Below are 57,671 nucleotides of genomic sequence, written 5' to 3'. Positions count from 1 at the left end.
TTACTGCCTGGATAAATTTCTTTCCGGTCGAAATATTTATCGATATCAAACAAGTGAAGTAAGTCTTGTGCCCATGTCGGTTCGAAAGTCCGTGAAGCTGCAGCTATTTTCCGGTTATTCCTTTTGAGTTCCTCTAATACTGGAATTACATCGGGATACAATTCAATTTCGCTGTTTGATTGATCAAGCAAGGCTCCATTGCTCCAGTAATATGGCGGGTTTGTGGCATCACACCAGGTTCCACCGGCATCCCACAGGGTAAAATCCAAATCAAAAACGAATAACTTCATGGGAGCGAAAATAGAGAAAGTATGGAGATTTGTGTTTTATATCAACTCCTAAGAGCCAATATAAAACACAAATTTTAAATCGCTAAAATCCCAGGCTTTGAGGTAGCCACATCGAGATTTCAGGAATATAAGTTACCAGCAACAAACAAACGATCATTGCTATAAACATCGGGATAAGCGGTTTTATCACCGTTTCGATTTTTACCTGGCTTACACTGCAGCCAATGAATAACAACGATCCTACCGGAGGCGTTCCCAAACCTACACTCAGGTTCAGTACCATGATAATTCCAAAGTGAACAGGTTCCAGTCCTAAATTGGAAACGATGGGTAAAAATATCGGGGTAAAGATCAAAACTGCCGGAGTCATGTCCATAAACACACCCACAAACAGCAAAATCAGGTTAATGATCAGCAGTATCACAAATTTGTTATCGCTAAGCGCCAATAACGCTTCACTTACGTTTTGCGGAATATTTTCGTAAGCCATAATCCACGACAAACCGATACAGGTGGCCACAAGCAAAAGCACAAATGCGGTTGTTTTTACCGAGTGCAGAATTACGGCAGGAAGGTCTTTCCAGCTCAATTCACGATAAATAAAGGCCAAAACCAAAGCATATAAAACAGCTACTGCCGAAGCTTCGGTTGCGGTAAAAAAACCGGCCACAATACCACCGATAACGATCACCAGCATCATCAAACTCGGGAAAGCACGCCAAAGTGTTTTTAGAGCATTTAATGCACCCTTTTTATGCCGGCTGCCGTAATAACCAATTCCGCCTAAAAACAAAACACCAATTCCGCCATAAATGGCTGTGGCAACTCCTGCAGAAAAGGCACTGTTTACTTTAAACAATCCTACAATTACCAGAGCAAGCGATGCAATAACCGCGAAGAATTTACCGAGGTTGCGCACCATTCCTTTAAATCCAAAATGTTTGTACGAAAACATCCCCATAGCCACCGCCATAATCGCCAAGCCGGTTAAAATACCCGGAGCGTAACCCGCCAGGAAAAGCGCAGTAATGGAAACACCACCACTGGCCAGCGAATATACAATGAGGATATTACTTGGCGGAATAGACAAACCTGTTGTTGCTGAAGTAATATTTACCGCGGCACTAAAGTTTTTGTCGTAGCCTTCTTTGTTCATTTCGGGCATCATAATACTACCGATTGCCGAAGCCGATGCGGCTGCTGAACCGGAAATGGCACCAAAAAGCATGTTAGCAAAAACATTAACAAACGCCAGTCCGGCAGGCCAGCGGCCAACCAAAACTCGCGCAAAATCAATAAGCCGGATGGCTATTCCTCCCTTGTTCATTATATTCCCCGCCAGTATAAAAAACGGAATGGCCAGCAGTGCAAAACTATCCAGCCCCGTTGCCATTCGCTGCGCAAACGTTGTTGCAGCAGGTAGTGGCATAATGGTTACCAGCATGGTTAAAATCCCTGAAATTCCGATACTGATAGCAATAGGAACTCCAATTACAAGTAAAATTATAAAGCTTACTACAAGTACAATTACTCCTAAAAATTCCATTACTCTTCAATATTTTGGTTCAGTGAATTATCAATAGCATAATAAATAATCAGCAATCCGCTTAGCGGAACAATCAGATATACATAGCCCAGTGGTAATGCCAGTGCTGCAGATTTTACCTGGAGGTAAAAACGGGTATAAACCAGCCACGAGCCACCAAATACCATTACGAATAAGGCAAACAAGCCAACCAGGGCATTAATAAAAGTTTGCAAGCGACGTTTTTTAACGCCTTTCATTTTTTGCAACATCAGGTCGATGGCGAGGTGTTCGTTTTTACCGGCCACATAAGCGGCCCCCAACATACCTACCCAAATTAGAAGAAATCCAGCCAGCTCGTCGGTAAACGAACTTGGTGCGGACAAAACGTAGCGGCTAAAAACCTGCCAGAGCACATCGAGTACCAATATGCTCATAATCGAAATCAACAAGATCTCGATTACTTTATCTATTTTTTCTCTGATAGTCATAATCTTTTTCTTATCGGTTTCTATTTAACGGCTTCGATGCGACGTAATATGTCTCCCAAAACTTCGTCCTGACGGTATTTATCCAGTAAATCGGAAACTTTCTCTGCAAATAATTCTTTGTTAGGATAATTGACCTGAACACCATTCTCCTGAACAATTCGCAATGATTCTTCCACCGATTCGGCCCAGTACTTCCGTTCTACAGGAACCGATTCATCGGCAGCTTCCTGCAGCCACTTTTGCTCCTGCTCGCTTAGTGTATTCCACACTTTTGTACTAATGATCAGCACATCAGGCACACAGGTATGTTCATCTAATGAGTACTGTTTACAAACCTCGTAATGGTGCGAAGTATATAAACTTGGCTCGTTGTTTTCGGCGCCATCCACTACTCCACTTTGCAGTGCGGTGTACAACTCGCCCCACGAAATTGGAGTTGGAGAACCACCTAAAGCGCGTACCATTTCCATGGCCGTCTGGCTTTTCATCACCCTGATTTTCAAACCTTTTAAATCGTCAGGTGTATTTATGGGTTTGTCGATGGTATAAAAACTACGGAAACCGGCATCGTAAAAACATAAACCTCGAATCCAGTATTCCTCCGTTCCCAACAACAACTCTTTGCCGATTTCCCCGTCAAACACTTTAAATGAATGTTCTTTCGAGCGAAAAACATAAGGCAAACCCAGCGCTTTGAATTTTGGTGTAAAACTTTCCATTACCGCAGCCGAAACTTTGGTAATTGCCAGGCTTCCGATCTGCAACAATTCAACACACTGCTGCTCGGAGCCCAACTGTCCGCTGGGGTAAATATCGATGGTGAGTTTACCGCCCGATTTTTCTGCTAAACGCTCGGCCATAAACTCCATTCCTTTATGTACGGGGTGAGTTGGGTCGAGACCGTGAGCCAGTTTTAAGACTTTATGTTGTTTGGTTTCGGTGCATCCCAGAAGAAATACCACCACAAAAACCAAAGAAAAAGTTTTAACGATTTTAGTTCTCATTAGATATAATTGATTTAGTGTTTCGCCATTTTGGCGCAAATTTTATGTTGTCAGATCACTGATAATTTTCAATGCCCCGGCACATTTTTCGGTAATATAAGCATAATTTTTTTCGGCCAAAACTTCTTTTGGGAACAACTGCGATCCCATTCCCACACAAGTTACACCGGCTTCGAACCATTGTTTCAGGTTCTCTTCGTCAGGCGATACACCACCAGTTGGCATTATGCTGGCATAAGGCATTGGTCCTTTTACGGCTTTTACAAAGCTAGGTCCTCCCACCTGCGACCCGGGGAATATTTTAACCACCTCGGCACCAAGCTCGTGCGCGCGACCAATTTCTGTAACCGAACCACAACCCGGGCTCCAGGCTATTTTGCGTTTGTTACAAACTTTTGCCGTTCCTTCATCAATAAGCGGAGCAACAACGAAGTTGGTTCCCATAGCAATATACATGGCAGCTGTTGCCTCATCAACAATAGAGCCAACGCCCATAATCATTTCAGGACATTCTTTTATTGTCCATTTATTCAGTTCAGCAAATACGTCAATAGCAAAATCGCCACGGTTGGTGAATTCGAATAAACGTACACCACCATCGTAGCAGGCTTTTACCACTGCTTTACAAACCTCTACATCCTGATGATAGAACACCGGCACCATTCCGGTTTCTTTCATTTTTAATGCTACTTCTATTCTTGAAAATCTTGCCATCTTTTATAAGTTTTTAGTTCGCAGTCGCAGTTATCAGTTCCATCATGAACTAACTATTCTTACTGACTGAAAACTGAGACTGTTTACTGTTTTTTATCGGTCAACACGAGCACTTCCGCCGCCGATTATTTTTTCTACTTCTGATAAGGTTGCCATAGTTGTATCACCCGGAGTGGTCATTGCCAATGCACCGTGTGCTGCGCCATATTCAACAGCTTTTGCACCATCGTTAAACTCAAGGAAACCATAAATTAAACCGGATGCAAAACTATCGCCACCACCTACACGATCCATAATTTCAAGATCTTCGCGGTGCTCTGCTTCATGAATTACACCATCAGCATAACAGATAGCGCCCCATGAATTTATGGTAGCTGTTTTTACAGTACGCAATGTTGTGGCTATAACCTTGAAGTTAGGAAACTCGGATACGGCAGATTTTATCATGTTTTTATATCCGGTTAAATCCAGCTCTTTCAGATTCTCTTCGTTACCTTCCACTTCAAGTCCCAAACAAGCTGTGAAATCTTCTTCGTTACCGATCATCACATCTACGTACTTGGCGATTTCACGGTTTACTTCCTGCGCTTTTGCTTCACCACCAATGGCTTTCCAAAGCGACGGACGGTAATTCAAATCATACGAAACAATGGTACCATACTTTTTGGCAATTTTCACTGCCTCGATAACCGTTTCTGCTGCCGTTTCCGAAAGTGCAGCGAAAATACCACCGGTGTGCATCCAGCGAACGCCCAGTGTTCCGAAGATATATTCCCAGTCGATATCGCCGGGTTTTAATTGCGATGCAGCTGTATTTCCACGGTCGGAAACACCTTTTGCACCACGAATGCCAAAGCCTCTTTCTGTGAAGTTTAATCCATTACGAACGGTGCGACCACAACCATCGTAATCTACCCATTTTACGAATTGAGTATCCAAACCGCCCTGAAGCATAAAATCTTCAATTAAGGCACCAACTTCGTTGTCGGCCAATGCAGTTATAATTGCTGTCTTCTTTCCGAAACACCTTCTCAGACCGCGTGAAACGTTATATTCGCCACCGCCTTCCCAGGCACGAAACTGACGCGTTGTTCTTATTCTGCCTTCTCCCGGATCGAGTCTTAACATTACTTCACCAAGAGAAATACAGTCGTATGTACATTCGGATTTTGATTTAATTTCCAATTTTGCCATGATTTAGTCTATTCTTTAATGCAATCGATTGCAAAGATACATTTCTATTAAAATATTTTGCATGATCGCCTTAAAATCAAAGTGTTTTTACTAAAAATTAAAATAAGCTTTTGCATTATTGAAACAGATATTTTCAACCATGCTTCCCAACAGTTCCATATCGTATGGAATCTCACCATTTTCAACATCGTTACCCAGTAAATTACACAAGGTACGACGGAAATATTCGTGACGGGTATACGACAGGTAACTGCGTGAATCGGTTAGCATTCCCACAAAACGGCTCAACAAACCAAGGTTCGATAAGGCCTGCATTTGTTTTTCCATGCCGTCTTTCTGATCGAGGAACCACCAGCCCGAACCAAATTGCATTTTTCCGGGAACCGAACCATCCTGGAAGTTTCCGATCATTGTTGCAATCAACTCATTGTCGCGAGGATTCAGGTTATATAATATCGTTTTCGATAATTTATTCTCCATATCCAGTCGATCCAGTAATCTTGATAGTGGTCGTGCAATATCAAAATCGCCAATCGAATCAAATCCCACGTCCGCTCCAAGTTTCTTGAACAAACGCGTATTGTTGTTGCGTAATGCGCCAATATGAAATTGTTGCGTCCATCCGCGCGAATGGTCCATAATTCCAAATTCGTACAACATGCACGACTTGAATTTCACCACTTCTTCTTTTGTAAGCGCACCACCTTTACGAACTTTAATGAAGATCTTTTCAATTTCGGCTTCGGTGTAATCTTCAGCCAGGATTGTTTCAACACCATGATCGCTTAAACGACAACCATTTAAATGGAAAAACTCGTGACGATCGTCCAGCGCTTCCATTAAACCGCTAAAGCTGTTAATATTAATATTGGCAGCCTCTTCCAGCTCACTCAAATAAGCATTGTAAGTAGTTGCATTCTCCACAGCCATCGCCTTATCAGGACGCCAGGCCGGTAGTACAGCGGTTTCAAAACCATCGGCTTTAATGGCTCTGTGATACTCCAACGAATCCACCGGATCGTCAGTAGTGCAAATGGTATGCACATTGGCCATTTTTATAATACCGCGGCATGAATATTCAGGCGTTTGTAATTTGGCATTACATTCTTCCCAAATCTCTTTTGCAGTTGCCGGACTCAAAACTTTATCGATTTCAAAGAATTTTTTTAGTTCCAGATGTGTCCAGTGAAAAAGCGGATTGCGCAAAGTGTGCGGCACCGTTTCGGCCCACTTTTCAAACTTCTCCCAATCGCTGGCATTTCCGGTGCAGTATTTTTCGGCAACACCGTTGGTACGCATTCCGCGCCATTTGTAATGGTCGCCATACAACCAAAGCTGCGTTATGTTCTCATACTCTTTATCCTCAGCAATTTCCTGCGGATTAATATGACAGTGGTAATCAAAAATCGGCATTTTGGCCGCATGATTGTGATATAATTCCTTTGCAACATCGGTTTGCAAAAGGAAATCTTTGTCCATAAAAGCTTTCATAATGAATAAAAAAGTCGGAAGTCGGAAAACCGAAGTCCGGAGTTATTTTATAAGTCGAATAATCTTTTTAAATGTCGGTCGTAGATATTTTCCTCTACACAAGCACCAACAACATCAGCATATTTTTCTAACAATCCCGTGTAGCGCTCTCCCATTTCGGCAGCAACTTTATATCCTACATGAATTAACTGACGGAAGTTTGCATTATAATCCGCATGTCCGGGAATATGACGCAAGGTGTTTCCGAATTTTTCGCCCGTCCAGCCGGCAACCTCTTCCGCTGATGGAAGTTTTGAGTCATCAATATCAATAACATCTGCGTACGGAGCACAAAGTTCGTCTTTCCGATCCAGCGCTTTTGTATAAATTTCTTTCGCTGCAGCCAAACCTTCGTCGCCCGAGATAGCTAATCCGATCACTTCTTCCAGCCAGGTTGTTCCGGCAGTTTTTACGTGAATTCCCTTATCGTACTTTTTAATGATATCGGCCATTATCGGGTAAATCGTAAATTTATCAGATCCCGAGTGCACGCTAAGTTTCAGATCAGCCGGTAATCCAAATTCTTTTACCGCGAAATCAATTACCAGCACATCCTGCTCAAACTCTTTGGCAAACTGTTCGGCATCACCCACATAGTCAACACCTTTATTAAAACGGCCGGTAAATTTCGGGGCAATGGTTTGTGCCGGAATATTTTCGTTGGCAATCATTTTTAATATGAAAAACATGTCAACCGGAGTCTGCGGAGCCTCTACTTCGTCCATCGATACTTCGGTAACAAAGTTGCCTTTGCCTTTCACCGCCTCAATGTGTCGGTAAATTTTTCCTGCTTCTTTAACAGCAGCCAGGTATTTCGAGGCTACCTTTTCCAGCAATCCTCTGGTAATTTCAATCGGTTCCTCTATCCCCGGTATAGTTACCTCATCTCCAAGCAACTTGCAGGTTTCTTTAAAAGCAGCCACATCTTCAACCGATGCCTCGGTACCAATATACATAGCTACGTCGAGGGTAAAAAAGTTGCTTGGCTCGATAAAACGATCTACGTTTCCAAGATTGATATGATCGGCATCAACAAAATAGGGATTTTCCCAGGCCAGTGCTTTTACGGCCTCATCGGCTTCAATTCGTGTGCCCGATGGCTCGGAATGCACAATATCGTGTTCGCGATTTGATTTATTCCAAACAGGAGTTACTTCAATACCTTTTTTATTCGCTTTAATTAAGGCACGGAGTTGTGCCTGTCCTTCGTGGTTGAAGCGGTCGCCCACTCCAAAACTATATTTTCCAAATTGCATGATACAAGTCTAGTATTTATTTTTTCAAAAATCGTTTTCCGTGTACGTGCACGAAAGTAGAATTATATTTTAAATCTAACAAATATTTACTGTTCTTTAAAATCATTCCACGCTAAGCAACGTCACACCTACAACACTGTTTTTTAACCACTTAATCCTTATTAACTTTTATCATCAATGTTCAGATATTTCTAAAACAACACACACATTCTTAACAGTTGTATATTTTCTGAAAACCGAACCCGATATATACGCTTAAAAAAGTGTATCTTTGTAATTTATTAACTTAAATCAATAATACTTTTAAATATTTTTCAAATCTATGAAACATTTCACTGTCCTTCTTACCCTCATTTTCTTTTCGATATTACTATCTGCACAAGATCAACCAGCAGATTGGGAAAATCCGGCCGTTTTCAACATCAACAAAGAAAAACCGCATGCCAGCCTTATGCCATTTGGCTCGGTTGATGATGCCTTAACACAAAAACCACATCAATCGGAATACTATAAGACATTGAGCGGCACCTGGAAATTTAACTGGGTGAGAAAACCTTCCGACCGACCGGTAAATTTTTACAAACCGGAATATGATGTTTCTGATTGGAACGATATTCCCGTTCCGGCAAACTGGGAACTGGAAGGCTATGGCGTACCGATATACGTAAATCATCAATATGAGTTTTCAGACTACAAAAAGCCGGTGTCGCCGGAAATGAAATTTGTGGATGACATTTATCCGGCCGAACCGGGCAAAGTTCCACACGATTACAACCCGGTAGGCTCTTACCGCAGAACTTTTACCATACCTGAAAACTGGAATGGCCGCCAGGTTTTTATACAGTTTGGAGCAGTAAAATCAGCTTTTTATTTATGGATTAACGGCGAAAAAGTGGGCTACTCACAAGGAAGTAAAACGCCGGCCGAGTGGGACATTACTCCTTATCTAAAAGAAGGCGAAAATATTGTGGCAGCCGAAGTTTACCGCTGGTCTGACGGCTCGTACCTTGAAGCTCAGGATTTTTGGCGTATAAGCGGTATCGAACGCGATGTGTATCTCTATTCTACTCCGAAAGTTCGCATCCGCGACTTTTTTGCAAAACCTGATCTGGATGTCGAATACACAAACGGAGTATTTAGTCTGGATGTTGATTTGAGCAATCACACTTCGAAACTAAGATCGGGCGACTACACCGTTAAATACAGTATTTATGACGAAAGCGGCTCAGCGCTATTGAGCCGTGAACAGGAAGTTAAAATTAACCGAAATGAAAATGCTACTGTTCATTTTTCGGAAGAACAAATAAAAGATGTAAGAAAATGGACTGCCGAAACGCCAAATTTATATCAGCTAATAATTAGTTTGATTGACGACAACGGCAATACTATTGAAGCGGTAAGTTCAAATATTGGTTTCCGCAAGATTGAGATTATTGATGCAGTATTTCATGTAAATGGTGTTCCGGTTACTATTAAAGGGGTTAACCGACATGAGCACGAACAATACAATGGGCATGTGGTAAGCGAAGAGGCGATGATAAAGGAAATTGCTTTGATGAAACAGTTCAACATTAATGCGGTGCGTACCAGCCACTACCCCAACGACGAACGTTTTTACGATCTGTGCGACAAATACGGTTTATATGTGACCAACGAAGCCAATATCGAATCGCACGGAATGTACTACGGAGAACATTCGCTGGCCAAAAAACCGGAATGGACACCGGCACATGTCGACCGGAATATGCGAATGGTTGAGCGTGATAAAAACCATCCATCAGTAATTGTTTGGTCGATGGGAAATGAAGCCGGCGATGGTGAAGTTTTCTCTGCCGTTTACAAATCCATAAAAGAACGCGATCCATCGCGTCCGGTGCATTACGAGCGTGCTATTATGGGTGATAATACCGATATTTTTTGCCCGCAATACCCGAGCGTACGAGCACTGGAGAATTACGGATCGAAACACCAGACCAAACCTTTTATTTCAAGTGAATATTCGCATGCCATGGGAAACAGCAACGGCAACCTGGTTGATTTATGGGCAGTATTTAACCGCGACAGAAACGACCAGTTGCAGGGCGGTTATATTTGGGACTGGATCGATCAGGCGCTGGTAAAAAAAGCGGACGATGGCACTGAGTTCTGGGCTTACGGTGGCGATTATGGCGAAAACATGCCAACCGACTATAATTTTGTTTGCAACGGAATTATATCGGCCGATTACACGCCGCATCCTGCCATGTGGGAAGTAAAATACGCCTACCAGAACGTAAAATTCGAACAACTTGACAAAGGGTACCGAATTACCAATATGTTTGATTTTGTTGATCTGAGCGATTACGAAATCAGCTGGACATGCACCCGCGATGGAGAATATTACAGCTCGGGTATTTTGGAAAACGTTAACCTTAAACCGGGCGAATCAACAGACGTAAAGATAAATCCGGAAATAAAGATTGACTTTACCGATCCGGAACCTCATGAATTCTTCATCGATTTTTCGGTAAAACTTAAGGAAGATAAACCATTCCGCAAAGCCGGATTTGAAGTGGCGCACGCACAGTTTCCTGTTAATATAGAAATGGTAAGTGCAACTAAAGAACAAACAACTTCAGCGGAATTAAAACTGGAAGAGACTAATAAGAATTTTACAGTTCATGGACCACAATTCGTTATTAACTTTGACAAAGAAACAGGTACAATTTCATCGTATAAAATGAATGGAACTGAATTGATTCAAAAAGGTCCGGAGGTGAATTTCTGGCGACCAGCCAACGACAACGACAAAGGCAGCAACATGCTAGGTCGATTGGGCGTTTGGCGCGAAGTTTCAAGAAATTTAAAACCCGAAAGTGTTACAGCCGTTCAAACTGATAACAACAAAATTTACCTAACAACAAAATACAATTTTGATAAGATTGATGCGACACAATCGGTAGTTCAGGTAATTGATGGAAAAGGGAAAATTGAGGTTACCAGTAGTTTTGAAACGTCGAATACCGAGCTCCCCAATATTCCGAGAATTGGTATGCGTTGGGAAATGCCGGTGAATTTCGACAACCTGAAATATTTTGGTCGCGGGCCACACGAGAATTATATCGACCGTAACCACAGTGCTTTTGTGGGTATTTACGAAAGCAAGGTGGCTGACCAGTATTTTCAATACGTACGTCCACAGGAGAATGGCTACAAAACCGATGCTCGCTGGTTCGAGTTGAGAAACGAAAACGGCTTGGGCTTAAAAATATCGGGCGATCCGGTAATTGGATTCTCTACCCTGCATAATCCGATTGAAGATTTTGACATGGAAGACAGGAACGACTACCGCCACTCCAACGACATTGTGAAAAAAGACGGTGTATTTATTTGCACCGACCTGATACAAATGGGTGTTGCCGGTGATAATTCGTGGGGAGCACAGCCCATGCAGCAGTATCAGATTCCGGCAAAAGATTACCAGTACAGTTTTACAATCGAGCCGATATTTTAATTAGCAACATCAGTAATTTAACGAACAATGCAGAAGGCTATCATTTTATTCGTCGTCATGACAATCAGTTTGGGGATTTTTGCCCAATCTGCCGACATCGTACCAAAGCCGGTTTCGGTGGTAAAAAAAGAGGGCGTCTTTAAAATTACCGACAACACAAAAGTTCTTTTTAATGCCTCTGACGAAACGGAAAAAGAATTCTCCGATCTGGCAAAAGATCTTCTAAAAAGCGCGACAGGTAACACTCCTGAGTTTGTTGCACCAACAGCTCCGAAAGAAGGCAATATTCTTATCCAGCTCAACAATCCACTCGATACAAAAATCGGCAACGAAGGTTACACACTTTCTATACAAAACGACCGGGTATTTTTAAATGCCAACACAACAGCAGGTCTATTTTATGGCATGCATAGCATTTGGCAACTGTTAACGGTAAACGATGGCACTACCCTGCCCTGCATGGATATTACCGATTATCCTCGTTTTGGCTGGCGTGGTTTGCATCTTGATGTGTCGCGGCACTTTATGCCCGTTGAGTTTATTTACAAATACATCGACTACATCGCGCTGAACAAAATGAATGTTTTCCACTGGCATTTGGTGGATGATCAGGGTTGGCGTATTGAAATAAAAAAATATCCAAAACTTACAGACGTTGGTGCCTGGCGTGCCGACCGTGAAGACCTGGATTGGAACTCACGAAAAGAACCGGTAAAAGAAAACGAACCAAAATATGGCGGCTTTTACTCGCAGGAAGATGTGAAAGCCATTGTTGAATACGCGCGAAAAAAACATGTTACGGTAATTCCTGAAATTGAAATGCCCGCACACGTTATGTCGGCGTTAGCAGCTTATCCTGAGTTTTCGTGCACCGGAGAATACAAACCGGTTCCTCCGGGCGGAGTTTGGCCGATCACGCATATTTTCTGTGCAGGAAAAGAAGAAACATTTAACTTTTTGGAAGATGTACTGACAGAAGTTATGGAACTTTTCCTGTCAACATACATCCATATTGGTGGCGACGAAGCCACAAAAACCGAATGGGAAAAATGTGAGCTCTGCCAGAAACGAATGACCGACGAAGGTTTAAAAGACGAGCATGAATTACAAGCTTATTTTATCAAACGAATTGAGAAGTTTCTGAATAAAAACGGCCGTCAGTTGATTGGCTGGGACGAAATTCTGGAAGGCGGACTTGATCCGACGGCAACCATTATGTCGTGGCGTGGTTCCGATCCCGGAATACGGGCTGCCAAAGCCGGTCACGATGTGGTAATGTCGCCAACCTCGCACTGTTACTTCGATTATTACCAGGGCGATCCTTCGCTGGAACCAAAAGCTTTTGGCGGAAATATCACTTTGAAAAAAGTATATAATTACGAACCTGTTCCTGCAGAGTTGAGCATCGACGAAGCCAAACATATTATCGGAGCGCAGGCCAATATCTGGACAGAATACATGCCCAACGGCCGCCATGTTGAATACATGATTATGCCACGAATGAGTGCACTCTCAGAAGTGTTATGGTCGCCGAAAGATGCGAAAGACTGGGGTGATTTCTCGAAAAGAATGGAAAGCCAGTACAAACGATTCGACAAACTGGGAATCAACTATGCAACCAGTGCATTTCAGGTTTCTGCAAAACCGGAACTGGATCCGGCAAACAAATCGATAAAAATTGAATTAAGCACCGAAGCTTATGATCCAACTATTTATTACACAACCGACGGATCAAAACCGACGGCCAATTCAAAAAAATACACCCAACCGTTTTCAATTAGTAAATCAGGAACGGTTAAAGCCGTAGTGATTCAGGATGGTGAATTAAAAACTGAGCCGCTAGCCACCGACTTTTTTATCCACAAAGCTATTGCCTGTAAAGTAGATCAGAAGTTTCCGAACAGCAAAAGCTATGAATCAACCGGAGAATATGCGTTGGTGAACGGTATAAAAGGGACCAGGAACCACGCTGATGGAAATTGGAAAGGATTTGTTGGCAATGACTTTGTTGGAACTGTTGATTTGGGAAAAGAAACAGAATTTAGTGCCGTTAAAGTTGGAGTTCTGCAGAATATTGGCGCATGGATTTTTTATCCATCGCAAATGATTGTTGAAGGTTCTAACGATGGAAAGACCTTTAAAAAGATCGGCTCTGTAAAAAACAAAGTGAGCATTTCTGATGGTGAGCGTCAGATTCAAGAACTTGTGGTAAACAAAAAGGCTTTAGCCCGCTATTTGCGCGTAACGGTTAAAAACCTCGGTGAATGTCCGAAGGGTCATGCAGGTGCCGGCGAACCGGCCTGGCTATTTGTTGATGAAATTATTGTAGAGTAAAATATTTAACGGGCACGATTTCAGTTCGTGCCCGTTTCTTTTTCTATTTCTTTTTGCGGGCAACCGTAAAAGTTACATGCTCTCCGCTAAACAGATCACCACCCGGCAAAACATCTTCGTAAAATTCAACGTTCTCCCATTCGTTTTCAGCCAACAGTTTTGTCAGGTCTGAATGTGCAAAAAAGTGTGTCCAGAACCGGTAAACATCAACTTTTTCATTCTCATTTACTACCTGATGCTGATATAATATTACCTTCTCCTCCTCATATAAAAACGACTCAGAAAGCGCAAGATAAGGCTCCGGTTTCCAAAAACCCGCATCTGCTACTTCCCAGTTTTTTGGTGCTACTTTTTTAGGCAGGTCCTTATCGTTTAATACATCGAAAATAAAGGTGCCTCCCGGTTTTAAAACTCCATGAATAAAACCAAGCAACTTCGTTCTGTCTTCGGGCAGCAAAACACCCAAATCGGTATAAATCAACAGAACCAGATCGAAGTTTTGACCAGGGAGTTCCAACTCCAAATAGTTTGCCCGTGTGTAATTAATATTCAATCCATCTTCTTCCGCCTTATTCTTTGCGTAATCGATTGAATTTTCCGAGAAATCAACGCCGGTAACAGAATGGCATTTTTCAGCCAGCATTGTTGAATATAAACCGGGGCCACAACCCAAATCAAGAAAATTCAGTTTTTCTCCACCTGACTTTTCCAAAATCCATTCCACTGTATTTTTAATGGTTTCCGGTTTGCGACTTGCCAAATCAACATTTTTGTTCAGATGTACTTGCAAAAGTTGTTTCGAGATGTGTTCATCGGTCCACATAACTGCGGTTCCCGGTTCGTAGAGGTTTGGTTTTTGGGTGTTAGTTATCAATTTATTGAGTTTCATTTTCTTACAATTTAAAATGTTTGAATGATTTGAATAATAAGAAATGCCACAAGCAGAAGTTTTGCCTGTGCACTATTTAGCTCCGAATGAAGCGCTTTCGATATGTTCTCTCAATAAATGAAGTACGGCAAAGTTAAAAAACTTATTCCACTTAAATCGTAATGAAACTGTTAATTAAGATCACGAAGATTTAAGCCGGCTAGTTTCACTTCGCAAGGCTTTTCTGGAAGCTTTGTCGACGATTGTAAAGACGCGCTCAATTTCATTTTTTAAACGCGATGGCCGGTGCCCCTGAACTTTAACCATCTCGCAGTTTAAAGCATCAACCACTTTGTAAAACTGTTTATACAAGTCGGCATTTTTCAGCGGTTTCCCGCTTTTTGAACAAAAATCTTTATCTTCCAATCGGCGGCGACGTTCCACAAGCTGCGTAATATTCTGCGAATCGGTATAAATAGATATTTGCTGACCATCCTGTGGCAATTCTGATAAAACCCAAAGTAAAGTTTGTAATTCGAGTTTGGCAGATGAGGTATTCTCAAAACGTTTGGTTCGAACAAGCTGTTCTAAGCGCTCAGCCGCCAGGTCCTTTTCAGTAAGAAGCAGGCAGGCACCATATCCAATTTTTGATTGAACATGTACACTTCCATCCGTAAATAAATACAGCTTATCCATTCTCTAAGCTACAAAAAATAAGGATCCGATCCGGTTTAGTTAATAACTATTTGGATCGGATCCACTACATATTTTATAAGACTTTTTGAAAAGGACTACTTTTCCTAAGTCGTATTATTCAATTATAAAATCACTCCGATTTCAGCAATTGAGCTGTAAAAACTACGTTGGATTTCGCGCAAGGTTGTAATTCGTATATAGCGCACTTTGTAGGTTTTGTCGAACATTTTCTCCTGACGATCGTCGGAATAACCAAAACGACCATTTTCAACGGCTGTTTCCCAGGTTTTTCCATCAACACTCACTTCAAAATTATACACAGCAATTCGTCCGTTCCACTGATCTTGTCGCGGCAAATAACTAAATCCTTTTAACTCCAGCGTTTCTCCCATATCCACTTGCAAAAAGTGTGGCTGCACCAGTTTTTCATCGCTCCAATCCGAGTGCCAGATTGTTTCCGGATTGTTATCGATGGCCATTTGTGGTTCGTTTCCTTTGTAACTGCAATCGGCTGTGGCAGTCCACTTCTTTTTACTCATTTCAAAATACTGGATCACATGGTTGCTGTTCATCTTCCCTTTAACTTTCGCATAAACAGCTACTTTGCCTCCTTTTTTCAGTTCGAATGGTTTTTTGTAGGCTTTAAATTTCCCATCATTCACCGAATAAAAAAGATCAGCATTTTCAGCACTGCTCAGTGAAATTACACCGTTATCGTTTTGTTCCAAAACCGGAGCCTGAGCCAATAAAAGTTCGGCAACCGGGTATTTTTCGCTGGCATATTCAAAGATGTTTTTTTGCTGAAGTTGCACCGGAGAATAAGTAACATCGAAACGGTAAATGCCATTTGTTGCCACATACTGAGGTAAAATTCCGGGGCCGCAAGTGGCCGTTCCCAAACCGGTAACCAATGCGTCGAAATTAACCGTCACAAAATCGGCTTCATCCAACTCGTTAAGGTGTCGTGCTTTTGTCATTTCTGCATCGTCATACGGATAAGCGCTGAAATTCATTTCGGTTGAACCACTCAACAAAAATCCGTTTCCTTCCCTATTCGAAACCGAAGCCCAGCGTACATCCGATTGATTGCAATTATCCTGCGGAATAACAATGTTATGATCGTAAAGCTGCTCGGCAGTAGTTGAATAAAAATCGAATCTGCCGCCGCTCTTACGGTCGGGATATGTAGAAACACCTCCCAAACCATACCAGCTAACTTCGTTGTACGAACGTTTCATTTTCATTTGCAAACCCACTTTTGCAACGGCAGCGATCGACTCCGGCAAATTAACTTCGCTTGAAACATTAAAAGTTCCGTCGCCAAAAATATGATACTGCATTACCGCAGAAAATTCGGAAGAAGTGCTTTTTAAAGTAACAGGGAAAATCAGTAGCAGACTTCCATCGGCCTGATTTTTAAGTTCAGGTTTTTGAGCGGTTTGCTCTAGTTGGTCCAACCCGGCTTTTTCCCAAACCCGGTAACCGTTGCGGTCGCGAATATCGTTTTCTGTTGGCGGACGGAAAAAGTTTAATCGTGGCCCCTGTTTCATCATTTCTTTTCCGTTGAAAATGTACGATGAAATGATACCTGATTCAGCATCGATTTTTAACTGGTAGTTTTCACCCAAAACAACATATTCTGTATCGTTTTGCTGAACTGAGATTTCACCTTTGTTTTCAACGGCAACATAAGTAGCGGATTGTGTTGGCAATACAAACTCTTCCCATGCTTGTTCGTGCCCGGCTTTTACCAAACCTTTTCTATTTTTGGTAAGCAGCGAAAATTTCAGCACATAACTTTGTCCGGCTTTGGGTTGTGGCAATTCGGGTAACGAAACGCTAAAAGCTTTTTCAGCCAGTGGTTCTACATTTAATTCAGATACCATACCGTGGGCAACAATACCTTCTGCATTTTTTACCGTCCATACCAGGTTAAACTCGTTCAGGTTGGTAAAAAAGTACTTGTTTCGGATTGTAAATTTACCGGCTGTTAAATCGTCGGCTGTTATCGAAATATTCTGGTATACCTTTTTGGTTTCCCACAATTGCGGATTTGGCAAACGATCAGGATTTACCAAGCCGTTCATACAAAAACTGTTGTCGCTGGGTTTGTTGGTTCCGTAATCGCCGCCATATGTGTAATACATTCTTCCTTTCTCATCCACTTCGCGCAATCCCTGGTCAACCCAATCCCAGATGCAACCGCCCTGCAACGCCGGGTACATTTCAATGGCATCCCAGTAATCCTGCAAACCACCGCAACTGTTACCCATCGCATGTGCGTATTCGCATTCGATTAAGGGGCGATCAGGATTTCCTTTTGCATAATTGATAATGCCTTCAATGCTCATGTACATGGGACAGAAAATATCGGTATGAGCTTCCAGCCCGGCACGTTCATATTGCACCGGACGACTTTTATCGCGTTCCTTAATCCAATTATAAGTGGCAACAAAGTTGATTCCGTCGCCGGCTTCGTTTCCTAACGACCAGGTAACAATACAAGCGTGGTTTTTATCGCGTTCCACCATCCGTCGTGTACGATCCAAATGCATTGGCCCCCACTCGGCGTGTTTGGCCAAACTTTCTTCGCCATAACCCATTCCGTGCGATTCAATGTTCGCTTCATCAATTACATACAATCCGTACAAATCACAAAGCGCATAAAACTCCGGATCATCAGGATAGTGACAGGTACGCACTGTATTGATGTTAAATTCCTTCATCAGCTGAATATCTTTTAACATCATTTCGCGGCTGATTACATGTCCCTCATCCGGATCGTGCTCGTGACGGTTAACTCCTTTAACATACACCGCTTTTCCGTTCACCATAAACTGGCCGTTTTTAATTTCAGCAGTGCGAAAACCAATGTTTTGCGAAAGTGCTTCAACGGTATTTCCCTCAGCATCCTTTAAAACAATCATCAGTTTATACAAGTTGGGTTGCTCTGCCGACCATTTTTTTGGATTGTCAACATTGGCGCTAAACTGAAACATTGTCGGCTCTTCTCCTACGGATGAAGTTTCGGAGAGGTCAATTATTTTTTGATTTTTATCCAGGGTTAAAACACTTGCTTCAACCGTATAATCTCCGGCATTGGCTGCGGTATAGTTTTCCACTTCTACATCCAGTGAAAAAGATCCGTTTTTATAATTCTCGTCCAGGCCGGCAAGTACAAAAAAGTCGCGCACATGTACTTTTGGTGTGGCCTGTAAATAAACGTCGCGCTCAATACCGCTAATTCTCCAAAAATCCTGGCATTCGAGGTAACTCCCGGTACTCCAGCGATACACTTCAAGGGCCAGCGTATTTTCTCCAGGTTTTATGAATTCTGTTAAATCGAATTCGGCCGGAGTTTTTGATCCTTCGCTATACCCAACTTTTTCGCCATTTACCCAAATGTAAAACGCCGATTTTACAGCTCCAAAGTGTATGGAGATCTGTCGATCCTCCCAATTTTCAGGAATAGTAAAATTACGTCGGTAACTTCCAACCGGATTGTAAGCAGATGGAATATGTGGCGGATTTGGGCGTTCGTTTGCAATCATCCAAAACGGATACCTTGTATTTACGTAAATGGCAGTATCAAAGCCCTGGCGTTCCCAGTTTGCCGGTACTTTTATATCGGCCCAGTTACTTACATCATAATCGGTTTTGTAAAAATCAACAGGCCGGCCTTCAGGATTGGTGGCAATATTAAATTTCCAAATGCCATTTAACGACAGAAAATATGCCGACTCATTCTTATTATTGTCCCACGCCAATCTTTCACTTTCAAAAGGGAAAAAGCTGGCATGCGGATCGGTACGATTAATATTAAAAACCGCGGGATCTTCCCATTCTTTTACGTCCTGAGAAAAAACGGACGAACACACTAATACAAATAAAAGTAGTAAACTGAGATTTTTCAACATGATATGTGGTTTAATTAATTTCTCTATTTAGCAAGACACATAAATTGTCGGTTTAACCTATGTGAATGCAATGTTTTTCGTTCTTATTTTCGCAATATAATGCAAACCTCATCAACCTTTAAAATTAGAAACAAAAAACATTGGAGAAATAAGAATAATTTGAGTTACAATAATTGTGTATGTTACTCTTATGGCGTGTTTAGAATAGAATCTGACAAGAATACCGCGACATCCTTTTTCAGGAAATGAAGTGAATCAAGATTAAGTTTCAATTCTTAATCATAAGTCAATTCATATAAAAATATGCAAAAATAAATTCACACATTGGTTTCATTTTCAAATAGATACTTTTTAGTCCTGTTATACAAAAATCCCTAATTCCATGCACCTTTTAGTGCATTCTAAATTAGCACCTTAGCTAAACATTTCTGACTTATATTCGTTTTATTTGCGACTGATTAACAAGAATCGTTTATGTATTTAGAAAAGGAAAAACCGGCAACAAAGAACCAAATATCTGCAAAAGAAGCACTTCAGGATTACTACATTGCGCGATTAAGTCGCGAATTAAGTATAATGGGGCGCCGCGAGGTGCATAACGGACGTGCGCACTTTGGTATTTTTGGCGATGGAAAAGAAATTGCCCAGATTGCTTACGCCAAGAATTTCAAAAAAGGCGACTGGCGCTCGGGTTATTACCGCGATCAGACCTTTATGCTGGCACTTGGATTGCTGAAACCGGAAGAGTTTTTTGCCATGATTTACGGCGATACCGATGATGAAATAAATCCCTCTACCGGAGGTCGGAATTTCAACAATCACTTTAGCACAAGAAATATTAGTGATTCGGGAGAAATAAAAGATCTTGCTGATCAGTATAATTCAGCTTCCGACATTTCATCAACAGGAGGTCAGATGCCACGTTTGCTGGGTTTGGCACAAGCCAGTAAAATGGTTCGGCAACAACCCGAATTAAAAAAGCAGCTAAACAACAATGTTACCGGCAACGAAGTAGCGTTTGGCAGTATTGGAGATGCCAGCACAAGCGAAGGAATTTTCTTTGAAACCATAAACGCAGCCGGCGTACTGCAGGTGCCGCTTGCCATTGCAGTTTACGATGATGGTTTCGGAATTAGCGTACCCATTGAGCTGCAAACAACAAAATCGAGCATTTCGGAAGCACTAAAAGGTTTTGCCAAAGAAAAAGGCAGCAATGGTGTTGACATTTATAAATGCAAGGGCTGGAGTTATCCTGATTTGGTAAAAACATTCAAGGAAGGAATCGACAATTGCCGAAAAAATCAAACACCGGTGGTTTTTCATATCAATGAAGTTACGCAACCGCAAGGGCACTCCACTTCGGGCTCACACGAACGATACAAAACAAAAGAACGCCTGGAGTGGGAAAAAGAATACGACGGTGTTAACCAAATGCGCAAATGGATGCTCGAATCAGGAGTTGCTGACGAAGATATGTTGGATGAGATTGAAAAATCAGCACAAAAACGAGCTAAAGAAGCCCGCAAAAAAGCATGGAACAATTATACCGAAGGATACCAGAATGAGAGAACTGAGTTGATCAAAATTCTGAAAAGAATAGATAAGCGCAGTGAATTGCAGAGTTTACGACGCTTTGAAAAAGTAACCGATAAAATTTTCCCAACCCGGAGATCGCATCTTAGTTTTGCAAAAAGACTAAAGCTTGAGCTTCATACCATGCCGGAGCTGGAAGATGAACGCGACATTTTGAAAGAATGGATCAGTCGTTTTGAAGAACGCACAGCCGGTTTTTATAATGGAGAATTATACCGCACCGGTGCTGACGCTGCCATAAATGTAAAAGAAGTGGCAGTAGAATACGATGAAAATTCTAACGAAGTAAACGGCTCGGTGGTTGTAAATAAAAACTTTGATGCCCTGTTTAGCAAATACCCCAACCTTGTAACTTTTGGCGAAGACACCGGAAAACTGGGCGATGTAAACCAGGGGATGAAGGGTATGCAGGAGAAATACGGCAAAGTACGTGTTGACGATGCCGGTATCCGTGAAGCAACGATCATCGGACAGGGAATTGGTTTGGCCATGCGTGGTTTCCGCCCGATTGCAGAGATTCAATACCTCGATTACCTGATTTATGCACAGTCGCAGTTAAGCGACGATTTGGCCACTTTGCAATACCGCACCAAAGGCCGTCAGGCAGCACCGTTGATCGTGCGTACGCGTGGTCATCAGTTACAGGGAATCTGGCATGCCGGATCGCCTATGCAAATGCTTTTGGGATCGATGCGTGGCATGTACCTTTGTGTTCCCCGCAACCTGACACAAGCAGCAGGTTTTTACAATACGTTGTTGGAAGGTAACGACCCGGCGCTGGTTATTGAGCCACTAAAAGGTTATAACGTTAAGGAAAAACTTCCGGCCAACCATGGCGAATACAAAATTCCACTTGGCGTACCTGAAATTATGCAGGAAGGAACAGACGTAACCGTTGTTACTTATGCCTGGAACGTACACCATGCAGTGAAAGCAGCCAAACTGTTGCAGGATTTTAAAGGTATTTCCATCGAGGTAATCGATGTGCAAACTCTGATGCCTTTTGATGTAAATCATATCATTCTGGAATCCATCAAAAAAACAGGAAAAGTTATTTTTATGGACGAAGATGTGCCTGGTGGAGGAACGGCTTATATGATGCAAAAAGTTATCGAAGAACAAAAAGCGTTCGATTATTTAGACACCGCACCACGAACACTTTCGGCACAGGAACACCGCCCTGCCTATGGTATCGATGGTGAATATTTCTCAAAACCAAACGTAGAGTTGCTTTTCAAAAATGTATATGAAATGATGAACGAAGTGGAACCTGATCGTTTTCCGGAGCTATAGTTTTTTCAGAATGATTTTCTGGTTATCGGCATCGTATATATTTTTCATATATTCTACAAAAGCAGCATATTTTTCGGGCTGAAAAGTACCGGCATTGATCTCATTTTTCCGAACATAAGAGATCGTACGCCCATCAGCTTCTAAAGAATACTGATAACTTCCAAAGTCAGATGTAATAGTGGTTCCTCCCGGAAGATATTCTATTTCGTATCCTTCGGGTAGCTGAATCTCAACCTTGTCGATATCGCGATATGACAGGTTCATACGAAAAGGATATGTTCTGTTCTTCTCCCGCCTTGGAGTAGATGATGACTGATTTATGATATTAACAGGCATAAAAAAACGATCACCCATTTTGGCAGCGAATCTGGCAACATCTATTTCCCTGATACGTGTGGCTGAAGGAACTTCAGATTGATTGGAACGATATACGATATTTTTGTACACGGCTCCGGTAATGTCTCCTTCTTTTAATTCATCTTCAATCTGTTCTTCGGTTGTTTTTCTTAACTGATCTTCAATAAACTCATATTGTAAACCGCTATAAACAACGGTATCATTTACAACAGCATTTCCCTGTAGATCTAATACAATCGAAACGGACGATTTCCACAGGTTGTCGTTTGTATTGAATTTTGGGGTGTGGATTAAACGACTGTTATCTTTATCGACCAGCAGCACCATACGATCAGCAGTAAAACTTCCTAAAAAGCCGAAGGGAGAAAACTGGCTGGTACACTCAAGAAATACCGTATCCGATTCAAGCGGAACGCACAAAATAACATGATTGAAATCCTGCGACGGAAAGTCAGGTACAATTTTCTCTGCCGTACGACCGGCATTAACCAGGGTATAATACGAAATTATTCCAACCGCCTCCAACATTGCACGCATATAATTTACCAGGGCTTTACAATCACCATACTTCACCTCATCAACTTTTTCAGCTGAAAGGGGTTCAAAACCGCCTATGCCCAACTGAACACTTACATAACGCGTTTCTTCCTGCAGGTATTTATAAATCGCTTTCACTTTATCCAAAGTATTATCTTCTCCTTTTACAAGCTCTTTCAGAAAAAGTATTCGTTCTTCGGGCAATGTTGTTTTATCTTCTATCAATTCCCATATCCACTGTCCGTAACTTTCCCAGGTCGATAAATCACCATCCGTTCCAAAATAGGAGAATTCTGTTGGAGCAATACTAATAGTCGGAACATGCTCATAAATCGGAATTGCATAAGGTTCTCTTTCAATGGCAAGTTGATTCTTTAGTTGCCACGAATACTGAACATCGTCATCTACCTCTTCATTTTTTTCTATCGATTCAATATTATTTTCCCGAATCCGAACTTGCATATCATCGTGCAACCTTATCGAATAGCTGGTCCGCTCGATTGATTTATAATAGCCATCAATGGGTGTCCAATCGTAATAGTCTACAACCCCGTTAAAATCTATCGTATACTCGTACATCACAGTGTAAGGATAAGTACTGACATTTGGAGTTATTCGTTTAAATCGTGCATCGCTATACAAAGAAAATCCATCGAAATAACGCTGATCGTAGATTTCAGTGTTTTTAAACTTCTTTACAAACGATCCATTTTTATCATAAACCACTGCCTCTTTAATGTTCACAGTTCTATTTGAGTCATACGGAATATAGAGTACCCCTTCGCTTTCTCCGTTTTCGTTCAACACAGTTATAACCTCCTTAACTTTATAACTCACTTTCTTTGTAGAGTAAATCTCAAGTAAGATTTTGCTCTCGCGAACTACGGCGTTTGAATTCAGCAACAAAATCGGATTTATATCTGAAACCGGATAGAAAGATTCTTTTGCATGGAGAGAAAAACCCGACCATAGAATAATCAGTATTAATAAGTTGTGTTTTAAGCTCATTAGTTTTCGAATTAATTAACAGAACAGATTGAAGCCCCCGAAAAGCGGTAATTTAAATTCAATATTTAAGCCCAATAGCAATCATTAAATCTTCTTCAGAACAATCTGCTGACTCTGTTTTTCGATAATATGATTAAATAACTCTTTTAAGGCTGCATAATCCTCGGCCTGAAATACCGGCTGATTTACCGCTAAGTTGGAAATTACCTGTAACTGCTTATCATTAATTTTCTGAACTGAAAACAAATAAGATGCTTTCGATCCGGGCAATATTGCTTTAAATGTTTCGGGCATCTCTTCAACAACATAACCTTCGGGTAAATTGAATACTACCATTTCACTTTCCTTAAAGTTAAATCCAAAATCAACCGGATATTTTCGCTCTGCCAGCTTAAAAGGATTCTCGTCGGTTGCATTGGCAATTAAAGGAGTAATATAAATCATGTCACCTGCAGATATGCTCTTATTAGTAAGACTAACTTCCAATTTCTCGGTTATGCGATTTCTGAGTTCGTTCACCCCATCAACCTCGTGCTCTTCAATATCCCAGTCAAGATTGCTGTCAGCAAAATCTTCAATATACTTTTCCACATTCGTAAACTCTCCAACTTCAGTTCTGAATGCCTGAGCTGCATAACCCATTCTTGCTATAGATACCGAACCTGACAATTTACCATCCTCCGCTACTTGAATTGTTGATACAAATTGAGAATTGGCATTTCCCAGCTTGTAAAGATTTACCCACTCCGGTTCTGCACCGCCAACAATTAAACCATTACCATTAAGACACTGGTAAGGCAACTCATTTAGTGTGCAATCTTTGTCAGCTGCATCTAATAGTAACGGTTTACCATCTATCTCGGCAACCAATACCACATAGTTAAATGAAGTAACCGTTGGATATAAGAACATTCCATTTGACCGTGTACTTAATACCATTGGCTTTACTGAGAATCCGGCGTTTCTTAAATAGGCAGACAAAAGGAAATTAATATCGGCAACATTTCCATTCTTATCTGAAACAGTTTTACGAAGTCCTTTTGAATATATCGAATTTCTGCCTGTAAATTTATAGTTAGAGCGTACGTGGTTATACAGAATAGCAACTTTCTCCATATCGTCTGCTATTCCCGATAGTAGTTTATTGGTTTCATCTCCCAGAAAGTTTGCATTTCCAAATACAATCTTACCGAAATCTTCATCTTCTTTTAAGTTTTTATTGATCGACTCCCACGACTCGGAATAGGTATGGAGCTTTTCACCCGGAAACTGAACAGATTGTAATTCAAATTGAACCTGTTGGATATAATTATCTACTGTTGAAATATATGCTTCTTTTTCGAAAGCAGGCATATCCTCTGCAATCCAGTGGTATCTGTTATTGGAAAAAGCCAGTGTACTTTGGTCATACTGTGTGCTATTGATGTGCCCGGGAGTCTGAAAATCAGCTGCGGAACGTGTTTTATAGGTTATCACCTGGGATACGGGATACGAATCTTCTTCAAATGCCGCATAGTTTTCGAAACCTAGAGTAAACTTTCTGTATCTGAAATATTCGGGAACTTTCACCAGGTACTCGCTGTAAACAGTAGGAATACTGTGTTGAAACATCCAGGGCCGCATATTTCGAACAAAGGCCTTACAATCTATGGAGTATTTTAAGTCGATAACCGAACCAACCTTTACGTTTGGCATGGAAAAAGTTTCCTGTTTGTAATATTTATTTACATCATCCAGATGGACATCTTTATTACTCAACTCAGTCTTTTCAATTTTTCCACCTTCCAGATTAAAAGTGATGGCCTTTAATCCATTTACCTCCTCTTCATACATGCCATCTTTGCTCAGTCCAATCTGGAAATCAGCATATTCAACACCCTCCTTTTTTAAAATTTTAATTCGCCGGTGTACTGAAAATACCAGTCTCCAACCTACAGCCTGATTGTACTCTATTTCACTGTCACCATACTCATATAAAACAACTGCCACAGCCGTGGTATCTTTTTCATAAACGGTCATTTCCAGATCTTCTTTATCGATCTTTCCAAACTTGACTTTTTTCTCGTTACAATTAGCTGATAAAATGATTAGAAGAAACAAGGGCAACAATAGTAAAGACTTCATAAGTTTAAAGTTTTGGTTTTTAAGATTAGACTAATTATGCTAACAAAGTTTACGAAAAAAAGAAACATTTCATAAAATCGACCTATTATCTTGAAGTTTATGAATAATGTTATTAAACATAAACATCATTGATGCATGAGACCTTCTTGCTGAAATTTCTGAAATGTTGATAAAATGATGCACGAAGTGGAACCGGATCGTTTTCCGGAGCTATAAGAATTTAGCTTGCGAACCATCTCGTTACATGACAAGATTCACCCCCACGTTTCAAAATTTAATTAATTTTGCGGCATCGGGATTATACTGATATTTTTCCGTGTTTTTTAATTGCATACCTAATTCAACAAAATGAACCGTATAATTTTAATTGTAAACGCATTTTTTGCGTTCATCTTACTATCGTGCTCGCAGGCACCAAAACCTGAAGATTTTTCAGCTTATGTAGATCCGTATATCGGCAGCGATTACCACGGACATGTTTTTGTAGGGGCAAACGTTCCTTTTGGTGCCGTTCAGCTTGGGCCAAACAATGCACAGGAAACCTGGGACTGGTGCTCAGGCTATCATTATTCCGATTCGGTACTGATCGGATTTGCGCATACACACTTGAGTGGAACAGGTATTGGCGATCTTGGCGATTTGCTATTTATGCCCGTTTCAGATGATTTCAATTACGAGCAGGCATCAAACGAAGCCTATCCGTGGAGTGCCCTTTACACGCACGACGACGAACAGGTCAGCCCCGGATATTACTCCATTAATATCAATAAATACAACGTTCAGGCTGAACTAACAACCACCGAACGTGTAGGTTTTCACCGATACAACTTTAACGCTTCGGGCAATTCGAAATTAATTATCGACCTCGCTTACGGAACAGGCTGGGATGCACTTACCAAAGCCGATCTTCAACAGGAAGGCGACAATAGCATTAGCGGATTTCGCTATTCAAAAGGATGGGCAGCAGACCAAAAAATTTATTTCCATACCGAATTTTCGAAACCCATTAAAACTCTCGAAATACTGCGACAAAACGACAAAGGAATTAGCACCGTTGAAATTGAATTTGAAGGTAACGGTGAATTACTCGTAAAAACTGCAATTTCTCCGGTTAGCACCGATGGTGCAAAAAACAACCTAAACGCCGAATTGGCGCAGTGGGATTTTGAAGCCACAAAAGCACAAGCCCGCACCAAATGGAATACCGAGTTGGGCAAAATAAAAATTGGAAATACTGATCCATCAACAAAAACTACCTTTTACACCGCATTGTATCACACAATGATAGCACCATCGTTGTTCGATGATGTTAACGGCGATTACCGCGGTGCCGATGGTAAAAACTACACCGACCCGGGTTACGATACCTACACCACTTTTTCGTTGTGGGATACCTACCGCGCAGCCCATCCGCTGTTTACGCTGGTGCATCAGGATCGTGTTGACGATATGGTAAATACAATGCTTGCAATTTACGATCAGCAGGGCAAACTTCCGGTGTGGCACCTGCACGGCAACGAAACCAACACAATGGTGGGCAACCACGCTATTCCGGTAATTGCCGATGCTTTACTAAAAGGATATACCGGTTTTGATGCAGAAAAAGCTTTTAAAGCCGTAAAATCAACCATGCTGATGGATGAGCGCGGACTGAACTTTATAAAAGAAAAAGGTTACATTCCGGCTGATTCAACAGTTGAATCGGTTGCAATGGCGCTGGAATATGCCATTGACGACTGGTGTGTGGCGGCTATGGCAAAAAAACTGGGAAAAACTGAAGACTTTGAATTATTTTCCAAACGAGCAAAATATTACGAGAACTATTTCAATAAGGAAACCGGTTTTATGCGAGGTAGAATTGCCGATGACAGCTGGCGTACTCCTTTTAACCCGGTTCACTCGGAACACCGTGCCGACGATTTTTGCGAAGGAAATGCCTGGCAATACACCTGGCTGGTTCCGCACGATATTAACGGATTGATCAATCTTTTCGAAAGCGAAACTGCTTTTACAGAAAAACTGGATGAGCTTTTTACAACCGAAGAAACCTTAAACGAAGGCGCATCAAGCGACATTTCGGGATTGATTGGTATGTATGCGCACGGAAACGAACCGGGGCACCACATCCCTTATATGTACGCGTTTGCAGGTCAGCAATGGAAAACGGCCGAAAAAGTAAATTTCATTATGAATGAAATGTATACCGACCAACCCGACGGACTTTGCGGAAACGAAGACTGCGGACAAATGTCGGCGTGGTATGTGTTCTCGTCAATGGGATTTTACCCGGTTAATCCGGCCAATGGTGTTCATGTTTTTGGCAGTCCGCTGTTTGAATCGGCTACCATTGAATTACCGGGCGAGAAAACATTTGAGGTAAAAGCTAAAAACCTGAATAAGACAAATATTTATATCGATTCGGTTACACTGAATGGCGAACCTTATACAAAAAGCTATATCACACACACTGATGTTGTTAATGGTGGAGTGCTGGAATTTAACATGGCTGCAGAACCTAATAAAGAATTTGGTCAAGCTGCAGGCAGCCGTCCTAAATCGGGCTATGAATAGCAGGTTTGAACAAAATAATTATATTTTTGCGCCTGTTTTATACCTATACAACAACTTAATAAACTCACTACATGAAGTATTTTTTATTGTTTTGCCTTGGCGCAATTCTATTTAGCTGCACTTCAAAAGTCAGCACGCAACCAACAACGACGCCCACAAAACTGGTTGACATGGTAAACCCGTTAATGGGTACCGATTCGGAATTTAAACTATCAAACGGAAACACCTACCCTGCCATTGCAAGGCCGTGGGGAATGAATTTCTGGACACCACAAACCGGACGCATGGGCGACGGCTGGGGTTATACGTACGATTCGTACAAAATCCAGGGATTTAAACAAACACATCAGCCAAGTCCGTGGATTAATGATTACGCAGCATTCTCGCTGATGCCGGTTACCGGCGAATTGAAATTTAAAGGCGCTGAACGTGCCTCGTGGTTTTCGCACAAAGCCGAAGTGGCCCAACCGCACTACTACAAAGTGTACCTGGCCGATTACGATGTAACCACCGAGTTTACACCAACCGACCGCGCTGTGTCGTTCCGTTTCACTTTTCCTGAAAATGACAATTCGTACATTCTTTTGGATGCATTCGATGGCGGATCGATGGTGAAGATAATTCCTGAAGAACGTAAAATTGTTGGTTACTGCCAGAACAATCATGGCGGCGTACCTGCCAATTTCAAGAATTATTTTGTTGCCGTTTTCGATAAGGATTTTGAGGTGGTAAAAACCTGGAAAGACGATAATTTGCAGGAAACTGACGAAGCCCAAAGTTTTCACGTAGGTGGTATCGTTGGTTTTAAAACCAAAAAAGGTGAAGAAGTAAATGTAAAACTGGCCTCATCATTTATCAGTGCCGAACAAGCTGAATTGAACCTGAGCAGAGAGATTGGCGACAAATCGTTTGAAACAATTAAAGCTGAAGGCGAGCAGATCTGGGAAAAAGAACTGGGCCGGATTAAAGTTGAAGGCGGCAGCGAAGCCGAACAAAAAACCTTTTACTCTTGCCTGTACCGCACATTGCTTTTCCCGCGTAAATTTTACGAATTTGATGCCGACAATAATATCGTACACTACAGTCCGTACAACGGCGAAGTATTACCGGGATATATGTTTACCGACAATGGTTTCTGGGACACTTTCCGCGCGGTATTCCCATTCTTTACGTTAATGTATCCTGATCTGAACAGTCAGATAATGGAAGGGCTTGTTAATACTTACAAAGAAAGTGGCTGGCTGCCGGAATGGGCAAGTCCGGGTCACCGTGGATGTATGATCGGCTCTAACTCGGCATCATTGATTGCCGATTCGTACCTGAAAGGAATTCGTGGTTACGACATTGAAACTTTGTACGAAGCCATGATTAAAAACACCAACGGATATATGGAGCAGATTCATTCTGTTGGCCGTTATGGAGCAGATTATTACAACGAGCTGGGTTATGTGCCTTACAACGTTGGCATTAACGAAAATACTGCCCGTACGCTGGAATATGCTTACGCCGATTACTGCATTTGGAAACTGGCGCAGGAACTGGGAAAACCACAGGAAGAGATTGACCTGTTTAAACAACGTGCCCGAAATTTCCACAATGTTTTCGATGCCGAAAGCAAACTTATGCGCGGTAAAAACGAAGATGGTACTTTCCAGTCGCCATTCAGCCCGTACAAATGGGGCGATGCTTTTACCGAAGGAAACAGCTGGCACTATACCTGGAGCGTTTTTCAGGACATTGAAGGCCTGAAACAACTGATGGGCGGAAACGATGATTTTGTGGCTATGCTCGACTCGGTATTTGTTGTTCCACCTATTTTCGACGATTCATATTATGGTGGTACTATTCACGAAATTCGTGAAATGCAGATTGCCGGAATGGGTAACTATGCGCACGGTAACCAGCCAATTCAGCACATGATATACCTGTACAATTATTCCGATCAACCCTGGAAAACACAGGCGCATGTTCGTGAAGTGCTGACAAAATTGTACTCGTACCAGGCTGATGGTTATTGTGGCGACGAAGACAATGGCCAGACTTCGGCATGGTATGTTTTCAGTTCAATGGGATTCTATCCTGTTTGTCCTGGAACCGACGAGTACGTGCTGGGATCTCCACTGTTCAACAAAATTACACTTACACTTGAAAACGGAAATGAGTTTGTAATCGATGCAACGAACAACTCAAAGGAAAACGTTTATGTAAACGATGTGGTGCTGAACGGCGAATCGTACAATAAAAACTTCCTGAAACACGCTACCATTCAAAATGGCGGAGAGATTGTTTTTGACATGGCCAGCCAGCCAAATAAAACGCGTGGAACGGAAACTACTAGTTTCCCCTACTCCATGACATTTGAAGACTAATTGATAAACTGCGAAATTGCAGTTATAAAAAAAGGATGCCATCTCTATTCATTACTATAATAGATAGATGGCATCCTTTTTTCGTTTTAAACCATTTCCTCCCCCATTCCAAAATATCTTTCCATACTGGGTTAAAAATTAGCAGACATTAAAACTTTACTATCCTGATTTGCGTTTTACATCAACAACCTTTTAAATGAACGATTATGCAAAGTAACGCAGTAGGCTGGTTTGAAGTACCGGTAACCGACATGGACCGGGCCATAAAATTTTACGAAACGGTATTGGATGTAAAACTCGATCGCAATCAAATGGGACCGTTGGATATGGCGTGGTTTCCGATGACCGATGAAACCTACGGTTCCGCCGGATCGCTGGTGTGCCATCCCGAATACTACACCCCATCAACCAATGGTGTGGTTATTTATTTTACCGCGCACTCGGGCGACCTGAGCAACGAACTTTCGCGCGTTGAAGAAGCGGGAGGTCAGGTGCTGCAGCCCAAAACAAAAATCTCGGACGATTACGGTTTTATGGCCTTGCTTATCGATACCGAGGGCAACCGGATTGCTTTGCACTCAAGGGAGTAGATTTGGCATTTTGCGCGTTTGGCAATCTGCCTTAGTCCTCCGGAATTTTACAATTTCCCCCTGGTTTTTCAGATCGTGCCCTTGGGGCGAAGCGTGTGCCCCTATCTTTTTACTTTGTGCCCCTTGGGGATGGCTTTGCAAAAACAGGGGCATGCTTTGTGCCCCTCGGGGACTGGATGCTCGATGCTGGTTACCGGATGCTAGATTCTAGATGGGGTTTCTGCCAATTGCTTAATGGAAATTGCCTATTGCCTATTGGGGATTGGATACTGAATTCCGATGCAGGGCTTCTACCCCATTACAATTTTTAGTACCTGTTTTGTTGATGGTGTTACTTTAAAACGATTGTCCAATCGATGGCCCATAATCCAAACTATTTTTTTACCGCTACACAACAGCCAGGTATTTTCCTTTTCGTGCAATGGCATTTTCCGGTCGATAAAAAAATCGCTTACCTTTTTAAATCCGGTCATGCCTAACGGCTGGAAATAATCACCTTGTTGCCATTTACGCATCAACAACGGAAATTGTACCTCATCCAGATCGATACAGGCAATATTGGCTTCTTTTATGATTGCAAAATCTTTGGCAACCAAACGCTCAATCGAGATATTGAAAGGAGCAAATAACTCCATGTCGTCCTCTTCGATGTAATACACACGATCTTCATCATTTGTGAGTTCCTGAATAAACAAAGCATCGCGGTCTTTCACCAGTCGGTGAGTTTTCGAAAAGAACTGTTTCCCGGAAAGCGTATCCAGGCTTTGAAAAACCGCGTCAACAACACTGGCGTTAAAACCAAAACCCGAAAGTATCTCCAGCAAAACAGTCTTTGGATGCGACGCGTTTTGCAATGCCGGAATTGAAATTACCGACTGCTCTTTATCTTTGGTCAATACCGCCTGTATTTCATCACCAATAGCATCCTTATATACATCGTATGCCACTTTTAGATTGTCGACACTGGCCATGAAATTCTTTTTAAAAGCCGGATTCAACTCCGAAAACAAAGGAAGAATTTTATGCCGCAAGAAGTTTCGTTGGTAAACTACTTCGTTGTTCGATGAATCTTCTCGGTAGGAAATAGAATTTTCAGCAGCATATCTTTCAATATCTTCGCGACTGGCGAATAACAACGGACGAATCAGTTTCCCCTTTTTCTCTTTTATACCTGTAAGCCCTTTTATGCCGGTTTTCCTTGACAGGTTTAAAAAGAAAGTCTCGATAAGGTCGTCCTGATGATGAGCTGTTACAATACAGTCGTATTCATACTCTTTTCGGATGCGCTCGAAAAATCCGTAACGTAACTCGCGTGCCGCCATTTCAATAGATATGCCTTTAAGCGATGCGTATTCGATGGTGTCGAACGTTTCAAAATGAGCAGCAGTTCCGTGTTGCTCAACCTGCTCGCGCACAAAAGCCTCATCGCCATCCGACTCATCACCACGCAACCTGAAGTTGCAATGGGCAATGCCATATTCAAATTCCGAGCGCTCGAATAAATGCAGCAGTACCATGCTGTCGATCCCACCGCTAATAGCCAGCAATATTTTTTGCCCGGACTTTATCAGCTGCTTTTCTTTACTATTGATGATGAATTGATCGAACATGGACTGCTTTTATACGATTGCCGTTATTCTACTTTTTCACTTTTCCAACCGCCTGCGCAATGTTCAGAATCACCTCAACCGATTTTAACATTGATGGAATTGGCACAAACTCAAACGGCCCGTGAAAATTATGCCCCCCGGCAAAAATATTCGGGCAAGGCAGTCCTTCGTACGAAAGTCGTGCGCCATCGGTACCTCCACGAATGGCTTTTATTTTGGGCTCCACACCGGCATCAATCATTGCTCTTTCGGCAATATCAATAATGTATTTTACCGGCTCCACCTTTTCGCGCATGTTGTAGTACTGATCGGCCATTTCCATCTCCACAACTTCGCTTCCGTATTCGATATTGATCAGTTTCACCACTTCAGTAAGAAACTGCTTTTTCTCTTCAAATTTGGTTTTATCGTGATCGCGGATAAAGTACAGTAATTCTGCTGCATCCACCCCACCATTCATTGATAAGAGATGGTAAAAACCTTCATATTTATCGGTATGTTCCGGACGCTGTGTTGGTGGCAGCATGGCAATTAATTTATGTGCTACCAACAAGGCATTGATCATTTTATTTTTGGCGGCACCCGGATGTACGCTCAATCCTTTAATTTTAATAGTAGCTCCGGCGGCATTAAAGTTTTCATACTCCAGCTCGCCAATTTCGCCGCCATCGAGCGTGTAGGCAAAGTCGGCCCCGAATTTTTTCACATCAAAAAATTCGGTTCCTTTACCAATCTCCTCATCGGGCGTAAAAGCTATACGGATTTTTCCGTGCTTTAAATCCGGCGAATTTAACAACTGCTCAGCAGCGGTAACAATCTCGGCTACACCGGCTTTATCGTCGGCACCCAACAGCGTTGTTCCGTCGGCGGTAATAATATCCTGCCCCTTGTAGTTCAACAGCTCAGGAAATTGTTTTGGATCGATACAAACCTTGTTTTTCAGATATATGGTACAGCCGTCGTAATTCTCTATAATCTGCGGCTCTACACTTTCGCCCGAAAAATCAGGGCTGGTGTCAACGTGCGAAATAAATCCAACCACCGGACAATCACTAACGCCCTTTGCCGGGATGGTTGCGGTTACATAACCGTATTTGTCCATTTCCACTTCACTCAGTCCAATCTGTTTCAACTCCTCAACCAGTTTTTTCATAAAAACCAGTTGGCGGTCGGTACTTGGGTATGTTTTACTTTTTGGATCGGAAGTGGTGTATTGTTTTGCGTAATTGATAAATCTTTCTACTACTTTTTCCATTCTGTTATCTGACTTTAAAATATTCTATTTTCAACGTGATGTGCAAATTTATATTTTTTACACCGGATAAAAACTGACAAAGCTTTCAAATTGGCATCCAGCATCCAGTATCAAACATCTAGTATCTAGAGTTCAGGGATGTCATCTTTCTATACGCTGAAAAAAAAGATGACATCCTTTTTTCACATCCAGTATCAAATATCTAGTATCAAGTATCCAGCATCCAGCTCTAAACATCATCCGAATTAAAGGTAAATCCCAAACGTTTGCCTGTAACCATTTTAGAATGACTCATTTTTTGGCGCATCTGATCGACCGTAGCCACTTTAACCTGATCGTAAACCGGCATTAAGGCATCAAACTCAATACTGTACTGAATGGCAGTTTCAACAATTTGCCGAATAAATCCGGGCGAAATGGTATCGATAGCAAAATCTTTTACCACCTCGTCCGACTGCCGCTTTCCTTCAACGAAAAAGTGCTTGTCTTTGTTGACAAAAATGCGTGCCACCAGGTATCCAATGTCGTTAACACGGTTGTATTTAAACGAATCAGCCAGGAAATTATATATGTTGATCACCCCGCAATACGAACGTAGCGAATCCTCTTCGATGTATTTTGTTTTCCAAACCGGGTGTTTATCGTCGAACTCGAAAACATTGGAGTGCATACTAAATATGAGCAAATCGCCCCCAACTTTAAACTCCACCTCAAACGGCCCCCTGTCGTTGTATTGCGGCAAAGCCACATCGGGCACCTTTCCCTTTACCGCCTTTAGGTAGTCTTTTTCAAGCTGATTCAACACCTTCTTGAGAATGGTGAAAGTTAACCGTGTGTTTTGGTAAACCTGCTCTTTAACGGTTGATTTGATAACCAGTGCTTCAAGGAACGAAGCCCGAACTTCTTTTTCAGTCATAGCGTGTAAATATTAACTTTTATACCAATTGTTCGTTAGATTGCTATATCAAAATTTAACGATTACAATGGTTAATGACGATACTACAACAAAGGAGCATTCGGAACGCAGTTAAAGAATGCGACATTTTGTTGTTAAATCGGTATTAAATGTACACAATTACTGAAAAAAAAGAAAGCAGCCCTTTTGAGCTGCTATCTAATATTGTCGATACTGAAATGTCTCCAGTATTAATTCATTTTCAGGAATTAGTAAGCCAATGCGAACAATACTCTGCGTTTTGAAGGTTTACCCGAGTAAATACACTTTCCTTCCTCCTCTTCGTATTCCAAAGGCATACAACGAATAGTTGCCTTGGTTTCGTTTTTAATGAGATCCTCGGTTTCTGGTGTTCCATCCCAGTGTGCCGAAATAAAACCACCTTTTGTAGTTAATATTTCTTTAAACTCTTCCCAGGTATCAGCTTTGCGTGTATTTTCAGCACGGAAATCGTAGGCTTTTTTGAAAATATTTTGCTGAATGTCTTCCAATAAATTTTCTACGTACTCGTCGATATTGTCAAGCGAAGTAACTTCCTTTGTCAGGTTGTCACGACGGGCAACTTCCACTGTTCCGTTCTCCAAATCGCGTGGTCCCATTGCCAAACGTACCGGAACACCTTTTAATTCGTATTCCGCAAATTTCCATCCCGGTTTACGTGTATCACGGTCGTCGTATTTCACTGAAATACCTTTTGCTTTTAATTTGGCGATGATCTCGTCCACCTTTTCAGTTATTTCAGCCAGTTGTTCCTCTTTCCGGTAAATCGGAACAATTACCACCTGGTAAGGCGCTAATTTTGGAGGTAATACCAAACCGTTGTCATCAGAGTGCGCCATAATTAACGCTCCCATCAAACGGGTTGAAACACCCCACGATGTTGCCCAAACGTAATCCTCTTTTCCTTCTTTTGTGGCAAAAGTTACATCAAAAGCTTTGGCAAAGTTCTGCCCCAGGAAGTGTGAAGTTCCTGACTGAAGTGCTTTTCCATCCTGCATTAGTGCCTCAATAGAATACGTTTCCAAAGCACCGGCAAAACGCTCGTTGGCCGATTTTAAACCTTTTACAACCGGAACAGCCATAAAATTCTCAGCAAAATCAGCATATACATTAATGATCTTTTCGGTCTCCTCAATCGCCTCATCTTTAGTGGCGTGAGCCGTGTGACCTTCCTGCCACAAAAACTCGGCAGTACGCAAAAACAAACGCGTACGCATTTCCCAACGCACAACATTGGCCCACTGGTTAACCAGAATTGGCAGGTCGCGGTACGACTGTATCCAGTTTTTATATGTATTCCAGATTATGGTTTCAGAAGTCGGTCGTACAATCAGTTCCTCTTCCAGTTTGGCATCCGGGTCAACAACCACGCCGCCATTCTCCTCATCGTTCTTTAATCGGTAGTGTGTAACTACTGCACACTCTTTTGCAAAGCCCTCAACGTGATCGGCTTCTTTACTAAAAAAAGATTTTGGTATAAAAAGCGGGAAATAAGCATTAACGTGTCCGGTCTCTTTAAACATACGGTCGAGCTCGGCCTGCATTTTCTCCCAAATGGCGTAGCCATAAGGCTTAATCACCATACACCCCCTAACTGCCGAATTCTCAGCGAGGTCTGCTTTAATCACCAAATCCTGGTACCATTGTGAATAATTCTCGCTACGCGAGGTCAATTCTTTCGCCATAATCTAATATTTGGTATAGATTTTGTTTTTACTACTATAAATTTTGAGCTTACAAAGAAAGTAATTATTATTGACATTAAATAAACGGAGGATACCTTATGAAATCAAGATTAACATTTTTAGGATTACTGGCTATCATTCTTGGAGCTTGTACGACGGGAGGATATGTGTCTGGTACGTATTCCGACGACATCTACTTTAATCCGGGTGATGTTCCTCCTCCGATAGCAGTTGAAGAGGTTGTGGAACAACCGGTTGAAAAATCGGCCAACACCATGATCATCAGCAATATTGAAAAAGGGGAAGATGGTACCAATACCATGAACAACTATATTTTCGAAGGCTCGGAAGAAGATGCCGATGTGTTGCGCTACAACATGGACCAAATGGAACTGGAAGGCAGCGACACAACAGTATACTACAACGACGATGAAATGAAATACGTAATAAACAACTATTACGATGGCGACGAACTGGATTACGCTTACCGTATCCGTCGTTTCCACCGTCCGTCCTTCTATGATCCGTTCTATTGGGACAGTTGGAGTTATTACGATCCGTTTTACTACGATCCTTATTATTACTCGTCATGGTATTACCCTTCATGGTCACTTAGCTGGTCGCTTGGCTGGGGTGGATTCTATTCCGGCTGGGGTTGGGGTTGGAATTACCCATATTATGGCTGGGGCTATGGTTATTACCCACCATATTACGGTGGATGGTACGGCGGAGGCTACTATGGTGGCTGGTACGGCGGCGGCTATTACGGCGGCGGCGGTTACTACAACGATTACGGAAGAGGTTATGCTTATGGCCAACGCCGTTCAACAGGTACCAATGTATACCGTGGCGATGCAAGCCGCAGATCATCATCTGCAGCAGCAGTTTCGGCTAGTAACAACCGACGCGGATCAAGCACTGTAACCAAATCGGGAACTACCGACAGAACCAGGGCTACATCCGACAGATCGCGAACAAATAACGCAAGAGTTCTTACCGAACAAAGGAGAACAACGAGTGCAACTACTCGTCCGGCAACAACTACATCAAAATCGGCTACTACACGTACACAAAGTTACACTCGTCCGGGTTCGGCAACAACAACCCGAAGCTATACACGACCAAGTAGCGATGCACGTACAAACTACACAAAACCACGGGTAGTTACTTCGAACAATAATCGATCAAGTTCAGATTACACGACACCAAAATCGACTTCAACTTACAACAGATCATATCGTTCAAGTTCTACCTACAACCGTAGTTCAAGTAGCGGAAGCTCTTCACGGTCATATCGTGCACCGTCTTCTACCAAATCAAGCAGCACATACAGCAGCTCTCCTACCCGAAGCAGTAGCAGCAGCAGTTACAGAAGCAGTGGCAGCAGTAGCAGTTACAGAAGCAGCGGTAGCTCTTCCGGCGGCTCCAGAAGCAGCGGCAGTTCGTCAGGAAGCTCAGGAGGTTCATCACGTAGTGGTGGTGGAAGAAGATAGTATTAAAGATCATTAACGACAAAAACTATTTGCCATGAAAAAATATTTCAGCATACTATTACTGGCTCTATTTATGCCCTTTTTTATGCAGGCACAAGACTTGCTCGATGCACTTCGTTATTCCAACATTCAAGTTAGCGGAACCGCCCGTGCCGGTGCAATGGGTAATGCATTTGGAGCATTAGGCGGAGATTTTACCTCTATCAGTATTAATCCTGCCGGTTTGGGAGTTTACCGATCGTCGGAATTAACCGTTACGCCAAAATTCACTTATGGCAATACGGAAGGTAACTATATGAATACCTTAATGGAAGATAACAAGTACAACGTTGCTTTAAATAACCTGAGCTATGTAACAGTTATTCCAACGGCTTCGCGCAGCGATGTTGGTTTGATCAGCGTTAACCTTGGAATTGGTTACAATCGCCTGAAAGACTTCAACAGCAACTCGATGTTTGGAGCATCAGGAGTTACAAGTTCATTTATGGACGACCTGATTGAAAATGCAAATGGAGAAGATCCGAATGCAGGATGGAGCGATTACTACGAAGAATTGGCCTATTACAATTCGGATAACAACTCGGGTGCCGATTTAATGTATTATGATGAAGATGCCGAATTATGGAGAAGCGATATACAAATTAATCCATTTGACGAAAATATTCAGAACCATCCGGTAGCGCAACGCAAAAGCATTTCGCGTGAAGGAGCGATAGATGAATACAACTTTGCCGTTGGATTAAACTTCAACCATAAAGTTTATTTGGGAGCTACATTGGGGGTGACAGATATTTATTACCGCGAATCGAGCACATACGAAGAATGGGATGACCAGAACGTAATTCCAAACTTTGTTGATATGCAATTCGACAGCTACCTGAGAACAACAGGAACCGGTTACAACTTTAAATTCGGAATTATATACAAACCGGTTAACGAAGTTCGTCTGGGTGCATCTATCCACACGCCTACTTTCTACGACATGCACGATTTCTTCCATACATCGATGTATTCAAGAAATGATTTTGAAGATGCCGGCGTAGTTGATGATGCAGGATATTCACCATTAAATAATTACGATTATCAATTGCATACACCACTTCGTGCTACATTTAGCGGAGCTTTTGTAATTGCAAAAAAAGGATTGATCAGTGTTGATTACGAATATGTTGATTATTCAACGGCAAAACTCAGAAGAGGTGGCGATGGCTACGGATTCTCTACCGAAAACCGGGAGATTAAGGATGCCTACAAATCGGTTGGCAACATCCGTGTAGGTGGCGAACTGCGTGCAACCGACAACTTAAGTTTGCGTGCCGGTTACGAATACTATCCAACTGCATATAAATCCACTTCGTTAGGAAACGACCAATTTAAATCGAACGACGAATTGAGTGTTTACACAGCAGGTTTAGGTTACCGTTTTGGCAGTTTCACTTTTGATATTGCCTATCGTTTAACCGATATGATGGAATACGAACTTCCATACAGTGCGCCATCATCAGGTTACTACCCTGTACCGGAAGCCGCCAGTTTTGATGGTTTAACTCACGACGTAATGTTTACTTTAGGATTTAAATTCTAGCAATAAAAGATATTTACAGAAAGACACATTCCTATTGGTTTGTGTCTTTTTTTATGCGTTTAGTTTTGATACAAACGCCTCTTTAAAACTTAAACTAACCGGCAGTTTTACATCGGCGAGTTTTACACTGTTCCCCTCCAGATAAACCACTTTGGCAATTGAAACCACATACGATTTATGAATGCGGGCGAATCGGTTTTCCGGTAATTGCTCAATAAAATCCTTAAACCGTCCGTGTACCAATAACGATTGTGTTTCGGTAACAAAACGTACATAATCACCCTGCGCTTCCAGGTAAATTATTTCGTCGAAATTAAGCCGGTAATCCTTTTTATTGGCACGTACCATTAAATGTTGCCCGATGTTCTCTGTGCGTGAAGAAAAACGTTCGAGTGCCCGGTTCACCGCCGTTCGGAACCGTTCGAACGAAACCGGTTTTAGTAAATAGTCCACCGCATCAACCTCAAAACCTTCCAAAGCAAATTCGGGATAGGCAGTAACCAAAATAAACAGCGGTGGTTCTTTTAAACTTTTCACAAAACCGATTCCGCTTAATTTGGGCATGTTTATATCTAAAAACAATAAGTCAATGTGTTTCTCTTTTAACAACTGACCGGCTTCCAATGCATCGTTACAAACGCCTGCAAGTTCCAGTTCCGGACAGGCCTCAACAAAATCGCGGATCACATCCTGCGATAAAGGCTCATCGTCGACAATAATACAGTTTAAGGTTTTTGTTTTTGCCATGACCAATTAGTTCAAATGCACCTGTAAAAGTACTTTAAATGTTTCTTCGTTGTCCGAAATCATCAGCTGGTGTTGATTGGGATAGATCATTTCCAGGCGTTTTTTCACATTGTCGATTCCAATGCCATGGTATTTGTCCAAAAGTGGATCGTTTGCCTGTCCTTTACTGTTTTCAACCTCGAAGTGAAGAACCTTCCCCACTACTTCAATCTTAATGTTTACAAAAGCATTATCGGCCCCACCTTTCATTCCGTGTTTAAAGCTGTTCTCAACAAAAGGGAGAAACAACAGGGGTGCTATCTTCTTTCCTTTTATCTCACCAATGGTATTGAATACAATTTTGTTTTCCCTTGACCGAAGGTTCTGCATATCGATATAATTTTGCAGCATTTCCACTTCTTTTTCCAGGGCTATAAAATCTGCATCCGATTCGTAAATAATGTGACGCATTAAATCGCTGAGCTGAACGATTTTTTCCGGCACTTCTTTCGCTTCTTTTCGGGCCATGCTGTAAATACTGTTCAGCGAATTAAAAAGAAAATGCGGGTTGATCTGCGATTTCAAAGCTTTTAACTCGGCCTGCGATTTTTCCTTTTCCAGTTCTTCTGCACGAAAATATCCGCGCGCCAGGTGTAATAAACCGGAGATAAACAGGTAAATGGCAAAGAACAGCGAAATATCCCAAAAGCTGTAGTAGGCAATAAAATAGTAACCTTTGAAAATGTGATCGATCAGGTTATCGAATAAAAGCAGGTAAAAACCTGCCCCCAAAACAACTGCGGCAATTACAGCGGCAGCGTAGCCAAAATATTTGCCACGCTCCCAAAGTAGCGGAAAAAGCAGTTTTAAATTCAGGTAAACCACACAAACAATGGGCAGGTGGAAAACAGCCGTGTAAATGACATCGATCTGTTTAACTTCGGCCGACACTTTTAACACATTCATCAGTATTAAAAACGATAAACACCAAAACAGGATATGTTGTAACACCCTGTTTTTTATGAGCCGCCCAAGTGTGATTTTTAAGTAGCTGTTCATTTTTTCCGAAACAACACTACTTCTAATCCATCTTCAAAAGCCTCTTCCGAATCCACATATTTGCTTACAAATTTTTGCAATTCCTTAGGTTTGGCGGTGAGTAAAATATAATCGCCGTTGTCTTCATGATGAATTCTAATCTTGTTTTCCTTAATCAAATCTTCCAACCACTCCGGATCAAACCAACGGATTTCGAGTTTATCGTCGGAAACGGATAGTTTGGCAAAAGTATGTACCGGCACCAGGTGCAGGTCGGCTAAGGTAATGTTATCGTCGTCACCGTAATCTTCAATGTAAAAATCCAGGAAATATTCATCGGCCAGTTTAATCACGTGCACTGCAAATTTCGATTCTTTCACAATGCCATTCTCGCTTGAAGTAAGGCTAAGAACGTAGCTTTTTTTGTCGCGTATACTGTCTTTTATATCTCCAACAAACGGATGGGTGAAATTCCACGAATCGTCAGAACCACTAAAAACAACATCGTTATCATCGTCTTCAAACCATTCGCCCAACAGCAAATCGTTTTCAAACAGATCACTTTCGGTATACAAAGGGTAAAACGAGTAAACCACACACCCCGACAACAGAAGAGTAATTATTGCAATGAGCAGAACATTACGTGTTTTCATTTTGATTGTTTTTAAATTCTTACTCAAATTTACAGGACTTTAACCGTGCAAAAGAATTTTTTCGTTGAGATGTGGCTTTTTGTCGTTGAGATAAAAAACCACCTTTCAGCAGCAAAATGAAAACCTGCAGAAACGATTAAAATAAGTAGTTCAAGCCGATGTAAATACCTGAATCGCCATCTCGTTCATCGGCAGCCATACCGTAATCGCAACGAATAATAAAGTTTTCGTTCATTGCCGCACGCAGACCTAAACCAAATGAATAGTGCATGGCTTCGGCACCGTTATCGAAATAACTATCTAAAGGACTCGGATAAATGGCCGAAACAATTATGTTACTCTTATCAACATCAATTTTATTGGTAACACGGCCAAAATCAGCAAAAGCATTTAGGCCCATATAAAAGTTGTTGTTCATAAACTGAAAACGGGCAAATTTCCAGCGCGCCTCAACATTTCCTAAAAATACAGCATCGCCAACAACCCGGTTTCGTAATATTCCGCGTAATGAATTGGCTCCTCCCAATCCCTCGGAAGTGGAACTTTTCATTACCGAAGTAATCAATTGTGTTTGGTAGTAAAAAGGCACATCTCCGGTAAGCGTTGTCTGGTAAGCCAGGCGGTAAGCAAAAGAAAGATCATCAGGAATCAGGGTAAAATACTGGCGGTGAATAAGCGATAATTTGGTAAAACTATGCTCACCTCCCAAAAACTCGGGTGAAGCCAGTAAAACGGCTTCGGTCCACATTCCTTTCATCGGGTTAGGTATATTATCGCGGGTATCGTAAACAATACCGGCTTTTACCGTTGGCACAAAACCACCATCGGCATCTTCATCCGAAATAATTCCCCAATCCCGGTATATTTCATACAGCCCCGGGGCCTCGTCATGTGGCGGAAGCATATCTTCATCGTCCTTATTTTTATTCAGCTTCTCAATATCAACGTAGCCAAGTTTAAAATTCAGGAGGTTAAAACCACCAACCCAGTCAAACTTTTCTCCGGCCAGGTCTCCGCGCAAATCAACTTTAAAACGAAATAGTTTGCGGTCGTATTTGTAAAACATCCGGGTTCTGTAATCCGCTGCTTCATCATCATACCAGTCTTTGTTTACAACGGCATCGTAACCGTTAAAGCCATAAAAATCGTAGGCGCGGTCGCTCAGGTAACTAATATCAACCGATGTTTGCAGTCCGGGAATCAGTTTATCCGAATCGTAATTAAAACGGTTAATCCCGCTTCCTTTTGTAAATCGCGACACTTCGAGATAAATGCTGTGATCGTACTTGGGATAGCGGCTTCCGTCGCCATAATGGTAAAGATTTACCAAACCTCCGTACTGAAATCCAAGGTCGGTATCGAAAGTAATGGCCGGCAATGCCCCAAAATTCCAACCCTGTTTGGTTACACTTTCCTGCGCCTCCGACACTAATAAAGCAGTTAAGAATGCGCATAAAAACAGAAAACGTTTCATGTTAATTGATTTTAGTTAGACTAAGCGAGTAATTCAAATAAAACATATTTTTGATCTGGTACAGAAATACGTTGTCGAATATAAGTAAAAAAGGAATGATTTTATAATCGCCTCACCTTTCTGATTGTTCTTCTTGTCTTTTATTATATTTTTATTTTCTTTTAAACATCTTTAGTAATTTTTTCAAAACTAATATACAAGTCGAAACTAAAATGAAAACAAACCGCAGAGATTTCTTTAAAGTAACCGGTGCAGTTGGAGCAGGAATTGCAGCCGGCGGGCTAACATCATGCAGTCAGCCACAGGCAGAGCCATCGGCCATGCAGTTTATAAAAGATGCAGCCGTAAACAACAATCCGCAACAGTTTAATATGTGTGGTTATGCCGCACCAAAACTCGATAAAGTGCGTGTTGGATTTGTGGGTATTGGTGATCGCGGCTCGGGTGCCGTAAAACGAATGACCTATATTGAGGGCGTTGAAATAACAGCTTTGTGCGATATTCGCCAGGCTGCTGTTGATGGCGCTCAGAAAATACTTAGCGACGCCGGCTTACCAAAAGCCAAAGAGTTTGTTGGCGACGAAAACGAATTTAAAAAACTTTGCGACAGTGGCCTTTGCGACCTCGTTTACACCGCCACTCCGTGGGAATGGCACGTACCTGTAGGATTGGCTGCCATGGAAGGCGGAGCACATGCAGCGCTTGAAGTATCCGCTGCTAAAACCATGGACGAGTGCTGGCAAATGGTGGAAACTTCGGAGCGTACAAAAAAACACTGTGTGATTCTGGAAAACTGCTGTTACGACTTTTTTGAATTACTTACGCTAAACATGGTTCGCCAGGGTGTTTTTGGCGATTTAATTCATGGTGAAGGTGCTTATATCCATGATTTGGATTACTGGCATTTTAACAAGCCACAAGATGAAAAGATGACTGACGGAGCCTACACCAAAATGTGGCGTTTGTACGAAAATCAACGTAAAGCGAATGTCTACCCAACGCATGGACTGGGACCAATTTGCCAGGCAATGAATATTAACCGTGGCGACAAAATGGATTACCTGACAGCGATGATCTCTGACGATTTTACGCTGAAAAACCGCATTGAAGAAAAAGCCAAGGAAGATCCGTTTTTCGAAAAATTTATAGGAATGGACATGCGCGGCAACATGGATATGCAAATGATTCGCACCAATAAAGGTCGCACTATTCTTATTCAGCACGATGTTTCTTCCCCACGTCCCTACTCGCGTATTCATATGTTGAGCGGGACAAAATGTTTTGCCCAAAAATGGCCACTTCAACACATTGCTTTTGGTCATGATGTGGTTGATGAAGCTGGCATGAAAGAACTTCGTGAAAAATACGAACCTGAAATTATAAAACGTGTTGGCGAAATGGCCAAACAAGTTGGCGGCCACGGCGGAATGGATTTTATTATGGACTGGCGCCTGATTGATTGTTTGCGCAACGGCCTTCCGGTTGATATGGATGTTTACGATGCGGCAGCGTGGAGTTCGATAACTCCGCTTAGCGAGTGGTCGATTGCCAACGGATCGGCACCAATTGAAGTGCCCGATTTTACACGCGGAGCCTGGAAAACCAATAAGCCGGTTGAACTTACTTTGGCAGGTGGCGGAACCACCAAAGTAAGAAACCTGTCGAATGCGAACGCCGAAGGGCAACTTGATGTTTAAAACAGAACCTACCATACATTCGAAAGGGCAGTAATTACTGCCCTTTCTTTTTTACTCACTCTATTACTCTTTGCAATAGGATTGAACTGTTTTCTGTTGTTCGATTGTTTCCTGCAAATTTCGTTCCAATTGAAAAACCGCCGATATTTTCACCGGCGGTTTACTAATCAAACGCTTTATCTATGATAAAAACTAACCTTTGTTTTGTTCCAGACAACCAACGGCAGAAATACCCTTAATCGTTAAACAAAAAAAACCGCCGTTCAAATAAATGAAGGACGGTTTAACCTAACCAAACTATTTAATCAGTAGAAAAAACAGTCTTGTTACTGTTTTGCCCACCATAATTTTGTGTTTTGTACATCAGGTCCTTGAATAGCAACTGCCTCATTATATTTGGCACCGTTGGTATTAATAACACTATTACCATAACGCATACGTGCAGGGTAATTTCCGTTAATGTCACCAAGACCAAAAATGTCACCATCCTGAACACCCGCTGCAAGTTCAGCAGGGTATCCCATATCGCGAACAATCGCCCATGCTTCAAAGCCATCGGTAAATGTGGCAATCCAACGTTGTGATGCAATTTTCTCCAGCATTTCCTCTTCCGTGCCGGTTAACATTGCCATATCCTCGTTGGCTAAGTAAGTATCGATATCGGCATCGCTAACACCCCATAATTTCATGGCTTGGCGAATACCTTCCTGATATAAATCCTGAGCACTTCCGGTACCCATTCCTTTTACAGCAGCTTCAGCTTGCAAGAAATATGATTCAGCTGAAGACATTATCAACTCAGCACGAATTTCGCCGTTGTTCTTCTTGTTGATCACCACTTCTGCCGGTTTAGAGAAGAAGTTGTAACGTGTAAAAGGATGCATTTTTCCGTTTAAGCGGGTTGGCTGCCCTACATAGTACATATTTTCAGGCATAGTTACTTCAATACTACCGTCTTCAAGAATAGTTGTTGTGTAATCAACTCCTGCATCGGTAAGCACATCCAAAATAAAGTCTACACGTTTTTGAAAATTCTCCACTTCTGATCCTTCAGTTGGTTTCTCAAGCGTTTGAGTTCCTCCAACTGCGGGTTGTGCATAAATAGCTAAACGAGGGTCGTTGTTATCGCGCAACAGGTCGATCATGGTTTTACTCATTGTCCAGTCTGAACCGGCACCAAAGTTATACCAAACGTCGCCGTAACAAGCGCTACCCCACTGCGAAATCTCTTCGTCTTTCTCCATTAAAATATTGTCGTTTTCGCCATCAAGCAAATCTGAATTCAATGCTGAAGAAATAGCACTTTCCGCAAAACCGGCTCCTGCAGCACCATAAGCGCGCATTGCAATACGAAGCTTTAAAGTATTTGCCAAACGTTTCCATTTTTGCAGGTCGCCACCACAATATAAGTCGTTATCGCCAATATCGTCAACAGCAACACCGGTTGCAGTTGCATCGCCAATTGTAGCCATTGCTTCATCCAATTCGGCAATAATTCCCGCGTAAATATCACTCTGCTCATCAAACTTTGGTAGAACTATATCAGGATTTGTCGCTTCCGAGTAAGGAATCATACCGAACACATCGGTAAACATCTGGAAATACAAACCTTTAATGATTTGGCCTACTGCATACATGTATTCATTCTCAAACTCGCCACCAACAGCGGTAAGTTTCATAAAATTATCCAAGCCACCTACATAACCCGATAACCAATCCCATGATGCATCTGTGTAACCGCTGCTATATGAATATCCTAATTCATCCGACCACCAACTGCTACTGTGTCCGAAACATACCTGACCTGAATATCGGTCGGCATGGATTAAGTGTGCACGCCAATATGGATAACGATCGGGTGCATATAAACGATACTGAGGAGTAGTTAAAAAGTATTTCGCACTCACCTCATCAACCGTAAATGAATCCGGTTTTGTATTGATTTCGTTAAAATCATCGGTACAATTGCTAAGCAAAAATACCGCTATAAACATTACGAATATTTTTAATATATTTTTCATTTTACCGGCCCTCCTTAAAATTTAATGTTTACGTTGAATCCGATACTTCTTGCCGTTGGTAAGTTGTACGATAAAATACCCTGTCCGTTGTTACCTGTTCCCAGGCTCGATTCCGGATCAACATGAGGAATGTCTTTATAAATAAAGAACAAGTTACGTCCAACCAAACCAATAGTGGCACCTTGAATAAATGTATTTCCGATTAACGATTGTGGCACCTTGTACGACAGTACCAATTCTCGTAAGCGTACGTTAGTTTGATCAAACAAATACTCTGAAGCAATTCCTGATACCGATCCCCAGTAATCCTGGGCACTGATTTCAGTTGTGTTTTGAACGTATGAATCATCATCCTGAAGAACAACACCATCAACAACAATACCTTCTTCGCGATATTGAAGCGTTTCTTTTACCACACCGCTACTTATAAGTGCTGCATTGGTTTGCGAGTAAATTTTACCACCAACACGTGCGTCGATCAGGAAGCGTAATGAAACATCCTTATAAGTGAATGTATTGGTAAAACCAGCAGTCCAGTCGGGTTGCGCATTACCAAGATAAACCTTATCTGTCGAGGCCTGTGGACGACCGTTGGCGTCTACCACGATCTGTCCGGCGTCATTCGTTCTCCAAGTTGTACCGTATAAATCACCATAACCTCCACCAACTGTGGCTTGCAGACGAATGTTTCCCGAGTTTGTTTCATTATAGACATAACTATCAAGATCTTCAGTTAACTCAACCAGTTTGTTCTCGTTTTTAGCAAAGTTGAAACTTGTTTCCCAGCTAAAATCACCTGTTTTTACAGGAATACCTCCTACCAGTAATTCAACACCTTTATTGGTTGTTTCACCAATATTTTCAAGGAAGAAATCGTATCCTGTTGATGAAGGAACCGGTACATTAAATATCTGATCGGTAGTTTTAATGCTATACCACGAGAAATCAAAGAACATACGATTATTAAACATACTGGCTTCCATACCAATCTCGAACGAAGCAATATTCTCAGGTAATAAATCTTCGTTTGGTTTTGTCGATGGACGTGATAACTGAGTTAATCCCAGGTAACCGTCGTTTGCCAGGTTGTAATATGAATATAACTGATAAGGACTGGTGTCGTTACCCACGTTTGCCCAGCTCGAACGAACTTTCAGCAAGTTAAATACTTCCGCATTTGGATCGATAAAATCTTGTAGCAATAACGAACCTGTTACCGAAGGATAAAAGTATGAGCGGTTGTCTTGTGGTAAAGTCGACGACCAGTCGTTACGTCCTGTTACATCAAGGTAAGCAAAATCGCGATACGATAATGAAGCCTGGAAGTACAGTGAATTCACTTTTTTCTCTCTTAAAGGAGTATAAGTAGGTCGTTGGGTTACTGTATTTGCAACTGTTGCACGGCTAGGAATTTTAAAATCCTCACCGTAAATACTCTGGTATTCATAAGTACGATACGAGTGGTTACCACCGCCATTTACCGACAGATTTAAATCGGGAGTAAGATCTTTGTTAAACATCAACAGGAAGTCAGCATTGGTTTCCGTTACCCGTGTATTGCTGAATGTTAAACGACCGCTTGTATAAAAGTGGTGACCCGGCTGATTTACCGATTCTGATTTCATAACAGTTACATCGGTACCCACACGTGCAAAAGCTGATAACCAAGGAGTAATTTCGTAGTTTAATTTACTAAAACCAAGAATACGCTCTCTGCGGTCAGTTCTGTAATCGTTATAAAGCATCCAATATGGGTTAGCTCCCAACGCACCGTAAGAAATGGAATTCAGTGACTCTTCAGGATTCTGATAGGTTTTCAGGTCTTCAATGTCAACACTTCTTGGCATATCATATACATAAGCCAAAATACCTTCCGATCCCTGGTTGGCTGCATTCTCCAATTCTTGCCAGAAATAAGTCGCTTTAGCATCAAGTGTCAATTTGTCGTTCAAATCAACTACACCACGCAGGTTAAAGTTATGGCTTCTTAATTCTGAATTTGGAATCATTGATTCCGTTTTGTTGTTGGTGTACGAGAAACGAATTGAGTGGTTTTCTCCTGCACCTGCAATAGCAACCGAGTTGATGTATTTTGCACCAGTCTGGAAGAAATCCTCCACATTATTAGGATAAGCGATATAAGGTCGTTCTTCGCCGGTGTAATACATTTGGCTGCTGCCATCCAAACGTTGTCCCCACGATCCTGTTGAGTTTTTCAAATCTTCAACATTGCCGGGAACGTTACCCTGGCTACCCTGACCGTATTCGTTCTGATAGTCGGGCAACAACATTGGGTTATCAAAAGTAATGTTCGAATTTACTGAGATTCCCAAACCTTTACCTTTTGTACCTTTTTTAGTTGTAATTAAAAGTACACCATTACCTGCACGCGAACCATACAATGCTGCCGCGTTTGGTCCTTTCAATACCGAGATCGACTCAATATCGTCAGGGTTGATATCGGTAATACCACCACCAGTAACAGTACTGTTATAAACGCTACCACCACTGTTTGATCCGGTAGCATCAATTGGTACACCATCAACTACGATTAATGGCTGGTTGTTTCCGGTAATCGAGTTGTTACCCCTGATGATCACACGCGAGCCACTACCCGGGCTACCTGATCCTTGAGTTACAACTACACCCGCTACTTTACCTACCAATGAGTTAGCCGGGTTATGGTCTTTAACAACAGAAATGTCGTCGCCACCAACTTCGGTTACTGCATAACCCAACGATTTCTTTTCTTTAGAAATACCTAAAGCCGTAACAACAACTTCTTCCAAACCAATTTGGTTTTCTACCATTGTTACATCAATTGTTGAGCGTCCGTTAACGGCTTCATTAACGGTTTGCATTCCCACAAAAGAAAACTGGATTGTTGCATCGTCGGCAACAGTAATGGAGTATACACCGTCAATATCGGTGATAGTACCATTCGAAGTTCCCGATTCAACTACTGAGACTCCGGGAATCCCGAGGCCATCGTCACCGGTAACTGTTCCTGTCACCGTTTGCTGCGCGTATGCACTACCTAGTAATGCAAAGCACATTCCTAAAATCAAAAAAATCTTTCGCATAGATTTTGAATTTAAATGAACTAGAAATAGATTAATACTTGAATTATTTATACATATCGCTGAATAGTTTTTGAAACAGTTTTGCTGTCATTCCCAATAAACCGGATTGTTCCCAGTTTTCGGAAATCACAATTTCAATGTTGCCTGATATTTGTTCCAAACAGTGCTGATTAATTGCTTGCTGAATAGGTGTAAGAATGTATTGGTTGGCGCGCGATACAATTCCTCCTATAACAATTATATCAGGATTTAATAACTGAATGGTATTTGATAGTGCTTTGCCCAAAGCCTGGCCGACCTCGCTTAAAAGTGTTATAGCCAGTTCGTCGCCGAGTTTTGCAGCATCGATAACATCTTTGGGTTGTAGTTCTTCTATTTTATACTGAAAACGGTTGGTGAGCTGCGAAATTTTTCCTGCTGAAATGGCATCTTTAGCACGCTGAATCAGCACACTTGCCGAAACCACAGTCTCTAAACAACCTCGTTTACCACATATACATAAATCGCCGTCTTCTTCAAACTTGGTATGCGACAATTCGCCGGCAAAACCGGTGGCGCCATTGTACAATTTTCCACCAAGAATAAGCCCGATTCCCAATCCCCAGTTCCAGTTTATAATAACGGCATCGTTATGGTCTTTTGCGGCACCAAAAATAAACTCGCCATACGCTTCCATTCGGGCATCGTTATTGATGTAAACCATTTTGCCGAATTTCATACTTAAGCGATCGGCAACATTTCGGTATGCCTCTTTCTTTATCGTGTAGTTTATTCCATTAATCGAATCAACCAGCCCCGGCATAGCTGTACCAACTGCAAATACGCGGCTGTAATCAATGTTATTCACTTCCAATATGTGGCGGGCTTCGGCATACAGTTTATCTACCAGGTCGTCATCGTCAATTGATGTTTCCACAACGGTAATTGGTGCAGCCAGTTCGTTGTGTGAATTATAAACACCAATTTTTCCGTTAAAACGCCCCAGCTCGCACGAAATAACAAAAATGCTGTCGCGCTTCAAGCCAAATAAAGTTGGGCGTCGTCCGCCTTTCGACTCTCCGCTGCCTCTGACTTCAACTAGTTTACTTTCCCCTAAATCTTTTAGCAAAGAAATGGCTGTAGGTAAACTAACGCCTATTTGTTTGGAAAGAAATGTTGCTGAAAGTGTGTCGTTTTCATATAAAAGACTGAGAATCTTCTTTTTCCGGCGATAATTCTTTAAAGCATTACCGGTAAGTTTCTTCCCTTTTATATTTTCAAGAAGGATCATTTTGGAATAGTGTAGTTAATTAATGTGACTGCAATTTAAAGAAATATTTAAATCAAAAGCAAATGTTTGTTAATTTTTTTAGTAAGTCAAAAGTAATTCTATAAATCTTTTCCACTCAAGCACCAATAAATAAAGCATTCAAGTATTTCTTACAATAAGATACCTCGGATTGGGGGCATCACAAATTCCGTTTAACGTAAATTAACAGTATGATTTAAAAACTATAAATAATAAAATTCTTACTTTCAAAAAACTTATTCTTCAGGTGAAGTAACAAAAGGGGGAAACGGTGAAGTTGAAGGTGTTAATAATAACTGGTTTTATGCTGTTGGCAATATTTGTCAACACGACTGTAAACGCACAAGACCCTCAGCTTGATACAGCTAAGGTTATCCAAACCCCCAACCTTCAGCAAGAACATTTTTACGACAGTTTGGAAAACCGGGCCAGCCGCCGCAAACTTACCGGCTGGCTTTACGACGCTATAATAACTCCGCCCCGTCCTTATGTCGACAAAAAAGCGCTGGCCTTAGATTATTTTAAAGAATATGAAGGCAAAATTATTGCCGATATAAAAATTAACGCGCTTGATGTATTTGGGCCAACCTGCACCGACACCACAAAAACAGCCTCTCATTGGGCCGAGCGTGCCGCCAATAAAATTCATACTAAATCGAACCTGAAAACCATCCGCAAATTGTTGCTGTTTAAAATCGGCGATGTGCTAAAGCCGGAGCTGATGTACGAAAACGAAAGGATTATCAGGGATTTGCCATATATAAAAGATGTACGAATTTATGTGGAACAGGATCCCATATATCCGGGGCTGGTGAATGTTTTGGTTTTAACCAAAGACCGCTTTTCATTTGGGGTTTCAGGAGGTGTAAATGGAACCAGCTCGGGGGATTTGGAGATATACAACCGTAACATTTTTGGGGTCGGCCACGAGGTTTCGGTAAAGTTTGTTGGCCATGTTGAAAAGGAACCATACCTGGGAGTTGAGACCTTTTACAATATAAAAAACATTGGCGGGCGATTTCTCGATGTTCGTCTGGGCTATTTAAATACTTATCGGCGTGAGGGCTTTGTAACGGAGGTAACCAAACCTTTCCTGACACAAAATATTAAGTGGGGTTATGGCGGTTATTCGGCACGCATGCTCCGCACCGACCGAATTACAAATAACGATCCGGTAAAGGTGGAGGAGCCCATGGATCTTTCGGTAAACTACCTTTGGGGCGGCCGAAGTTTTAATATCAGTCCACGACACGAAAATATTACCGAATTGGTTCTATCGGCAGGTATGAATAACTGGAACTATTTCGACGAGCCGGTGGTGGAACCCGAAAACAGTCACTTCTTTTCCAACCACACACTGTACATGGCAAGCCTTACCATTTCGCAACGCCGCTATATTCAGGACCAGTTAATTTACAGCTACGGAATTACCGAGGATATTCCTGAAGGTTTTAAAAACGAATTTATTTATGGCTACGACGCCAACGAATTTGGCGACCGCCACTACCTGCATTTTTTAACATCGAACGGCAATTTACTGCTAAGCCGAAGTGGTTACCTGTTTACAAGTGCAGGAATTAGCGGATATTTAAAAGATGGTCATTTTGAGGAAGGGATGATCCAGGGTGATGTAAACTTTATTTCGAAGCTGCATAAAGCAGGTAAAAAACGGGTTCGAACATTTGCCGACCTGAATTACACCCTTGGTATTCGACGTTTTGAGATTGAACATTTAACACTGGGAGATCGTGACCATATTCGTAGTTTCGACAGCGACATTGCCGTTGGGAAACAGCGCTTAAACCTAAAGCTGGAGCATGTTGTATTTTTGCCTGCGCAGTTTTACAAATTTAATATGGCCATTTTTGGTTTTGCCGACTTTGGCGTTATTGGCTCGAACCGCGAGCTTATTTTTAAACAGGATTATTACAGCGGCATTGGTATTGGCATTCGTTTACACAACGAAAACCTTGTGTTTGAAACTTTCCGGCTGCGTTTGGCCTTCTATCCTTTCCATCCGGACGATATGAGTTTCGTTGGTTTCTCTCTCGACGAGCAATCGAAAAAACGATTTATATCTTTTGCGCCTACAGGGCCGGAACCGATGCGATTTGAATAAAAGTAATCTCTAAAACTGGAAATAAATAAACGGTTGCATATCGGCCGAAACGGATTGGTAAACGATTATAACCACAACAGCAGAAATAGCTGCCTTTACCCACATTGGCGATGCGATAAACCAGTTTTTTGCCCGGTCTTTCAAATCGTAACTCAGCCAGTGGGTAACAAAACCAAACAACATCATCAGGAAAACCCATTTGTAGGCTACAAGTACCTCCGGAATCATTGCAATATTAAGGTCGGTGCCAATTTGGTGCAGCATTCCGCGTACAACGTCCATCGATTCGGAGCGGAAAAATACGCGTGTAAAGGTTATAAAGGTAAATGTTATGGCAATCTTCCAGATATTCACCAGCCAGTTACTGCGTTTTTCCCACGGGCTGATTTTTCGCCAGAATTTGTAAATCACCAAACCAACCCCGTTCAGTCCTCCCCAAATAATAAACTGCCACGATGCGCCGTGCCAGAGTCCTCCAAGTAACATGGTCAGCATGAGGTTGATGTTGGTATTGATATGCCGTTTTACATTCGGGACGAAATGGGCCAGCAACGCAAACAGCAGCACAAGGATAGCAAATATCGGTACTAAAATGAGCTTCCCGGCCAAAAGGACAACAATTGCCAGAATAATACCAAGGCTGATATAACTAAATACCGAACCTTCGCGGTTTCCGCCAATGGGGATATACAAATAATCTTTCAACCACGACGAAAGCGACATGTGCCAGCGTTTCCAGAATTCGGCAACACTCTTTGCCTTGTAGGGCGAATTAAAGTTTTGTGGTAAGCGGTAGCCCATCAACAGCGCTACTCCGATGGCGATGTCGGTATACCCCGAAAAATCGACATATACCTGCAGCGAGTAACCAAATAAGGCCATCAGGTTTTCGAATCCCGAATGGGTAACAGGGTCGGAAAAAACACGGTCGACAAAGTTTACGGCAATGTAGTCGCCAATAAATATTTTCTTAATTAATCCCTTCAAAATGATAAAAATGGCCCAGCCAAATTCTTCTTTAGAAAGGCGGTAATCTTCGTAAATCTGCTTTACAAATCCCGATGCACGAACAATAGGTCCGGCAACCAGCTGAGGGAAAAACGACACGTAAAAACCAAAATCAATTAAATTATTGACGGGTTTGGTTTCGCCGCGATACACATCAACCGAATAACTTATGGTTTGAAAGGTAAAGAAAGAAATACCCACCGGAAGCAAAATCTGGTTCACCTCGAAATGTGTTCCGGTTGCTTCGTTGGCCCACAGTGCCAGATGATTGATTACCTGTAAATCGGTACCCAGCATGAGGTTTATACTGTCGACAAAGAAGTAAGCATATTTAAAATAGGCCAGCAGGGTAAGGTTAACGACAACACTTGCTGCAATCAGCAGTTTCCGAATCAAATCGCTCTTCGATTTGTATATTCCTTTGCCAATAAAAAAGTCGGTTAGCGTACTAAACAGCAAAATAAAGAAGAAAAATCCACTGGATTTGTAGTAGAAAAACAAACTTACCAGGAACAGATATCCGGCGCGAACACTTCGGTTTTTGTTTTTGTAAACCAATGAATAACCGGCCAACACGAAAGCAAAAAACGCCCAAAAGAAAAAGCGTGTAAAAATTAGCGGTGCCGTTTTGTCGTACAGAAAAATATTCCGTAGCAGTTCTTTTAATTCTATTTGTTGTAGTAAATCCAAGCGTCTTAGTTTATTCTCCTCAAGGTGAAGATTTATTCGTTATTGTTACCCCCCGACATCCGCAGGTGTTTCTCCGAAACCACCGGCTCCAGTCGTCCCCCTACTTGTAGGGGGACAGTTGAGGCCAGCGACTCCGTTGTACGGAGTGTGGCCGAAACGGGGGGTACGGTTTCTTCCTTATTTGTGAGCTCTTTTTTATCAAGTATGAAATTCTCAAAATCCTTCATCAGCGCACCAAAAAACAGATCGGCTATCATTAAATAACCTTCGCGGGTAAAATGTATTTTATCGCTTTGCGCCAGTCCGTTGTTTTGCCACAGCACAATGGAATTCAAACCTCCCATTACCGAAAACATGTCCCAAACACCGGCATTGTATTTTTTGGCCATTTTAAACATGCTGTCCTGCACCTTTTCGCCATTTTTGTTCACATACCGGCGGTACAGGTAACTGTCGTTGTTAGTAGTAAACACAATCAGCGCATTTGGAGCAGCGGCTTTTATTTTGTCGATAAGCTGTCCGTAATGATCTTCGAAACGGGCTTGCGAAAACTTTCGGCCATAGGCATCGTTAATTCCCAGTCCGAGAATCACAAGATCAGGACTAAGATCAGCCAGCTGTTCGGTAAAAAGCTGGCAACGCAAAAATGCCGGAACATGCGCTCCGTTCACGCCAATACTGTGATACATTATGCCGTTTGGATCCGTTTCGGTGCTCATTCCCAGCAAGGTAAAATTACCCTGCGAATTGTAATCTTTCTCTAGTGTTATCTGCAAACTATCTACCCACTCATTCAGTTCAAAATCGGTGTATCCATCGGCTTCCACCTTATTTTTCACTAAATCCGGATCAATATTTATGGTGTAATTTTTTGCTGTGTTCTCGTAATAAATTCTCAGTTTGTTAAAGCTGTAGTCCAGTTCGTTTTCTTCTTCCAGCAAAATAGTGAGTTCGGCTTTTGGCGATGATGTTGTTGCGGAAATCCCCCCCACTCCAAGCGTTCCACTTTTTCGGCCTTCTACATTCCGGAATGTTTTCCAATAACCATTGTAGCGAATGTAATAACCAAAAGGCGAGTTAGTACGTGCAATGCGGTACGGAAACATAAATCCCCAACCGGCATTCATTTCGCCGTTAAGCTGCTGAAAACGGTTGCGCATTTGCCCCGAAAACGAACCGGCCTGAATGTGTGAGCCGCCAATTTGAACAATGTTTACACGTCCTTCGCCGGTGGTTACCAGTTGCTCCAGCTTTGAATAAAATCGTTCTGCATTTGTCCGGCTTCCGGGATAATGCATTTCATTGCGGTCGGAACGAACAAAGTTGTACTGGTTAACGTGGTAGAAGTAGCTGTTCTGTTGAGCGGAAACGGATGCGCCGAGCAGCATGACGAAGCTAAGAAGCAGCAAAGACAAGCCTCGAACCTTTGCCGATTGCACGAAGATTGATGAAGATTGAATTAGATTGAATAGAGATTGAGCTACAAAACTTAGTACGCTCTTGAAACTTGCAACTTGTAACTTGAAGCTTAGTTGAA

The 57,671-nt window shown here is 41.9% G+C and carries 36 protein-coding genes (1 of these 36 only partly in view); 10 read left to right on the top strand and 26 right to left on the bottom strand.

Annotated elements, in window-relative coordinates:
• From LH29_RS13635 to LH29_RS13600, 8 genes are all read right to left on the bottom strand, one after another.
• Positions 1 to 290 carry the 5' portion of a magnesium-dependent phosphatase-1 gene (locus LH29_RS13635; protein WP_082063700.1) on the bottom strand. 169 nt of this gene lie to the left of the window's left edge, so 290 of the gene's 459 nt are visible here — the first part of the coding sequence; its start codon is at positions 288 to 290; the stop codon falls past the left edge of the window.
• An 82-nt stretch (positions 291 to 372) separates the two neighbouring features.
• Positions 373 to 1,836 (bottom strand): TRAP transporter large permease, encoded by a 1,464-nt coding sequence (locus LH29_RS13630; protein ID WP_045030707.1) that lies wholly within the window; start codon positions 1,834 to 1,836, stop codon positions 373 to 375.
• On the bottom strand, positions 1,836 to 2,306 hold the full coding sequence (locus LH29_RS13625; RefSeq protein ID WP_198152450.1) for a TRAP transporter small permease: 471 nt from the start codon (positions 2,304 to 2,306) through the stop codon (positions 1,836 to 1,838). The genes LH29_RS13630 and LH29_RS13625 overlap by 1 nt, the downstream gene beginning before the upstream one ends.
• Positions 2,307 to 2,326: 20 nt before the next feature.
• Positions 2,327 to 3,310: a TRAP transporter substrate-binding protein gene (locus LH29_RS13620; RefSeq protein ID WP_045030705.1), complete on the bottom strand. Its 984-nt coding sequence runs from the start codon at positions 3,308 to 3,310 to the stop codon at positions 2,327 to 2,329.
• Positions 3,311 to 3,352: 42 nt separating this feature from the next.
• Positions 3,353 to 4,024: a bifunctional 4-hydroxy-2-oxoglutarate aldolase/2-dehydro-3-deoxy-phosphogluconate aldolase gene (locus tag LH29_RS13615; protein ID WP_045030703.1), complete on the bottom strand. Its 672-nt coding sequence runs from the start codon at positions 4,022 to 4,024 to the stop codon at positions 3,353 to 3,355.
• 93 nt (positions 4,025 to 4,117) lie between these two features.
• The gene (locus tag LH29_RS13610; protein WP_045030701.1) at positions 4,118 to 5,218 is read right to left on the bottom strand and encodes a sugar kinase; all 1,101 of its coding nucleotides are present in this window, start codon (positions 5,216 to 5,218) and stop codon (positions 4,118 to 4,120) included.
• A gap of 90 nt (positions 5,219 to 5,308) precedes the next feature.
• Positions 5,309 to 6,697 (bottom strand): glucuronate isomerase, encoded by a 1,389-nt coding sequence (gene uxaC, locus LH29_RS13605; RefSeq protein WP_232302844.1) that lies wholly within the window; start codon positions 6,695 to 6,697, stop codon positions 5,309 to 5,311.
• A gap of 59 nt (positions 6,698 to 6,756) precedes the next feature.
• Positions 6,757 to 8,004, bottom strand: coding sequence for a tagaturonate epimerase family protein (locus tag LH29_RS13600; protein WP_045030697.1), 1,248 nt, complete (start codon positions 8,002 to 8,004; stop codon positions 6,757 to 6,759).
• 322 nt (positions 8,005 to 8,326) lie between these two features.
• On the opposite strand from LH29_RS13600, the gene LH29_RS13595 reads away from it, so the two are divergent.
• On the top strand, positions 8,327 to 11,497 hold the full coding sequence (locus LH29_RS13595; RefSeq protein WP_045030695.1) for a glycoside hydrolase family 2 TIM barrel-domain containing protein: 3,171 nt from the start codon (positions 8,327 to 8,329) through the stop codon (positions 11,495 to 11,497).
• Between the two features lie 57 nt (positions 11,498 to 11,554).
• Positions 11,555 to 13,831, top strand: a complete 2,277-nt coding sequence (locus LH29_RS13590) for a glycoside hydrolase family 20 protein (RefSeq protein WP_052670932.1) — start codon at positions 11,555 to 11,557, stop codon at positions 13,829 to 13,831.
• Positions 13,832 to 13,874: 43 nt separating this feature from the next.
• Here LH29_RS13590 and LH29_RS13585 read toward each other — a convergent pair whose 3' ends face one another.
• The 3 genes from LH29_RS13585 to LH29_RS13575 all read right to left on the bottom strand — a co-directional run bounded on the left by LH29_RS13585 (position 13,875) and on the right by LH29_RS13575 (position 19,312).
• Positions 13,875 to 14,720 carry a class I SAM-dependent methyltransferase gene (locus tag LH29_RS13585; RefSeq protein WP_052670929.1) on the bottom strand — a complete coding sequence of 282 codons (846 nt, stop codon included), beginning with the start codon at positions 14,718 to 14,720 and terminating at the stop codon, positions 13,875 to 13,877.
• Between the two features lie 180 nt (positions 14,721 to 14,900).
• Positions 14,901 to 15,395, bottom strand: a complete 495-nt coding sequence (locus LH29_RS13580; RefSeq protein ID WP_045030690.1) for a ribonuclease HI — start codon at positions 15,393 to 15,395, stop codon at positions 14,901 to 14,903.
• Positions 15,396 to 15,517: 122 nt separating this feature from the next.
• On the bottom strand, positions 15,518 to 19,312 hold the full coding sequence (locus LH29_RS13575; protein WP_082063698.1) for a glycoside hydrolase family 2 TIM barrel-domain containing protein: 3,795 nt from the start codon (positions 19,310 to 19,312) through the stop codon (positions 15,518 to 15,520).
• A 474-nt stretch (positions 19,313 to 19,786) separates the two neighbouring features.
• Between LH29_RS13575 and LH29_RS13570 the strand changes: the two genes are divergently transcribed.
• Entirely contained in the window at positions 19,787 to 22,198 is a 2,412-nt protein-coding gene (locus LH29_RS13570) for an alpha-ketoacid dehydrogenase subunit alpha/beta (protein WP_045030688.1), read from the top strand.
• On the opposite strand, the gene LH29_RS13565 is transcribed toward LH29_RS13570, so the two are convergent.
• Entirely contained in the window at positions 22,193 to 24,100 is a 1,908-nt protein-coding gene (locus LH29_RS13565; RefSeq protein ID WP_045030686.1) for a DUF3857 domain-containing transglutaminase family protein, read from the bottom strand. The two genes, LH29_RS13570 and LH29_RS13565, sit on opposite strands and share 6 nt — an antisense overlap.
• A gap of 84 nt (positions 24,101 to 24,184) precedes the next feature.
• Entirely contained in the window at positions 24,185 to 26,224 is a 2,040-nt protein-coding gene (locus LH29_RS13560; protein ID WP_082063696.1) for a DUF3857 domain-containing protein, read from the bottom strand.
• A gap of 348 nt (positions 26,225 to 26,572) precedes the next feature.
• Between LH29_RS13560 and LH29_RS13555 the strand changes: the two genes are divergently transcribed.
• From LH29_RS13555 to LH29_RS13545, 3 genes are all read left to right on the top strand, one after another.
• Positions 26,573 to 28,795: a GH92 family glycosyl hydrolase gene (locus LH29_RS13555; RefSeq protein WP_045030682.1), complete on the top strand. Its 2,223-nt coding sequence runs from the start codon at positions 26,573 to 26,575 to the stop codon at positions 28,793 to 28,795.
• Positions 28,796 to 28,866: 71 nt separating this feature from the next.
• Positions 28,867 to 31,164, top strand: a complete 2,298-nt coding sequence (locus LH29_RS13550) for a GH92 family glycosyl hydrolase (protein WP_045030680.1) — start codon at positions 28,867 to 28,869, stop codon at positions 31,162 to 31,164.
• 206 nt (positions 31,165 to 31,370) lie between these two features.
• Positions 31,371 to 31,754 carry a VOC family protein gene (locus LH29_RS13545; protein ID WP_045030677.1) on the top strand — a complete coding sequence of 128 codons (384 nt, stop codon included), beginning with the start codon at positions 31,371 to 31,373 and terminating at the stop codon, positions 31,752 to 31,754.
• Positions 31,755 to 32,044: 290 nt separating this feature from the next.
• On the opposite strand, the gene tilS is transcribed toward LH29_RS13545, so the two are convergent.
• From tilS to proS, 4 genes are all read right to left on the bottom strand, one after another.
• Positions 32,045 to 33,364 (bottom strand): tRNA lysidine(34) synthetase TilS, encoded by a 1,320-nt coding sequence (gene tilS / locus LH29_RS13540; RefSeq protein WP_045030675.1) that lies wholly within the window; start codon positions 33,362 to 33,364, stop codon positions 32,045 to 32,047.
• Between the two features lie 28 nt (positions 33,365 to 33,392).
• Positions 33,393 to 34,619 carry a peptidase T gene (gene pepT, locus LH29_RS13535; protein ID WP_045030672.1) on the bottom strand — a complete coding sequence of 409 codons (1,227 nt, stop codon included), beginning with the start codon at positions 34,617 to 34,619 and terminating at the stop codon, positions 33,393 to 33,395.
• Between the two features lie 229 nt (positions 34,620 to 34,848).
• Positions 34,849 to 35,535, bottom strand: a complete 687-nt coding sequence (locus LH29_RS13530) for a hypothetical protein (protein ID WP_045030670.1) — start codon at positions 35,533 to 35,535, stop codon at positions 34,849 to 34,851.
• 248 nt (positions 35,536 to 35,783) lie between these two features.
• Positions 35,784 to 37,259: a proline--tRNA ligase gene (gene proS, locus LH29_RS13525; RefSeq protein WP_045030668.1), complete on the bottom strand. Its 1,476-nt coding sequence runs from the start codon at positions 37,257 to 37,259 to the stop codon at positions 35,784 to 35,786.
• A gap of 98 nt (positions 37,260 to 37,357) precedes the next feature.
• On the opposite strand from proS, the gene LH29_RS25065 reads away from it, so the two are divergent.
• The gene (locus LH29_RS25065; protein WP_052670926.1) at positions 37,358 to 38,752 is read left to right on the top strand and encodes a hypothetical protein; all 1,395 of its coding nucleotides are present in this window, start codon (positions 37,358 to 37,360) and stop codon (positions 38,750 to 38,752) included.
• A gap of 34 nt (positions 38,753 to 38,786) precedes the next feature.
• Positions 38,787 to 40,337, top strand: coding sequence for an OmpP1/FadL family transporter (locus LH29_RS13515; RefSeq protein WP_082063695.1), 1,551 nt, complete (start codon positions 38,787 to 38,789; stop codon positions 40,335 to 40,337).
• 51 nt (positions 40,338 to 40,388) lie between these two features.
• Here the strand turns inward: LH29_RS13515 and LH29_RS13510 are convergent, their stop codons facing one another.
• The 4 genes from LH29_RS13510 to omp85 form a co-directional block, all read right to left on the bottom strand.
• The gene (locus LH29_RS13510) at positions 40,389 to 41,084 is read right to left on the bottom strand and encodes a LytR/AlgR family response regulator transcription factor (RefSeq protein ID WP_045030664.1); all 696 of its coding nucleotides are present in this window, start codon (positions 41,082 to 41,084) and stop codon (positions 40,389 to 40,391) included.
• 6 nt (positions 41,085 to 41,090) lie between these two features.
• Positions 41,091 to 42,122, bottom strand: a complete 1,032-nt coding sequence (locus tag LH29_RS13505) for a sensor histidine kinase (RefSeq protein WP_052670924.1) — start codon at positions 42,120 to 42,122, stop codon at positions 41,091 to 41,093.
• The gene (locus LH29_RS13500) at positions 42,119 to 42,754 is read right to left on the bottom strand and encodes a hypothetical protein (RefSeq protein ID WP_045030662.1); all 636 of its coding nucleotides are present in this window, start codon (positions 42,752 to 42,754) and stop codon (positions 42,119 to 42,121) included. Before LH29_RS13500 ends, LH29_RS13505 begins: the two co-directional genes overlap by 4 nt.
• 136 nt (positions 42,755 to 42,890) lie before the next feature.
• Entirely contained in the window at positions 42,891 to 44,228 is a 1,338-nt protein-coding gene (gene omp85, locus LH29_RS13495; protein ID WP_045030660.1) for an Omp85 family outer membrane protein, read from the bottom strand.
• Between the two features lie 212 nt (positions 44,229 to 44,440).
• On the opposite strand from omp85, the gene LH29_RS13490 reads away from it, so the two are divergent.
• Positions 44,441 to 45,925: a Gfo/Idh/MocA family protein gene (locus LH29_RS13490; protein ID WP_045030658.1), complete on the top strand. Its 1,485-nt coding sequence runs from the start codon at positions 44,441 to 44,443 to the stop codon at positions 45,923 to 45,925.
• Between the two features lie 326 nt (positions 45,926 to 46,251).
• Here the strand turns inward: LH29_RS13490 and LH29_RS13485 are convergent, their stop codons facing one another.
• From LH29_RS13485 to LH29_RS13475, 3 genes are read right to left on the bottom strand one after another with little or no spacing between them, the layout of a single operon-like run.
• Entirely contained in the window at positions 46,252 to 47,919 is a 1,668-nt protein-coding gene (locus tag LH29_RS13485; protein ID WP_232302843.1) for a SusD/RagB family nutrient-binding outer membrane lipoprotein, read from the bottom strand.
• Between the two features lie 41 nt (positions 47,920 to 47,960).
• Positions 47,961 to 51,029 carry a SusC/RagA family TonB-linked outer membrane protein gene (locus tag LH29_RS13480; protein ID WP_045030654.1) on the bottom strand — a complete coding sequence of 1,023 codons (3,069 nt, stop codon included), beginning with the start codon at positions 51,027 to 51,029 and terminating at the stop codon, positions 47,961 to 47,963.
• A 43-nt stretch (positions 51,030 to 51,072) separates the two neighbouring features.
• Positions 51,073 to 52,299 (bottom strand): ROK family transcriptional regulator, encoded by a 1,227-nt coding sequence (locus LH29_RS13475; protein ID WP_045030652.1) that lies wholly within the window; start codon positions 52,297 to 52,299, stop codon positions 51,073 to 51,075.
• A 322-nt stretch (positions 52,300 to 52,621) separates the two neighbouring features.
• On the opposite strand from LH29_RS13475, the gene LH29_RS13470 reads away from it, so the two are divergent.
• Positions 52,622 to 54,436, top strand: coding sequence for a BamA/TamA family outer membrane protein (locus LH29_RS13470; RefSeq protein ID WP_045030650.1), 1,815 nt, complete (start codon positions 52,622 to 52,624; stop codon positions 54,434 to 54,436).
• Positions 54,437 to 54,445: 9 nt separating this feature from the next.
• Here the strand turns inward: LH29_RS13470 and LH29_RS13465 are convergent, their stop codons facing one another.
• Together LH29_RS13465 and LH29_RS13460 are read right to left on the bottom strand one after the other, a co-directional pair.
• On the bottom strand, positions 54,446 to 56,134 hold the full coding sequence (locus tag LH29_RS13465; protein WP_198152449.1) for an MBOAT family O-acyltransferase: 1,689 nt from the start codon (positions 56,132 to 56,134) through the stop codon (positions 54,446 to 54,448).
• A gap of 32 nt (positions 56,135 to 56,166) precedes the next feature.
• Positions 56,167 to 57,522 (bottom strand): GDSL-type esterase/lipase family protein, encoded by a 1,356-nt coding sequence (locus tag LH29_RS13460; RefSeq protein WP_198152448.1) that lies wholly within the window; start codon positions 57,520 to 57,522, stop codon positions 56,167 to 56,169.
• Between the last annotated feature and the right edge of the window lie 149 nt (positions 57,523 to 57,671).

The sequence above is a fragment of the Draconibacterium sediminis genome (assembly GCF_000949475.1).
In the GTDB taxonomy this organism is placed as follows: Bacteria; Bacteroidota; Bacteroidia; order Bacteroidales; family Prolixibacteraceae; genus Draconibacterium; species Draconibacterium sediminis.
This window is presented reverse-complemented; position numbering and strand designations above follow the sequence as displayed.

Coding starts and splice junctions, on each gene's coding strand:
- LH29_RS13470 (WP_045030650.1), top strand. CDS start 52,622: ATGCTGTTGGCAATATTTGTCAACACGACTGTAAACGCACAAGACCCT.
- LH29_RS13585 (WP_052670929.1), bottom strand. CDS start 14,720: ATGAAACTCAATAAATTGATAACTAACACCCAAAAACCAAACCTCTAC.
- LH29_RS13475 (WP_045030652.1), bottom strand. CDS start 52,299: ATGATCCTTCTTGAAAATATAAAAGGGAAGAAACTTACCGGTAATGCT.
- LH29_RS13600 (WP_045030697.1), bottom strand. CDS start 8,004: ATGCAATTTGGAAAATATAGTTTTGGAGTGGGCGACCGCTTCAACCAC.
- LH29_RS13505 (WP_052670924.1), bottom strand. CDS start 42,122: ATGAACAGCTACTTAAAAATCACACTTGGGCGGCTCATAAAAAACAGG.
- uxaC (WP_232302844.1), bottom strand. CDS start 6,697: ATGGACAAAGATTTCCTTTTGCAAACCGATGTTGCAAAGGAATTATAT.
- LH29_RS13630 (WP_045030707.1), bottom strand. CDS start 1,836: ATGGAATTTTTAGGAGTAATTGTACTTGTAGTAAGCTTTATAATTTTA.
- LH29_RS13480 (WP_045030654.1), bottom strand. CDS start 51,029: ATGCGAAAGATTTTTTTGATTTTAGGAATGTGCTTTGCATTACTAGGT.
- omp85 (WP_045030660.1), bottom strand. CDS start 44,228: ATGAAACGTTTTCTGTTTTTATGCGCATTCTTAACTGCTTTATTAGTG.
- LH29_RS13500 (WP_045030662.1), bottom strand. CDS start 42,754: ATGAAAACACGTAATGTTCTGCTCATTGCAATAATTACTCTTCTGTTG.
- LH29_RS13545 (WP_045030677.1), top strand. CDS start 31,371: ATGCAAAGTAACGCAGTAGGCTGGTTTGAAGTACCGGTAACCGACATG.
- LH29_RS25065 (WP_052670926.1), top strand. CDS start 37,358: ATGAAATCAAGATTAACATTTTTAGGATTACTGGCTATCATTCTTGGA.
- pepT (WP_045030672.1), bottom strand. CDS start 34,619: ATGGAAAAAGTAGTAGAAAGATTTATCAATTACGCAAAACAATACACC.
- LH29_RS13490 (WP_045030658.1), top strand. CDS start 44,441: ATGAAAACAAACCGCAGAGATTTCTTTAAAGTAACCGGTGCAGTTGGA.
- proS (WP_045030668.1), bottom strand. CDS start 37,259: ATGGCGAAAGAATTGACCTCGCGTAGCGAGAATTATTCACAATGGTAC.
- LH29_RS13620 (WP_045030705.1), bottom strand. CDS start 3,310: ATGAGAACTAAAATCGTTAAAACTTTTTCTTTGGTTTTTGTGGTGGTA.
- LH29_RS13555 (WP_045030682.1), top strand. CDS start 26,573: ATGAACCGTATAATTTTAATTGTAAACGCATTTTTTGCGTTCATCTTA.
- LH29_RS13485 (WP_232302843.1), bottom strand. CDS start 47,919: ATGTTTATAGCGGTATTTTTGCTTAGCAATTGTACCGATGATTTTAAC.
- LH29_RS13570 (WP_045030688.1), top strand. CDS start 19,787: ATGTATTTAGAAAAGGAAAAACCGGCAACAAAGAACCAAATATCTGCA.
- LH29_RS13565 (WP_045030686.1), bottom strand. CDS start 24,100: ATGAGCTTAAAACACAACTTATTAATACTGATTATTCTATGGTCGGGT.
- tilS (WP_045030675.1), bottom strand. CDS start 33,364: ATGTTCGATCAATTCATCATCAATAGTAAAGAAAAGCAGCTGATAAAG.
- LH29_RS13460 (WP_198152448.1), bottom strand. CDS start 57,522: ATGCTGCTCGGCGCATCCGTTTCCGCTCAACAGAACAGCTACTTCTAC.
- LH29_RS13575 (WP_082063698.1), bottom strand. CDS start 19,312: ATGTTGAAAAATCTCAGTTTACTACTTTTATTTGTATTAGTGTGTTCG.
- LH29_RS13625 (WP_198152450.1), bottom strand. CDS start 2,306: ATGACTATCAGAGAAAAAATAGATAAAGTAATCGAGATCTTGTTGATT.
- LH29_RS13550 (WP_045030680.1), top strand. CDS start 28,867: ATGAAGTATTTTTTATTGTTTTGCCTTGGCGCAATTCTATTTAGCTGC.
- LH29_RS13530 (WP_045030670.1), bottom strand. CDS start 35,535: ATGACTGAAAAAGAAGTTCGGGCTTCGTTCCTTGAAGCACTGGTTATC.
- LH29_RS13590 (WP_052670932.1), top strand. CDS start 11,555: ATGACAATCAGTTTGGGGATTTTTGCCCAATCTGCCGACATCGTACCA.
- LH29_RS13510 (WP_045030664.1), bottom strand. CDS start 41,084: ATGGCAAAAACAAAAACCTTAAACTGTATTATTGTCGACGATGAGCCT.
- LH29_RS13515 (WP_082063695.1), top strand. CDS start 38,787: ATGAAAAAATATTTCAGCATACTATTACTGGCTCTATTTATGCCCTTT.
- LH29_RS13580 (WP_045030690.1), bottom strand. CDS start 15,395: ATGGATAAGCTGTATTTATTTACGGATGGAAGTGTACATGTTCAATCA.
- LH29_RS13595 (WP_045030695.1), top strand. CDS start 8,327: ATGAAACATTTCACTGTCCTTCTTACCCTCATTTTCTTTTCGATATTA.
- LH29_RS13610 (WP_045030701.1), bottom strand. CDS start 5,218: ATGGCAAAATTGGAAATTAAATCAAAATCCGAATGTACATACGACTGT.
- LH29_RS13560 (WP_082063696.1), bottom strand. CDS start 26,224: ATGAAGTCTTTACTATTGTTGCCCTTGTTTCTTCTAATCATTTTATCA.
- LH29_RS13615 (WP_045030703.1), bottom strand. CDS start 4,024: ATGGCAAGATTTTCAAGAATAGAAGTAGCATTAAAAATGAAAGAAACC.